A 57,215-nucleotide genomic window follows, 5' to 3' on the forward strand; every position below is an offset into this window, starting at 1 on the left:
GGTAGTGTGGGGCTTCCCCATGTGAGAGTAGGTCATCGTCAAGATTCATTTCGCAAAACCCCTATCTGCGCGAGCAGGTAGGGGTTTTGTCTTTTCCGCTTGCCCAAAAGCCAATGCCGTTCCGACAGGGGGAACGCGTCGGCTGCCTCCGTGATAAGGTTTCTCCTCTGCATCAACCGCTCCCCGAGACCAGCCAATGCCCCAGACCACCTCACTTCACCCAGGCTTCATGATCGTTCAGGGCAACCGCCTGGACGACCTGCGCAATCTGGTGGTGAGCGTGATGCGCCGTTACCCCCTGGCGCCGCTGGAAAACGAAATCGCCCTGGTGCAGAGCAACGGTATCGCCCAATGGCTGAAACTGGCCTTGGCCGAGGACCCACAGGACGACGATCAGGGCGGTTGCGGGATCGCAGCCGCCATCGATGTGCAGCTTCCGGGTAGCTTCATGTGGCAGCTGTACCGTCGCGTGCTGGGGCGCGACGAAATCCCCGAGGTGTCACTGCTGGACAAGGCGCCCCTGACCTGGCGCCTGATGCGCCTGCTCCCGGAAGTGATCGAACGCCCGCACTTCGAGCCCCTGCGCCGCTTCCTTACCGATGACAGCGACCTGCGCAAGCGCTATCAGTTGGCCGAGCGCCTTGCCGACCTCTTCGACCAGTACCAGGTCTACCGTGCCGACTGGCTGAAGGACTGGGCAAGTGGTGCCCATGTGCTCAACACCGCACGGGGTGAGCGCAAGCCGCTGGCCGCCGGCAATCGCTGGCAGGCCGAGCTGTGGCGGATTCTGCTGGAAGACGTGGGCGAGGCGGGCATGGCCCAGAGCCGGGCCGGGGTGCATCAACGTTTCATCGAGCGGATCAACGGCCTGGAACAGGCCCCCGCCGGGCTGCCGGCGCGGCTGATCGTGTTCGGCATTTCGTCGCTGCCTGCCCAGATCCTCGAGGCTTTGGCAGGTCTTGCCCGCTTCAGCCAGGTGTTGCTGTGCGTGCACAACCCCTGCCGCCACCACTGGGGCGATATCGTCGCCGACAAGGACCTGCTGCGACACCAGTACAAGCGCCAGCAACGCAAGCAGGGCATGCCCCTGCAATTGGACGACGAGCTGCTGCACCAACATGCACACCCGTTGTTGGCCGCCTGGGGCAAGCAGGGGCGCGACTACATCAACCTGCTCGACAGCTACGACGATCCCGGCAGTTACCAGGGCGTGTTCAGCGACGGACGCATCGACCTGTTCAGTGAAGGTGAACCGAAGACCCTTCTCAACCAGCTGCAGGACGATATCCTCGAGTTGCGCCCCCTGGCCGAGACCCGCGAGCAGTGGCCGGCGGTCGACCCGGCCAAGGACCGCTCCGTACGTTTCCACCTGGCCCACAGTCCGCAGCGCGAAGTGGAAATCCTGCACGATCAGTTGCTGGCCCGCTTCAGTGCCGACCCCACGCTGCGGCCTCGCGACGTCATTGTCATGCTGCCGGCTATCGACACCTACGCACCGCATATCCGTGCCGTATTCGGCCAGCTCGACCGCAACGATCCGCGTTACATCCCGTTCACCCTGACCGACCAGGGCCAGCGTGGCCGCGACCCACTGCTGATCGCCCTGGAGCATCTGCTCAAGCTGCCCGACAGCCGTTTCGCCGTCAGCGAAGTGCTCGACCTGCTGGACGTGCCGGCAGTGCGCGCCCGCTTCGCCATTCAGGAAAGCGACCTTCCAACCCTGCACCGCTGGATCGAAGGCGCCGGTATCCGTTGGGGGTTGAGCGCCGAGCAACGCGCCAGCCTTGGCCTGCCCGAGGGTCTTGAGCAGAACAGTTGGCGCTTCGGCCTGCGGCGCATGCTGTTGGGGTACGCAGTCGGCGTGGGCGAAGGCTGTGACGGTATCGAGCCGTACGATGAGATCGGCGGCCTCGACGCCGCGCTGATCGGCCCGTTGGTGGCGTTGCTCGATGCTCTGGACATTGCCTGCCAGGCGCTCTCACAGCCGGCCTCGGCGACGGATTGGGGGGCACGACTGCATGCGTTGCTGCAGATCTTCTTCCTGGCCGAAAACGAGCATGACGAACTGCTCCTGGTACAGCTACAGGACCTGCGCGACACCTGGCTGGAAACCTGCGACGCGGTCGGCCTGCACGATTTGCTGCCACTGACCGTGGTGCGCGAAGCCTGGCTGTCCGGGCTGGACCAGGGCAAGTTGTCCCAGCGCTTCCTGGCCGGCTCGGTGAACTTCTGCACGCTGATGCCCATGCGCGCCATCCCGTTCAGGGTGGTCTGCCTGCTGGGCATGAACGACGGTGACTACCCGCGTGCCCAGCCGCCCCTCGACTTCGACCTGATGGCCAGCGACTACCGACCAGGGGACCGTTCGCGTCGGGAGGATGACCGTTATCTGTTGCTCGAGGCCTTGCTCTCTGCACGTGACCAGCTTTATGTCAGCTGGGTCGGGCACAGCATCCGCGACAACAGCGAGCGACCGTCCTCGGTGCTGATCGGGCAGTTGCGCGATCACCTGGCCGCCGGCTGGCAGCTCGCCGGCGCCAAGACCGGCCAACGCGACGACCCTGGGCAGCAGCTGTTGCATGCCCTGACCCAGGAGCACCCATTGCAGCCGTTCAGCCAGCGCTACTTCCAGAAGGGCAGCCCGTTGTTCAGCTTCGCCCATGAATGGTTGGCGTTGCACCAGGCCGAGGACGAAGCGCAGGTGCCTGTCGCACTGTCGCCCTACACCAGCGATGAGCCGCTCAACCTGGTGCAGCTTCAGGACTTCCTGCGCCATCCGGTCCGGCATTTCTTCAGCCAGCGCCTGAAAGTGTTCTTCGAGGCCCTGGAGGCACCGACCCCGGACGAAGAACCCTTCGTGCTGGACGCTCTGCAACGCTATGGCCTGAGCGAAAGCCTGCTCGGCGCCGCGCTGGCCGATCCGGACAACGCCGAGCAGGCGTTGCAGGGCCAGGCCCGACGTCTCCAGGCCTGCGGGATGTTGCCGCTGGCAGGCTTCGGCGAAGCCTTGCAGGCCGAGTTGATTCAGCCGCTGCCGGACTTGCTGCAACGCCATCGGCAACTGCTGCAGCGCTGGCCAACCCGGGTCGAGGGCGCCATGCCGATCCATTTCGAACAGGGGCCGCTGCGCTTGGAGGGCTGGCTTGGCCAGGTGTACCAGGCCGAGGACCAGAGCCTGTTGAGCATCGCCACCGTGCCCAATACCCTCAGTGCTGGACGCAACAGCCTGAAGTGGCACCGGCTGGTGCCGACCTGGGTGATGCACCTTGCTGCCTGTGCTTCTGGCTACCCGTTGCACAGCGCGCTGGTGGCCAGTGACCTGACCCTGTTGTTGGCCCCGTTGCCTCAGGGCGAGGCGGCAGAGCGCCTGGGCGAACTGCTGGTGGCACGCCAGGCGGGTATGAACGCGCCCTTGCCGGTGGCGGCCAAGACCGCCTTCGCCTGGCTGGCCCAGGAGGACCCGGACAAGGCGACGGCCGCCGCGATCCGCGCCTATGAGGGTGACGGCCAGAACAACTTCGGCGAGCGCAGCGAAAGCCTGGCCCTGGCCCGCCAGTATCGTGACTTCGCCGCGCTGGCCCTCGACGAAACCTTCGAAGGCTGGTGCGAAGCCTTGTATCGCCCCTTGTTCGCAGCGCCCTGGCAGACCCTGGGTAACCCGGAGAACGCCCAATGACCCAAGCCCGCCCCCTGGCGCTGAGTTTCCCCCTGCACGGCAGCCAGCTGATCGAAGCCAGCGCCGGCACCGGCAAGACGTTCACCATATCGGCCTTGTACCTGCGTCTGATACTCGGCCATGGCGGCGAGCAGGGTTTCAGCCGCGAGCTGCTGCCACCGCAGATCCTCGTGGTGACCTTCACCGACGCGGCCACCAAGGAGCTGCGCGAGCGTATTCGCGCGCGCCTGGCCGAGGCGGCGCGTTTCTTCCGCGGCGAGCTGGACGGTGCCGACCCGCTGCTGCATCTGCTGCGCGACGATTACCCACAGGAGCAATGGCCACGCTGCGCCAGCCGCCTTGAGATCGCCGTGCAGTGGATGGACGAGGCCGCTGTCTCGACCATCCACGGCTGGTGCCAGCGCATGCTGCGCGAGCACGCCTTCGACAGTGGCAGCCTGTTCACCCAGAGCCTGGAGACCGATCACAGCGAACTGCTGGGCCAGGTCATGCGCGACTACTGGCGGCGCTTCTGCTACGGCATGCGCGGCGAGTCACTGGCCTGGGTGCGTGGCAACTGGGGCAGCCCCGATGCCTTGTTGCCGAGGATCAGACCGCTGTTTGGCCGTGTCCGTGGCCAGGAGGACGAGCAAGACCCGCAGTCGTTGATCGAGGCGACCCTGCGCCAGCGCACCGAGCAATTGGCCCAACTCAAGGCGCCTTGGGGCGCCTGGGCCGACGAGCTGCAGCAGATCTGCCGCGATGCCGTGGCGGCCAAGCAGGCCGACGGGCGCAAGTTGCAGGCACGCTATTTCGAGCCCTGGTTCGACAAGCTGCGGGCCTGGGCCGGTGATGAGCAGGCCATGGAACTGGACCTGGGCACCGGCTTCACCCGTCTGACGCCCGCTGGCCTGGCCGAGGCCTGGAAGTCCGGCGAGCCGCCGCAACACCCGGCGCTGCGGGCCATGGAGTCCTTGCGCGAGCAGTTGCAGGGGCTGGCCAGCCCCGACGCACGGTTGCTGGAGCATGCCGCCGCCTGGGTATCGGCGCGCTTCGAGGTGGAGAAACGTCGCCGCGCCGAAATGGGCTTCGACGACATGTTGCTGCGCCTGGAACATGCCCTGGGCAGCGACTCCGGTCAGCGCCTGGCCGCGTTGATCCGTGAGCAGTTCCCGGTCGCGTTGATCGACGAGTTCCAGGACACCGACCCCGTCCAGTACGGGATCTTCGAGCGCATCTACCGCATCACCGAGAACAACCCGGACACCGGCTTGTTCATGATCGGCGACCCCAAGCAGGCGATCTATGCCTTCCGTGGCGCCGACATCTTCACCTACCTGGCCGCGCGCCGTGCCACCGCCGGGCGCCTGCACAGCCTGGACACCAACTACCGCTCCAGCCAGGCCATGGTCGCGGCGGTCAACCGTGTGTTCCTGCAGGCCGAGGAACGCGCCGAGGGCCGTGGCGCCTTCCTGTTCCGTGCCCAGGGCGACAACCCGCTGCCCTTCGTCGAAGTGCGCGCCAAGGGTCGTGGCGAGCAACTGCTGATCGCCGGGCAGCCCAGCGCGGCCCTGCATTGCTGGCAGCTGGAGAGCGACGAGCCGGTGTCCAGTACAACGTATCGCCAGCAACTGGCGGCCAGTTGCGCCAGCCATATCGTCGAGCTGCTCGAAGGTGGTCAGCAAGGCGTCAGCGGTTTCGCCGATGCCGCCGGCAAGCTGCGACCCTGCTTGCCTTCCGATATCGCCATCCTGGTGCGCGACGGTCGCGAGGCCCAGCTGGTCCGCGCCGAGTTGGCGGCTCGCGATGTGCGCAGCGTATACCTGTCGGACAAGGATTCGGTGTTCGCCGCCCAGGAGGCCCATGACCTGCTGGCCTGGCTCAAGGCCTGCGCCGAGCCAGACTCGGAGCGCATGCTCAAGGCCGCTCTGGCCAGCCTGACCCTCGACCTGCCGCTTATCGAACTGGAGCGCCTGAACCAGGATGAGCGGGTCTGGGAAAACTGGGTTATGCGTTTTCGCCGCTACCGCGACATCTGGCAACGCCAGGGCGTGCTGCCGATGCTGCGGCGCCTGCTGCACGACTTCCAGCTGCCGCGGGCGCTGATGGGCCGCAGCGACGGCGAGCGGGTGCTGACCAACCTGCTGCACCTGGCTGAACTGCTGCAGCAGGCCGCGGGTGAGCTGGATGGCGAGCAGGCGCTGATCCGTCATCTCACCGAGCACCTGGCCAACGCAGGGCAAGCCGGAGAAGAGCAGATCCTGCGCCTGGAAAGCGACGAGCAACTGGTCAAGGTGGTGACCATCCACAAGTCCAAGGGCCTGGAATACCCCTTGGTGTACCTGCCGTTCATCTGCACCAGCAAGCCGGTGGATGGCCAGCGCCTGCCCCTGGGCTGGCACGATGACCAGGGCGTGGCGCACCTGACCCTGACACCGGACGCCGCGCAGATCGAGCGCGCCGACGACGAACGCCTGGCCGAGGACCTGCGTCTGCTCTACGTCGCCCTGACCCGTGCCCAGCATGCCTGCTGGCTGGGCGTTGCCGACCTCAAGCGCGGCACCCAGCGCAGTTCGCAGTTGCATCGTTCGGCCTTGGGCTACCTGCTGGGTGGCGGCCTGTCGTTGGCGGCTTCCAGCCAGCTGGGCGAATGGCTCGCCACCCTGGCGGCCGGTAATCCGGCCATCACCCATGGTCCGCTGCCTGAGGTACAGGCCCTGTGCTACCGCACGCCGGACAGCCAGCGCGAGCTGCTGCCGCCGCGCAAGCCTCGTCGGGCCGCTGCGGAACACTGGTGGATCGCCTCGTACAGTGCCTTGCGGGTGGGCGACCAGACCCTGGTCGCCGACAGCTCCCAGGCCCAGCAATTGCTGGACGACGAGGTGCTGGACAGCCAGTCGCTGCGTGAGGTGCCGGCCGAGGCGGGCGATATCCACCGCTTCCCCCGTGGGCCGAATCCGGGCACTTTCCTCCACGGCCTGCTCGAATGGGCGGGGCGCGAAGGGTTCGCCGAGGTCGCCGCCCAAGGGCCGGTGATCGAACGCACCGTGGGCCAGCGCTGCAACCGACGCGACTGGACAGGCTGGATTCCCACGCTGACCCAATGGTTGCAGCAACTGCTGGTCCAGCCCATGCCGTTGCAAGGGGCCACCTTGACCCTCGCAGGCCTCGAGCGCTACCAGGTCGAAATGGAGTTCTGGTTCGCCAGCCATCAGGTCGACGCGGTGCGCCTTGACCATCTGGTGGCGCGCCACACCCACGTTGGAATGACGCGGGCGGCCGCCCAGCCGACCGTGCTCAACGGCATGTTCAAGGGCTTCATCGACCTGGCCTTCGAACTCGACGGGCGCTACTACGTGGCCGACTACAAGTCCAACTGGCTCGGCCCCGACGCCGAGGCCTACGGCGCCCTGGCCATGGAGCAGGCAATCCTCGAGCACCGTTACGACCTGCAGTACGTGCTCTACCTGCTGGCCCTGCATCGCCAGCTGCGCGCGCGCCTGCCCGACTACGACTACGACCGGCATGTCGGCGGTGCCGTTTTCATCTTCCTGCGTGGGGTCACCTCGGCCGGCCACGGGCTGTATCATGCGCGGCCTCCCCGGGCGCTGATCGAACAGCTCGACGCGATGTTCCGGGGGGAGCAAGAACCCGCCCAACAGGACCTGTTTGCCGGAGCCACGCCATGAGCCGCAACCTCGACGACCTGCTGCCCACGCCCTTGCAGGCCGAGCACCTGAGCGCCCTGGCGCCGCTGCGCCACAGCCAGGACTTGCTGGCATTGCTCGATCGCTGGGTCGAGCGCGGCTGGCTGCGGGCTTTGGACCGAGCTTTCGTGAGTTTCCTCGAGGAGCGGGCGCCGGGCAGCGATCCGCTGGTGCTGCTGGCCGCCGCCTTGGCCAGCCACCAGCTGGGTCATGGCCATGTCTGCCTCGACCTGCAACAGACCCTCGCCGAGCCGGACTTCGCCCTGTCCCTGCCACCGGAAGGCGATGCCCTGGCCGGGCCGTTGCTGCTGCCTTCGCAGCTGCTGGCCAGCCTCGAGCTGGGCACTTGGTTGCAACGGATCGCCGAGAGTCCCCTGGTTGCCGCAGGCGATACCGTCGAGCAGCGTGCCAGGCCACTGGTGGTCAGCGGCGAGCGCCTGTACCTGCGCCGCTACTGGACCTACGAGCGGCGCATCGACAATGCCCTGCATGAGCGCCTGGCGCGCCATCAGCCTCAGCCGGCCGACCTGGCACTACGTCTGTCGCAACTGTTCGAAGGTGGCTCGAGCGCAGGCGAGGTGGATTGGCAGAAACTGGCCTGCGCCCTGGCCACTCGTGCCGGCTTCAGTGTCATCACCGGCGGCCCCGGGACCGGCAAGACCACCACCGTGGTACGCCTGCTGGCGCTGTTGCAGGGGCCTGCGGTCGAGCAAGGCCGGCCGCTGCGCATCCGCCTGGCGGCGCCGACCGGCAAGGCCGCGGCGCGCCTCACCGAGTCCATCGGCCAGCAGGTGGAGCGCTTGCAGGTGGATGGCGCGGTGCGGGCGCAGATCCCCACCGAGGTCAGCACCGTGCACCGCCTGCTGGGCAGCCGCCCGGGTTCGCGGCACTTCCGCCATCATGCCGGCAACCCGTTGCCCCTGGATGTGCTGGTAGTCGACGAAGCCTCGATGATCGACCTGGAGATGATGGCCAACCTGCTCGATGCCCTGCCGGCCAATGCGCGGCTGGTGCTGCTGGGCGACAAGGACCAGCTCGCTTCGGTGGAGGCCGGAGCGGTGCTTGGCGACCTGTGCCGCGACGCCGAGGATGGCGGCTACTGGCCGCAGACCCTGGCCTGGCTGGAGCAGGTGGGCGGACAGTCGCTCGCCGACATCGGCCTGAGGCCGGGCGACGGCCAGCGCAATCCGTTGGCCCAGCAGATCGTGATGCTGCGCCACTCGCGGCGTTTCGGCGAAGGCAGCGGCATCGGCCAGTTGGCGCGCCTGGTCAATCGCCAGCAAGCCCTGGAGGCGCGAGCGCTGCTGGCGACCCGACCGGCGGATGTCCATTGCCTGACCCTGGGTGGCGAGCACGACAAACGCTTCGACCGCCTGCTGCTCGATGGCCTCAACCAAGGCCCCGAGGGGCCACAAGGGTATCGCGGCTACCTGCGAACCATCGGACGCCTGCGCCCGCCTCCAGGCGCGCCAGGCGACGATCCGCGCTGGGAGCGCTGGGCGGCCAAGGTGCTGCAGAGCTTCGAGGCGTTCCAGTTGCTCTGTGCCGTGCGCAAGGGCGCCTGGGGCGTCGAAGGCCTCAACGAGCGGGTCGCCCGGGTGCTGCACAACGCCGGGCTGATCGACAGCCAGCAACCCTGGTACGAGGGGCGTCCGGTACTGGTCACCCGCAACGACTATGGCCTCGGCCTGATGAACGGCGATATCGGCATCGCCCTGCGCCTGCCGGACGAGCAGGGCGAGGCGCTGCTGCGCGTGGCTTTTCCGCGCAACGATGGCAGCGGTGGGGTGCGTTTCGTACTGCCCAGCCGTCTCAGCGAGGTGGAAACGGTGTTCGCCATGACCGTGCACAAGTCCCAGGGCTCGGAATTCAGCCATACCGCGCTGGTGCTGCCCGACGCGCTGAACCCGGTGCTGACCAAGGAGCTGGTGTACACCGGCATCACCCGCGCCAAGCATTGCTTCAGCCTCATCGAGCCGCGCGCCGGGGTGTTCGAGGAGGCGGTGGGGCGCAAGGTCCGGCGGGTCTCGGGGTTGATGCTGGAGCAAGTCTGACTCTGGAGTTTGCCGCCGATATGCTATCGTTGCGGCATTATCCGCAAACATTTTGTGAGATTTCCCCCCATGACAGTGGCTGTCTCGGCCCTGGGACGCGTGAAGGGCTGTGCGCTCTCGTTGCTGATGGCCATGCTGTTGTCGAACGGCGCGCCCGCCTGGGCGGACAATGCCGTATCGCAGGCGCAGGTGAAGCTACGAGCCAAGGCCGTGACCCAGGTCGTGCTGGGCATCCTCAGCTACGCCCGCTGGCCTGCCGACCCCAATCCCTTGCGCCTGTGCCTGGTCGGCCCGACCGAATACGCCGACGACCTGATCAAGGGCAACCTGCAGCAGTCCGGGCAACCCCTGCAGGTGCGCCGCCTGCTCGCTGACGATCCGAGCGTGGCCAGTGCCTGCGACGCCATCTACCTCGGCAAGCTCGACAAACAGCAACGTGAGCGATTGTTCCAGCGGATCAACGGCCACCCGGTGCTGAGCATCAGCGAGGCCGACGATCCGTGCACGGTGGGTAGCCTGTTCTGCCTGCGGGTCGGCGATCAGCAGGTGGCGTTCGACGTCAACCTCGACTCAGTGGCACGCAGTGGCGTGCGCATTCACCCTAGCGTGCTGCAATTGTCGCGACGGCGGGCGGGGCAGCCATGAAACGTTCAGCCAGGCGCTTCAGCCGGCCGACCCTGCGCGCCGTGCTCGGGCGGGGACACCTGAGCGTGGCCTTGCTGGCCGCGGGCCTGGCCGGGGTGCTGGTGACCCTGCTTGGGGTGGCGGCGCTGCGCGTCTATGCCAACCACAACCTGCACCTGATCGCCCGCTCCATCAACTACACCGTCGAGGCCGCCGTGGTCTTCGACGACAGTGCCGCGGCCAACGAGGCCCTGGCGCTGATCGCGTCCACCGAAGAAGTGGCCGACGCCAAGGTGTACGACAACGATGGCGACCTGCTCGCCCACTGGCAACGCGACGAGCAGGGGGTAATGGCGCAGTTGCAGTCCCAGGTGGCGCGCAGCCTGCTGGAGGAACCGATCAACATGCCGGTGCAGCACATGGGCCAGCGGGTCGGCCATATCGAGCTGACCGGGCAGGGTGGCAGCCTGGTGCGCTTCCTGCTCAGCGGGCTGGTGGGCATCCTGGTGTGCACGGTGCTCAGCGCGGTGCTGGCGCTGTACCTGTCGCGACGTCTGTTCGGCGATATCATCCGCCCCTTGCGTAACCTGGCCAGCGTTGCCCACGCCGCGCGGCGCGAGCGCAGTTTCGACCGGCGGGTGCCGCAGACCCAGATCGCCGAGCTCAACGAGCTGGGCAATGACTTCAATGCCCTGCTCGATGAACTGGAGGTCTGGCAGAGCCATTTGCAGAGCGAGAACGAAAGCCTCGCCCACCAGGCCAGCCATGACAGCCTCACCGGCCTGCCCAACCGCGCGTTCTTCGAAGGGCGGCTGAGCCGCAGCCTGCGCAATGCCGCACGTACCGAAGACCATCTGGCGCTGTTGTTCCTCGACAGCGACCACTTCAAGCAGATCAACGACAGCCTCGGCCATGCGGTGGGGGACGAAGTGCTGATCAGCGTGGCCAGCCGCGTGCGTGCGCAACTGCGCGAGCATGACCTGGTGGCGCGCCTGGGCGGCGACGAGTTTGCCGTGCTGCTGACCCCGCTGCACTCGCGCGAGGATGCCCAGCGCATCGCCGAGAAGATTGTCGCCAGCATGAAGCTGCCGGTGCAGCTTGAGGATGGCACCAGCCTGACCACCTCGCTGAGCGTCGGTATCGCCTATTACCCGGACGATGGCCGTGACCCGGCCAGTCTGCTCAATGCCGCCGATGCGGCGATGTACCAGGCCAAGCGCAATCGCCGTGGCCATTGGCAAGTGGCGCAGACGGAACGCTGCGCCACTGATGCAAAGAACAGGAGCTGAACCGTGACCAAGCGTTTTTCCGTGCTGCGTTTCCCGTTAATCACCCTGCTGCTGGCGCTACTGGCTCTGGCCGGCTGCCAGAGCGTACCGCCCAAGGGACTGACCCCTGAGCAGGTCGCCGTGCTCAAGCGCGAGGGCTTCGCCCCGACCGACGAGGGTTGGGCGTTCGACCTGTCCGGCAAGGTGCTGTTCGGCAGTGACCTGGACAGCCTCAACAGCGCCAGCGAGTCGATCGTCGAGCGTATCGGCAAGGCGCTGCTGTCGGTGGATATCCAGCGTGTGCGCATCGATGGCCATGCCGACGCCTCGGGCAAGGCCGCCTACAACCAGCAGCTCTCCGAACGCCGTGCCCAGAGCGTGGCCAAGGCGTTGATCGGCATCGGCATGCAGCCGCAGAACATCCAGACCCGCGGCATGGGCAGCAGCCAGCCGGTGGCGGACAACCGCACCGCGGCTGGGCGCATGGAGAATCGGCGGGTGTCGATCGTGGTGGCGTCGGACTGAGTGCTGCATGCCATCCATCGCGGGGCAAGCCCTCAAGTTCAACCCTGGGCGAATTTCATCTCGCGGGTTTCGCCCATCAGCAACGGCGCATTGGCCTCGGTCACCTCGCGAATGTAATCCCATAGCAGGGTGATCCGCTTGAGCTTGCGCAGATCCTCCCGGCAGTACATCCAGAACTGCCGCGTCACCTCGATCTCCTCCGGTAGCAGCGTCACCAGTCGCGGATCCTGCGCCGCCAGGAAGCACGGCAGGATCGCCAGCCCGCGTCCCTGCAAGGCCGCCGTGTACTGGGCGATCACGCTGGTGCTGCGCAGGTGCGCGTTGGCGTTGGGGATCAGGTTGGCCAGGTACAGCAGCTCCGAGCTGAACGCCAGGTCGTCCACGTAGCTGATGAACGGATGGCGGCCCAGGTCGGCGATCTCGCGGATCGGCTCGTGGTTGTCCAGATAGTCCTGGGTCGCATACAGGCGCAGGCGGTAATCGCACAGCTTGCAGCACACATAAGGCCCATGTTCCGGACGTTCCAGGGCGATGACGATATCGGCCTCGCGTTTGGACAGGCTGATGAAGTGCGGCAGCGGCAGGATATCCACCGAGATCGCCGGCCAGGCATCGACGAAGTGGCTCAGTTGCGCAGTGACGAAGAAGCTGCCGAAGCCTTCGGTGCAGCCCATGCGCACATGCCCCGACAATGCCACGCCCGACCCCGAGACCTGCTCGCAGGCCATGTGCAGGGTGCTCTCGATCGACTCGGCATAGCCCAGCAGGCGCTGGCCCTCGGCGGTGAGCACGAAACCGTTGGTCCGTGATTTTTCGAACAGCAAAGTGCCCAGCGCCCCTTCCAGTGAACCGATGCGCCGCGACACCGTGGTGTAGTCCACGGCCAGGCGCTTGGCCGCACTGCTGGCCTTGCGGGTGCGCGCCACCTCAAGAAAGAACTTGAGGTCGTCCCAGTTCAGCGCGCTCAGGGAGGTGAGGTCTTTTTGCATGATGATCCGGTTTTTTTGTGCATTCTTGTTGGATGTTTGCACATCTATACTCGAACTCAGCCCCTGAGCGCCACCCCGTTCGCTGCGGCGTAGGCGTCCTCGTTCCGATAATAATTCCAAGGAGAGCGCAGATGAACGCACCCCAGACGCCCGACCAGACCAAGGTCGAGCAGGTCAAGCTGCTGATCGACGGCCAATGGGTCGAGTCCAAGACCACCGAATGGCGCGACATCGTCAATCCGGCGACCCAGCAAGTGCTGGCGCGGGTGCCGTTCGCCACCGTCGAGGAAGTCAACGCCGCCGTGGCCGCCGCCGAGCGCGCCTTCAAGACCTGGCGCGACACCCCGATCGGCGCGCGCATGCGCATCATGCTCAAGCTGCAGGCGCTGATCCGCGAACACAGCAAGCGCATCGCCGTGACCCTCAGCGCCGAACAGGGCAAGACCCTCGCCGACGCCGAGGGCGATATCTTCCGTGGCCTGGAGGTGGTCGAGCACGCCGCCTCCATCGGCACCCTGCAGATGGGCGAGTTCGCCGAGAACGTCGCCGGCGGTGTCGACACCTACACCCTGCGCCAGCCGATCGGCGTGTGCGCCGGCATCACCCCGTTCAACTTCCCGGCGATGATCCCGCTGTGGATGTTCCCGATGGCCATCGTCTGCGGCAACACCTTCGTGCTCAAGCCGTCCGAGCAGGACCCGCTGTCGACCATGATGCTGGTCGAGCTGGCGCTGGAAGCCGGCATCCCGGCCGGCGTGCTCAACGTGGTGCACGGCGGCAAGCAGGTGGTCGACACGATCTGCACCCACCAGGACATCAAGGCGATCTCGTTCGTTGGCTCGACCGAAGTCGGCACCCACGTCTACAACCTGGGCAGCCAGCACGGCAAGCGCGTGCAGTCGATGATGGGCGCCAAGAACCATGCCGTGGTGCTGCCCGACGCCAACCGCACCCAGACCATCAACGCCCTGGTCGGCGCCGCCTTCGGCGCGGCCGGCCAGCGCTGCATGGCCACCTCCGTGGCGGTGCTGGTGGGCAAGGCCCGCGAATGGCTGCCGGATATCAAGGAAGCGGCGAGCAAGCTCAAGGTCAACGCCGGCAACGAGCCGGGCACCGATGTCGGCCCGGTGGTTTCCAAGCGCGCCAAGGAGCGTGTGCTGGGCCTGATCGAAAGCGGCATCAAGGAAGGCGCCAAGCTCGAACTGGACGGCCGCGATGTGAAGGTGCCGGGCTACGAGCAGGGCAACTTCGTCGGCCCGACCCTGTTCTCCGGGGTGAAGACCGACATGCAGGTCTACACCCAGGAAATCTTCGGCCCGGTGCTGGTCACCCTGGAGGTCGACACCCTCGACGAGGCCATCGCCCTGGTCAACGCCAACCCGTTCGGCAACGGCACCGGCCTGTTCACCCAGAGCGGCGCGGCGGCGCGCAAGTTCCAGAGCGAGATCGATATCGGCCAGGTCGGCATCAACATCCCGATCCCGGTGCCGGTGCCGTTCTTCAGCTTCACCGGTTCCCGTGGCTCCAAGCTCGGCGACCTCGGCCCGTACGGCAAGCAGGTGGTGCAGTTCTACACTCAGACCAAGACCGTCACCGCCCGCTGGTTCGACGACGACAGTGTCAATGACGGTGTGAACACCACCATCAGCCTGCGCTAAGGAGAACGCCATGCGTATCGCTTTCATCGGCCTGGGCAACATGGGCGCGCCCATGGCCCGCAACCTGATCAAGGCCGGGCACCAACTGAACTTGTTCGACCTGAACAAGACCGTGCTGGCCGAACTCGCGGAGCTGGGTGGCCAGGTCAGCACGTCACCCAAGGACGCAGCCGCCAACAGCGAGCTTGTGATCACCATGCTGCCGGCCGCCGCCCATGTGCGCGGCGTGTACCTGGATGAAGAAACCGGCGTGCTGGCTGGCATCCGCCCCGGCACTCCGACCGTGGACTGCAGCACCATCGACCCGCAGACCGCCCGTGAGGTCTCCAAGGCTGCAGCGGCCAAGGGTATCGACATGGGCGATGCGCCGGTTTCCGGTGGTACCGGCGGCGCGGCGGCCGGCACCCTGACCTTCATGGTCGGCGCCAGCGCAGAGCTGTTCGCCACGCTCAAGCCGGTGCTGGAGCAGATGGGCCGCAATATCGTGCACTGCGGCGAGGTCGGTACCGGCCAGATCGCCAAAATCTGCAACAACCTGCTGCTGGGCATCTCGATGATCGGTGTGTCCGAGGCCATGGCCCTGGGCAATGCGCTGGGCATCGACACCAAGGTGTTGGCCGGCATCATCAACAGCTCCACCGGGCGTTGCTGGAGTTCGGATACCTACAACCCATGGCCGGGCATCATCGAGACCGCCCCGGCTTCGCGCGGCTACACCGGCGGCTTCGGTGCCGAGCTGATGCTCAAGGACCTGGGGCTGGCCACCGAGGCCGCGCGCCAGGCGCACCAGCCGGTGATCCTCGGCGCCGTGGCCCAGCAGCTGTACCAGGCCATGAGCCTGCGCGGCGAAGGCGGCAAGGATTTCTCGGCGATCGTCGAGGGGTACCGCAAGAAGGATTGACGAGCGAGTGGACTTGATCGCGGGCCGGGTGGCCCTTCCCCTTGTAACTGCGCACCTTGGGGAAGGGACATCGGGTTCGCGATTTTTTTTGCAAACTGTGTGAGCGTGGGAGCGGGTCAGGCGAAGACGAAGTACTTGCGCACCGTCTCGACCACTTCCCAGGTCCCCTTCATCCCCGGTTCGATCACGAACACATCACCTGCTTTGAGGTGTTTCGGCTCCTCGCCTTCCGGGGTGACGATGCAATAGCCATCGAGGAAATGGCAGTACTCCCACTTTTCATAGTTGACCTCGAACTTGCCCGGCGTGCAGATCCAGGTGCCCATGATCTTGCTGCCGTCGGCTGACAGGTAGGCATTGAGGTTGACGGTGTGCGGGTCGCCGCCGATGCGCTTCCACTTGGTTGCGTCGACCACCGGGGTCGGGCAGGTTTCGCGCAGGACGGTGATGAAATCGGACATGGCGTGGCTCCAGGCAACAAGTGAGATGACGCGTCACCATAGAGTCATCACCAGACGGGCAGTTGCCTGGGCTCGACGCCCAGCTGTCTGCCCGCGCAATGTCAGGGCTCGGGCCTTGCAGGTTGTGGACTGTCAGTGGCTCACGCCCACCAGTAACGCACGAAGTGGAAGAACACCGGCGCGGCGAAACACACCGAGTCCATGCGATCGAGCATGCCGCCGTGGCCTTCGATCATATGGCCCCAGTCCTTCACGCCGCGGTCGCGCTTGATCGCCGACATCACCAGCCCGCCGAAGAAGCCCATGGCATTGACAGTCAAGGCCATCAGCGCCGCCTGCCAGAAGGTGAACGGGGTGATCCAGCACAGCAGGGCGCCGACCAGGGTGGCCAGCGCCACACCGCCGGCCAGGCCTTCGACGGTCTTCGACGGCGACAGGTTCGGCGCCACCTTGCGCTTGCCGAACAGCTTGCCGCACACGTACTGCAGCACGTCGCTGATCTGCACCACCAGGATCAGCCAGGCGATCAGCAGCAGGTTGCGACCCTCGTAGCCGGGAATGTCCAGGGTCATCAACGCCGGCACCGACGACACGCAGTACACCGCGATCATCAGGCCCCACTGTACCTTGGAGGCGCGCTCGAGGAAGCGCGTGGTGTCGCCTCCGAAGCTGGCCAGGATCGGCAGCAACAGGAACAGGTACACCGGGATGAAGATACTGAACAGCCCGTACCAGTCCATGGCGATCAGCAGGTACTGCACCGGCAGCGCCACATAGAAAGCCGCCACCAGCGCCGGGTAGTCGCTGCGTCGGGTCGGGGTGAGGGTCATGAACTCGCGCAGGGCATAGAACGACACGCCGTAGAACAGCACGATCACGCCGTACTTGCCGAACAGGAAGGCGATGCCGATCACCAGCACCATCACCCACCAGGCGTTGATGCGCGCGTTGAGGTTGTCGATCACTGCGTGCGGCGCGGGGCCGGCGCGCCATTTGAGCAGGCGGCCAACCAGGCTGGCGAGCAGCAGCAGGGCGCCGATGCCGGCGAACAGCGACAGGGTGTTGTGATCCATCTCAGGCTTCCTTCGGGGCCAGGTTCAGCAGGGCCTGGCGGGCCCGCTCGAGAAAGGCGTGCTTGCCCTCGTCCGGTTGCAGGTGCAGCGGCTCGCCGAAGCTCAGGGTGCACAGCAGTGGCAGCGGTAGGGCGCGGCCCTTGGGCATGACCCGGTTGAGGTTGGCGATCCACACCGGCACCAGCTCGACCTGCGGGTTGGCCGAGGCCAGGTGGAACAGGCCGCTCTTGAATGGCAGCAACGGGTCGTCGGTCAGGTTGCGCGTGCCCTCCGGGAAGAAGATCAGCGAGTCGCCCTGGGCGAAGGCCTCGAGCACCGGTTGCAGCGGGTTGCCCTCGCTTGCGCCGTGCTGGCGGTCGATCAGCACGCCGTTGAACACCTGGCGGATCAGGAAGTCGCGGATGCCCGGCTTGCACCAGTAGTCGGCGCCCGCCACGGGGCGGGTGCGGCGGCGCAGCGGCTCGGGCAGCGCCGCCCACAGCAGCACGAAATCGCCATGGCTGCTGTGGTTGGCGAAGTACAGGCGCTGCACCGGTTGCGGCGTGCAGCCCAGCCACAGGGCGCGGGCGCCGGTGATCAGGCGGGCGGCGGAGGTGATGACGAAGGCAGTCAGGCTGGCGAGCATGGCATTGGTCTTATCCGGTGAAGGGGAGGATTAGCATTAATGCGACCTGCAGGGTCAGGCACAGGGCCTGGCGGCGCAGCAGGGCCAGGGCGGCCCGGCTGCGGGTCGGCCAGTCGCGCGGGTCGCTGGCTGCAGGCTTGAGGCGCAGGTCGAACAGGGCGTGGTCCAAGGCCTGGGTGTCGCCGGGCAGGTCGCTGCTGGCGCCGATGCGGGCGAACAGGTCGGCGTCCAGGGCGACGCGCAGGGCCCAATACTTGTGGGCCAGGCCGAGCAGCAGCAAGAGGCCGCAGAGCAGGTGCGGCAACGGCGCCAATGGTAGGCCGAGCAAAGGAGCCAGGGTGCAGGCCAGGGCCAGCAGGGTCAGGCCATCCGACAGGCGCTCCAGCTGGCGGCCACGGGCGAGCAGGCTGGCGACGAGGAGCAGCCTCATGGCTGGGCCTCCAAGTTATGCAATACCAGGCGATGGGCCGGGTGCAGGACCACACCGGGGCGCGCCTGGCGAATCAGCGCTTCGGCCTGGGAGGCACTGGTACAATGGCCGCTGAGCAGCAGCCAGGCGGCGACGGCGCTGGCGCTGCGCGAGTAGCCCAAGGCGCAGCAGACCAGCACCGGGCCTTGTTGATGATGGTGATCGATGGCCTTGGCGGCCTGTTGCAGGATTTCCCGGTCTGGGGCAATCAGGTCCAGGGTCGGCAGGCTCTGGTAGTCCTGCGGCGTTTCCAGCGTCGTCATCGCGGGGCAGGGCAGTTCCGCGCTCAGGTCGACAATCGCCGCGAACGCAGATGCTTCAGTGCGCCCCGGCACTCTGCCGAGATACACGCCATCGGCCACCTCATCCGCCTGCGGATGGCGCCAGGTCCAAAGCCGCGAATTGACCCAGGCGCACAGCAGATAGGGCGCCAGCAGCCAGGTGGCAGCCACGGACAGCCGCCCATCGGCGCCTTTCTGGAAACCTGCGGCGCCGAACAGGGCATAGTTCAGCGCCACCAGCAGCAATGACAGCGCCGGCCACAGTAACCACAACCCGCCACCACCCAGTTTCATCGCCAACAGCGTCAGCACGGCCGTCCCCAGGCCATAGCGCAGCGCCAGGCGCCAACGTTTCGGGTCCTGCGCCAGACGTGCCTGTCGCCAGGGCAACGGGCCGCTATGCGGCCACAGCCACAGGCACACAAACCCCGCCAGCGCGCCGGTCGGCACATCGATGAAATGATGCTGCCAGGTGGTCAGCACCGACAGGCCGATCAGCCCCATCCAGCCATGCACCACCCAGCGCCAGGCAGGATGCTGCGTATGTCGGGCAAACATCGTCCAGATGATCACCAGCAACGCGATGTGCAACGACGGTGCCTGGTTGTAGGGCTTGTCGAAACCCATCAGCACATCGAACAGCCAGCCGAACAGCCCCGACAGCTCGGGGCGCTCGAAGGTGAAACGCAGCGGCCAGAACAGGAAACTGGCCACGCAGATCAGTTGCGCCGTCAGCAGCGCCAGGGCATGGCGGTCCATCTCCGAACGCGAGCGCGGCAGCAGGAACGACAAACCGTACAGCAGGTCGATCGACCAGTACGGGATGATCGTCCAGGGCCACAGCGGCATCTGCCGTTCCCAGGCGAACACCAGGCTGCCAATGTCCTCGCGGCCAGCGGTGTAGGTATTGGCCATGCCATAGCTGAGAAAGAAGAACGGTCCGAGCAGCAACAGCCACAGGATGCCACGGCGGATCAGCCCGGTTTCACGGGCCATCAGCGCACCCGCTGTGCCAGGCTGACGCTGAAAATGCCCCACTCGTCGATGCGCTGGGTAATCTTGCGAAACCCTGCCGCCTCCACCAACTGGTCCATCTCCGCCTGGCTGCGCCGCCGCATCACCCAGGCCTGGCCGCCACGGTGGCTGGTCAGGGCACGGGCGATCATCTCCAGCTGCGGGTGCCAGGGCTGACCGGTGTAGACCAGGTAGCCACCGTCCTCGACCGCATCGGCGAGTCCCGCCAGCGAGTTGCCGACCAGCTGGTTACTGGGGAACAGTTCGTAGAGGCCTGAGACCACCGCCAGTGTCGGCTGCGGGGTGAGAGCGGCCAGGCTCGGGCGGTCGAAGGCATCGCCCTGGACGAAGCGGGCGATCTCGCCCAGGCCCTTCTCGGTTATCAAGGCATTGCCCTGTTCCACGTTCAGTTCGCTGTAGTCGCGCAGCAGGATCGAGTCGGGCAGTTGTTGCAGGCCTTGCAGCGCCTCGAGGATGTAGCGGCCATGTCCGGCGGCGATATCGACGATATGCACCGGGCGCTGCTGTTCGCGCAGGCGGGCGATGGCCAGGCGCAGCAGTTCCTCGACATTCAGCTTGCGCTGGCGGATGCCACGCCAGCCGATGGCATCCAGGTAGTTGCGGTCGATCAGCTCGCCCAGCTTGCCCTTGCCGGTCGGGGTGTTGCGGTAGACATAGTCGAGGGTCGAGCCCGAGTCGAAACCGGTGTCGAAGCCCAGCTTCACCCCCTCGGAAAGGCCTTTGCCCAAGCGCAGGCCGGCGCGGGTGGCACGCCAGTAGAGGTCGCGTGGTGAGTGGCGCGGCAACGGCGCGGCCAGGCTCTCGGCCTCGGCGCAGCTGGCGCCGCTCTTGTCGGCATCGAGCAGCGAGGGCTGCGCTTGCGGTGCGTCGAAACAGTGCGCGACGAAGCGCTCGATCCGCGCCAGGGCATGGGCGCGGTCGCGTTCGCCGAGGGTGTCGTGGAAGAAGCCGGGGAGGATGTGTTTTTCCTTGCGCGTACTGCCCAGGCGGTCGAAGAACTGCTCTTGCGGCTTGCGCTTGACCACCAGGTCGGCGCCGGAGATCAGCAGTTGCGTCGGCACCTGGATCGCCTGGGCATCGGCGACCACGCGGTCGGCGGCGTCGTACAGGCCCAGCAGCATGGTGACGGAGATGGGCCGGCTGATCAGCGGGTCGGCGACATAGGACATGACCCGTTCCGGGTCGTGGGTCAGCAGGCGCGGCTTGACGTAGCTGTTGACGAAGAAGTTGCCGCGCAGGGCCTTCATCAGCTTCAGCCCGGGGCGGGCGAAGGGTACGTAGAGCTTGACCTTGAAGGCCGGCGAGGCAAGCACCAGGCAACGTACCTTTGGCGCATAATCGTGGGCCCAGGTGGCGACCAGTACCGCGCCAACGCTCTGTGCCAGCACCACCATGTCGGCCTCGGCGATGCCGTGCTGTGCCTGGATGTGCTCGATGAAGGTCTGCACGTCGCGCACGCTGGTGGCAAAGCCCGGGCTGTCGCCGCGAGCCCCTGGCGACTGGCCATGGCCACGGGCGTCCCAGGCGAAGAAGTCGTAGCCGGGCATGTCCAGCTCATCGGCCAGGTGGGCCATGCGCCCGCCGTGTTCGTGGCCGCGATGGAACATCACCACGGCCCGGCGCGGTTGGTGTTCGTTGCGCGTGGCGGGCCAGTGGCGATAGTGCAGCTCGACGCCGTCATGAGTGCAGAAGTGCAGTGATTGCGCTTGGCGCATGGCGAATATCCTTGTCCGGCAGCGAGGGGCTCAGCGGGTTTCGGCCAGGCCGTGGCGAACCCGGTTGTAGAGGGTATAGAGCGAGAGCAGCAGGATGACCAGCAGCAGGCCGTTGATCCAGGCCGCGCCCAGCAGACCGAACGCCACGCCGGTACCCAGCACGCCGAAGGCGAAGGCCCGGTCGCTCTTGCCCATCGGCCCGTCGTAGCGGCGCGACGCGCCGGCCAGCGGGCCCATCACGCCGGCGTATTCGCTGATCACCGCGAACACCACCACCAGCACCACCAGTGTCGGCGAAACGCCTGGCAGCAGAGCGAAGGGCAGGTAGAGAGCAGTGTCGGCGATCACATCGCACAGTTCGTTGAGGTAGGCACCGAGTTTGGACTGCTGGCCAAACTCCCGGGCAAGCATGCCGTCGACTGCGTTCAGTGCCATGCGCAGCAGCATCCACACCGGGATCAGGAGGAACAGCCAGGTGACCTGGGGCAGCCAGGCCAGCAACAGGCCCAGCAGGACGGAAACGACGGCAGCGGTGACCGTCACCTGGTTGGCAGTGACGCCGCGGTCGAACAGGCGCTGGACGGCAGGGCGTAGGAACGCCTGGAAGCGGGGTTTGAGCTGATAGATCGATGGCACGTTGAATTCCCTGTCGTGGCGCGGCATGGACGCGATTGTGGGGAATCAGGCGGGGGGGCGGCAAGGGGCGCGTAGTGGAGTTGTGAGGAGGGCGAGGTAATTGCGGTGGCTTTGCCGGCATTGATCGCGGGGCAAGCCCGCTCCCACACTGTTTCCCGCGAAGGCAGGGTTGTGCAATAGGCAGGACAATCTCTCATGGTACTAGCCTTGACTCATTGATTTAGCTGGTCCCTGTGGGAGCGGCCTTGCGTCGCGAAAGGGCCGCAAAGCGGCCCCAGGTTTTGAGCCGCCCTTGAAATTGCCGGGGCTGCTGCGCAGCCCGAAAGGCTGGGCGATCTCCTACAGATTTGGCGCAACCGTTGTAGGAGCGGGCTTGCCCTGCGAGGGGCCGCCCAGCGCGTTTCGGTACTCGGCTGTAGTTCATTTCCGAAACTTGTTTCACTGCCGCCTGGCACATTGCGAGGGGGCGGCTGAACGTTCTAGTTTCGCAGTCCACCGACCGGAAACGCTGCCCGGCAGATGCCCAAACAGGGCAGCTCGACAAAGCGAGAGAGCCGATGAACCTGCTTGTTGTCCTGCACAAGTCCCGTGAGACCTATTACGGCGTCACCATTCCCGATGTACCTGGCTGTTTTTCCGCAGGCGCCACGGTCCCCCAGGCCCTGGAGAACATTCAGGAGGCGCTGGCGCTGCATTATGAAGGGCTGGTGGCCGATGGCGCGCCCCTGCCGCAGGTGCAGGAAATGGATGTGCATGTGGACAACCCAGAGTATGCAGGCGGCCTCTGGGCGTTGGTGGACTTCGACGCAACGCCATACCTGGGGACGGCGGTACGTTTCAGCGCGACGTTGCCCAGGAACCTGTTGCAACGAATCGACGACAGGGTGAAGCAGGACAATCGCTACGCCTCACGCTCCGCATTCCTGGCTTCGGCGGCGCTGCGCGAACTGGCTGAGGTGTACTGAGCCTGCGCGCCCCGATCATATTCAGACACATCCTCATGGTCCAGACTGGCGTTGAAACCTGCCTCATCATGGGTGTCCAGCGGATGTACCAGGAGCATTACCAACACCAGCGGATCAGCGCAGCGCTGTTCAAACGCTGCTTCTTCATCGGCCTGGCGGTACTGGGCACGCACCTGTTGATCAGCGGTTAGCGGAAGAGGCGCTGAGCATATCGATCATCTGGATATCAAAGTCGCGCTCCAGGTAATCCATGCGCTTTTCGAAGAATGCGGCCATGTGCGGCAGTGCCGAGTGCACGTCCAGAGCCGCCTTGCTGGCCCAGACCTCGAAGAACACGAACAGGCTCGGGTCTGCCTTGTCGCGCAGCATATGGTATTCGATGCAGCCCGGCTCCTGGCGGCTGGGTTCGACGTAGGGACGGAACAGTTGCTCGAAGGCTTCGGCCTGTTCCGGGCGGGTCTTGGCTTTGAGGATGAAGGCGTACTGCTCGCTCATGGGAGATCTCGGTAAGTGAAGTGAGTGATCAGATCTTAAATCAACAATATGTTTGTCATTCGTGATTTTAAGACAAATGTATTTTGCCCTGGGACAGCTGTTTCCATGCCCGGTGAGTGCCTAACCTGCCGGCAACTTCACTTACAGGGCTGACCCTCCCATGAAAACGATCCTCTTGCTCAACGGTGGCAAACGCTTCGCCCACTCCGAAGGCCGCCTCAACCAGACCCTGCACGACGCCGCGCTGGCCCACCTGGACCGTGCCGGCTTCGATGTGCGGGAAACCTTCATCGACGGCGGCTACGACGTCCAGGCCGAGGTGGAAAAGTTCCTCTGGGCCGACGTGGTGATCTACCAGATGCCCGGTTGGTGGATGGGCGCGCCGTGGACGGTGAAAAAATACATCGACGAGGTGTTCACCGCCGGCCATGGCAGCCTGTACGCCAACGATGGTCGCACCCGCTCCGATGCCTCGCAGAAGTACGGCAGCGGTGGCCTGGTCCAGGGCAAGCAGTACATGCTGTCGTTGACCTGGAACGCGCCGCAGCAGGCGTTCGATGACCCGAGCGACTTCTTCGAAGGCAAGGGCGTGGATGCGGTGTACTTCCCGTTCCACAAGGCCAACCAGTTCCTCGGCATGAGCGGACTGCCGACCTTCCTCGCCGTCGATGTGATGAAGCGGCCGGATGTGCCTGCGGCGCTGGCGGCGTACGAGCAGCACCTGGATGAAGTGTTCGGCAAGGGCCATTGAGTCCGCCCCATCGTGGGGCCGGCTTGCACAGGCTTCGCCCAGCGGTTATCAATCACGGCATACCCCTGCCAAGGTCATTCGCGTGAAAACTCGCTCCGAAGAACTCCAGGTCTTCGTCGCCGTCATCGACAGCGGCTCGATCTCCGCCGCCGCCGAGCAGATCGGCCAGACGCCGTCGGCCGTCAGCCGCACCCTGTCGCGGTTGGAGGGCAAGCTCGGCACGACGTTGGTCAACCGCACCACCCGGCGCATGGACCTGACCGAGGAAGGGCGCTTCTTCCTAGCGCGCGCGCGGCTGATCCTCGAGCAGATGGACGACATGGAAGAGCGCCTGTCGATGAACCGCCAGACCCCGTCCGGGCGCCTGCGCATCAATGCCGCCGCGCCGTTCATGCTGCACGCGATCCTGCCGTGGATCGGCGAGTTCCGCCGGCAATACCCTGGTATCGAGCTGGAGTTGAATACCGACGACCTGATTATCGACCTGCTGGAGCAGAGCACCGACGTGGCCATCCGCATCGGCGAGCTGTCCGATTCCAGCCTGCATGCCCGCTCGCTGGGCTGCAGCCCGGTGCAGGTCCTCGCCAGCCCCGATTACCTGGCGCAGCACGGCATGCCGCACAAGGTCGAGGATCTCGACCAACATTGCCTGCTCGGCTTCAGCACCCTGGAATCGCTCAACCGCTGGCCGTTGCGCCACGCCCAGGGCGACCATTGGGCAATCCGCCCGCAACTGCTTGCCTCCAGTGGCGAAACCCTGCGCCAGCTGGCCATCGCCGGTGAAGGCATTGTCAGCCTGTCGCATTTCATGACCCACGAGGACATCCGCGCCGGCCGCCTGCAGGTGCTGCTCGCAGAGCACAATAACGGCTATCGCCAGCCGATCCACGCGGTCTACTACCGCAACACCCAGTTGGCGTTGCGGATCCAGTGTTTCCTCGATTTCATCCAGAAGAAGCTGGCCGCCTACGCCTGCTGAGTTGCCTGAACGCGACAGTGTCTGCCCATTGGCGGCGCAATCCTGCCATGGTGTTTGCTTAGTCGGGTGGCTTCGGCCTTAATGACTGATCAACAAAAACAACACCAAGGAAGTGCGCATGCGTATCGTCATGTTCCAGCCACTGGCCCTCGGGGCCGCGATCCTGAGCTGCTCCTCCGCCTTTGCCGTGACGCTGGAAGGCGGCGCGGTGGCCGCCCCTGATCAATATGGCGCACAGGTGGCCGCCGATATCCTCAAGAAAGGCGGCAACGCGGTGGATGCTGCCGTCGCCACCGCCTTCACCCTGGCCGTGACCTACCCCGAGGCCGGCAATATCGGCGGCGGTGGTTTCATGACCTTGTTCGTCGACGGCAAGCCCTACTTCCTCGACTACCGCGAGGTGGCGCCCAAGGCCCCGACCAAGACCATGTACCTGGACGACAAGGGCGAGGTGATCGAGAACCTCAGCCTGGTCGGCGTACGCGCCGCCGGTGTGCCGGGCACAGTGATGGGGCTGTGGGAGGCGCACCAGAAGTTCGGCAAGCTCAAGTGGAGCGAGCTGCTGACGCCGGCCATCGGCTACGCGCAGAACGGCTTCAAGATCGCCCAGAAGCAGTACCAGTACCGCGACGACGCCCAGGGCCTGTTCAAGACCGCCACCAACTTCAACGACTACTTCGGCCACATGAAGGTCGGCGAGCTGTTCAAGCAGCCGGAGCTGGCGCAGACCCTGGAGCGCATCGCCGACCAGGGCGTGAGCGAGTTCTACCAGGGCAAGACCGCCGACCTGCTGGTGGCGCAGATGCAGGCCGACAAGGGCCTGATCACCAAGGACGACCTCAAGGACTACAAGGCCGTGTGGCGTGACCCGATCGCCATCAACTGGCGCGGCAATGTGGTCTACACCGCGCCGCCGCCAAGCTCCGGTGGTGTCGCCCTGGCCCAGCTGCTGGGCATCAAGGAAGACCGCGCGGCTGACTTCAAGGGCGTCGAGCACAACTCGGCCAAGTACATCCACCTGCTGGCCGAGATCGAGAAACGCGTGTTCGCCGACCGCGCCGACTATCTCGGTGATCCGGCCTTCACCAAGGTCCCGGTCGACCAGTTGGTGGCCAAGGACTACCTGGCCAAGCGCGCCGCCCAGGTCAACCCGAACGCGATCTCCGAGACCGACAAGGTCAAGCCGGGGCTGGAACCGCACCAGACCACGCACTTCTCCATCGTCGACAAGCAGGGCAACGCGGTGAGCAACACCTACACCCTCAACCTCGACTACGGCAGTGGCGTAGTGGTCAAGGGCGCGGGCTTCCTGCTCAACGACGAGATGGACGATTTCAGTGCCAAGCCGGGGGCGGCCAATGCCTTTGGCGTGGTCGGCGGCGACGCCAACGCCATCGCGCCGGGCAAGCGCATGCTCTCGTCGATGAGTCCTAGCCTGGTGACCCGCGATGGCAAGGTGGCCCTGGTACTGGGCACGCCGGGCGGTTCGCGGATCTTCACCTCGATCTTCCAGGTGATGAACAACCTGTATGACTACGGCATGCCGCTGGAGAAGGCGGTGGCGGCGCAGCGCGTGCATCACCAGTTGCTGCCCAAGGATACGATCTACTTCGACAGCTACGCGCCGCTCAAGGGGGCAGTGGCCGACGACTTGAAGAAGATGGGCTACGTGCTGGAGGACCAGGGCTGGGAGATGGGCGATATCCAGGCGATCCGGGTCACCGGGGAGAAGCTGGAGACCGCTTCCGATCCGCGTGGGCGTGGGGTGGGGATGATCGTCAAATAAGGCTGGGGTGAAATGATCGCGGGGCAAGCCCGCTCCCACGACCGGTGGGAGCGGGCTTGCCCCGCGATGCGTTACAGGGTCAGACGCGGAACTGGCTGACCAGTGTCTGCAGGTGACCACCCAGGCGCGCCAGCTCGACGCTGGAGGCGGCGGTCTCGTCGCTGGCCGCGGCGGTCTGCTCCGACACGTCGCGCACGTTGAGGATGCTGCGGCTGATCTCTTCGGCCACGGCGCTCTGCTGCTCGGCGGCGGCGGCGATCTGCTGGTTCATCGACTGGATGTTCGACACCGTGCGGGTGATGCTCTCCAGCGAACCACCGGCCTTGCGCGCCAGCTCGACGCTGCTGTCGGTCAGGCTGCGGCTGCCGTTCATCACTTCGGCGACCTGTTGGGTGCCGTGCTGCAGGCTGGCGATCAGGCCTTCGATCTCTTCGGTGGACTGCTGGGTGCGCTGGGCCAAGCCACGGACCTCGTCGGCCACCACGGCGAAGCCACGACCGGCCTCGCCGGCACGGGCCGCCTCGATGGCGGCGTTGAGCGCCAGCAGGTTGGTCTGCTCGGCCACCGACTTGATCACGTCCATGACGCTGCCAATCTTCTGGCTTTCCTGCTGCAAAAGGGTCATCGCCTCGGTGGAGCGGTGCACTTCGTGGGCCAGGCGTTCGATCTGGCTGATGGCCTCACCGACCACCTTGTCGCCGACCCGGGCTTCGTCATCGGCGTTGGTCGCCGCGTGCGAGGCCTGCTCGGCGTTGCGCGCGACTTCCTGGACGGTGGCGGCCATCTCGTGCATGGCGGTGGCCACCTGGTCGGTCTCGACCTTCTGGCTGTTGGCGCCGGCGCTGGTCTGCTCGGTCACCGCCGACAGTTCCTCGGCGGCGCTGGCGATCTGGGTAACGCCGTCGCGGATGCCGGTGATCAGGTCGCGCAGGGTGGTGCCCATGCGAGCGATGCCCTGCTGCAGGGCGCCCAGCTCGTCACGACGGGTGACACGCAGTTCCTGGGTGAGGTCGCCGCTGGCGATGCGGTTGACCACGTCCATGGTCTCGCGCAGCGGGCGGGTGATCTGACGGGTGATGAGGAATGCGGCGAGTACGCCGACCAGCAGCGCCAGGAGGGTGGCAGTAGTCTGCAGGGTGCGGGCCTGGACGCTTTCGGCGTCACGGCGCTCGATCTGGATCTTGTACAGTTCGTCGCTGCGTTTGACGATGTCGGCGCCCTGCACGGTCATTTCGGCACGGGCCACACCGATGGCCGCGGTAGCGTCGCGGAACTGGCGCACGGCGTCGCGGTAGGCCAGCACGGCGTTTTCGAATTGCTGGATGCGTGAGGCTTCGCCCGGCAGCTGGCGCTTGAGGCTGTCGATTTCATTCAGCGCGTTTTCCAGCTGGCGCAGGGCGGCCTGCTCGGCTTCGCTGGTCAGGTCGGCGATGTAGCTGCGTACGTCAAGGCGCACCTGCACCAGCTGTTGCTTGGCCTTGCTGATCAGCAGGTATTGGGCCAGGCGGCTGGCATCGCTCTCGGCGCTGGACAGCACGGCGGCGCTGATCGCCTCGATGGCGTCATTGGCGCGGGACGCGGTCTGGTTCATCGATTCGCGGGCGGCGAGGGTGGTCTTGTAGCCCTGGCGCATCTTCTCCAGCGAGACCCGGTATTCGCTGATGCTCTGGCCCTGCTCGCGCAGCAGTTTGAGGTTCTCGGGGCTCTTGAAGGTGTTGACCAGGTGCTGCTGCTGGCTGCCGAAGGCATCGAGCTTGGCTTGGACGTTGGCCGCCGAGGCATCGTCGCCGTTGGTCAGCATCCACTGCAGGCGGGCCACGCGCAGGTTGGTCAGGTCACTGTTGAGCTGGGTGATGTCGCTCATCCAGTTGCTGCGGTCGATAAGGCTGCCCAGGCTGTTCCAGCCGGTCAGGGCCAGCAGGCCGGTCAGGACCAGGACCAGGCCGAAGCCCAGGCCGAGTTTGAGGTTGACGCTGATATTAGCGAACCAACTGTTCATGCACGCTCTCCCAGAAAATGATTTCGCTCACTTGATCTCAAAAGCTGGGCGTTGTTGTTGTCAGTTAGCCCGCAGATTTGTGTAGGACTTATCGGCAAAGCGTCGAGAAGCTGAAACGCTTTTTCAGCAAATTTATAACTTGTTGAATACGTTTGTTTTTTGATGTGGTCAATTGCGGGTGCAGACCCAGTGCACACCGACGGGCGTGCACTGTTCTGATGGGGCTATCAAAGGCTACGTGCGCTGAAGGTATCGCACTGATTTACGTCGCCACTGGAAAAACCGGCCTTGAACCAGCGCACGCGCTGTTGCGAGGTACCATGGGTGAAGGAGTCGGGCACCACCCGTCCTTGCCCCTGCTGCTGCAGGCGATCGTCACCGATGGCATTGGCGGCGTTCAGTGCCTCTTCCACATCCCCCGGCTCCAGCCAGTTCAGGCGTTTCTGTGCCTGGTAGGCCCAGACCCCGGCCAGGCAGTCGGCTTGCAGTTCCTGGCGCACCAGCAGGCCGTTGTCGCCTTCCATGCGCTGGCCGTTGCGGCGTGCGGCGTCGACCTTGGCCGAGACCCCGAGCAGGGTCTGCACGTGATGGCCGATTTCGTGGGCGATCACGTAGGCCTGGGCGAAATCCCCGGCTGCCTTGAAGCGGGTTTCCATTTCGCGGAAGAAGGTCATGTCCAGGTACACGCGCTGGTCGGCCGGGCAGTAGAACGGTCCGACCGCCGATGAGGCGAAACCGCAGGCGGAATTGACCTGGCCACTGAACAGCACCAGCTTGGGATCGCGGTACTGCTTGCCGGCCTGGGCGAACAGCGCCTTCCAGGTGTCCTCGGTGTCGCCGAGGATCGAGGCGACGAACTCGGCCTGCTCGTCGTTGGCCGGCGGCGCCTTGCTGCCAACGTTGGCCGGGGCGGTCTGCTGCTGCTCCATCTGTCCGGCCAGCTGGCCGAGGATCTGCAACGGGTCCTGCCCGGTGAGCCAGCCGATGCCGACGATCAACAGGATGGCGCCGAGCCCCAGGCCCTTGCCGCCGCCGAAGCGCATGCCGCCGCCCCCTTCGCCGCGGGCATCGACCACGTTGTCGCTGCGTCGGCCTTTTCGCCATTCCATGTAGAGCTCTCCGGTTCGTGAAACAAGAAGTCAAAGATTAGTCCAGCGCTGCCCTCGGCGTCGCCTTGGTCGCTTGTGCATAACCAAATGGTTATGGCTAAGACTGCTGAATTCAATATTCATCCCGATTGGCCTGCTGGAAACTGCAACTCCGCCTGCCACGCCCAGGCGTTCGACAATTCCAAGAGAGGAAACCGGCATGCCCGCCCAGGACACCAGCCGCTTCGTGATCCGTGATCGCAACTGGCACCCCAAGGCCTTCACCCCCGACTACAAGACCTCGGTGGCGCGCTCGCCGCGCCAGGCGCTGGTCAGCATCCCACAGTCGATCAGCGAAAGTACCGGCCCGGACTTTTCCCATCTGCGTTTCGGCGAACACGACCATGACTTGCTGCTCAACTTCAACCACGGCGGCTTGCCGATCGGCGAGCGCATCATCGTCGCCGGCCGCGTTGTCGACCAGTACGGCAAGCCGGTGGCCAACACCTTGGTGGAGATGTGGCAGGCCAACGCCGGCGGTCGCTACCGGCACAAGAACGACCGCTACTTGGCGCCGCTGGACCCGAACTTCGGCGGTGTCGGCCGTTGCCTGACCGACCGCGACGGCTACTACAGCTTTCGTACCATCAAGCCCGGTCCATACCCATGGCGCAACGGCCCCAACGACTGGCGCCCGGCACATATCCACTTCTCCATCAGCGGACCGTCGATCGCGACCAAGCTGATCACCCAGTTGTACTTCGAGGGCGATCCGCTGATTCCGCTGTGCCCGATCGCCAAGTCGATCGCCAACTCCGACGCGGTCCAGCGGCTGATCGCCAGGCTCGACATGAGCCACGCCAACCCCATGGATTGCCTGGCCTACCGCTTCGACATTGTCCTGCGCGGCCAGCGCCAGACCCACTTCGAAAACCGCTGAGGAGGCCCGTGATGCCTATCGAACTGCTGCCGGAAACCCCTTCGCAGACCGCCGGCCCCTATGTGCACATCGGCCTGGCCCTGGAAGCCGCAGGCAACCCGACCCGCGACCAGGAAATCTGGAACCGCCTGGCCACCCCCGAGGCGCCGGGCGAACAAATCCTGTTGCTCGGTCAGGTATACGACGGCAACGGCCACCTGGTGCGCGACTCTTTCCTGGAGGTCTGGCAGGCTGATGCCGATGGCCGCTACCAGGATGAGTTCAACCACGAGAACGCCTTCAACAGCTTCGGCCGCACCGCGACCACCTTCGATGCCGGCGAATGGACCCTGCATACGGTCAAGCCGGGTGTGGTGAACAATGCCGCGGGCGTGCCGATGGCGCCGCACATCAACATCAGCCTGTTTGCCCGGGGGATCAACATCCACCTGCATACACGGTTGTACTTCGATGACGAGGGTGAGGCGAACGCCCGGTGCCCGGTGCTCAACCTGATCGAGCAGCCGCAGCGGCGCGAGACGCTGATCGCCAGGCGTTGCGAGGTAGAGGGGAAGACGGCGTATCGTTTCGATATCCGTATCCAGGGGGAAGGGGAGACGGTGTTCTTCGATTTCTGACTGAAGCTTCAGGGGCCGCTTTGCGGCCCATCCGACCGGTCCGACGCCTCGGCAAGGCCGCTCCTACAGGGAATCGCGTACTCCTGTAGGAGCGGCCTTGCCGAGGCGTCGGACCGGTCGGATGGGCTGCAAACCAGCCCCGGCGATCTGAAGGTCAGCGCCGAACCAGCAGGACGCCGCTTTCCATGTGATGGGTATACGGGAACTGGTCGAACAGCGCGCAGCGCTCGATACGGTGGGTATCGTGCAGCTGGGCGATGTTCTGCGCCAGGGTTTCCGGGTTGCACGAGATGTACAGGATGCGCTCGAAGCGACGGGTCAGCTCGCAGGTGTCCGGGTCCATGCCGGCGCGCGGCGGGTCGACGAACACGGTGCCGAAGTCGTAGCTTTTCAGGTCGATGCCTTCCAGGCGGCGGAACGGGCGGACCTCGTTCAGCGCCTGGGTCAGCTCCTCGGCCGACAGGCGCACCAGGCGCACGTTATCCACGCCGTTCTCGTCGAGGTTATGCAGGGCGGCGTTGACCGAGGTCTTGCTGATCTCGGTGGCCAGTACCTGGCGCGCGCGGGTCGCCAGCGGCAGGGTGAAGTTGCCGTTGCCGCAGTACAGCTCCAGCAGGTCGTCCTGGCGCTCGCCCATGGCCTCGAAGGCCCAGCCGAGCATCTTTTGGTTCACCGCGCCGTTGGGCTGGGTGAAGGCGCCTTCGGGCTGACGATAACTGAAGGTGCGTCCGGCGATGTCGAGTTTTTCCACGGCGTAGTCGCGGCCGATCACCACGCGCTTGCCCTTGGAGCGGCCGATCACACTGACGTTCAGGTCACTGGCCAGTTGCTGCGCGGCAGCCTCCCAGGCTTCGTCCAGAGGGCGGTGATAGCACAGGGTGACCATCGCGTCACCGGCCAGGGTGGTGAGGAACTCGACCTGGAACAGGCGATTGTCGAGTGCCTCGTTGCCCTGCCAGGCGGCCTTCAGACGTGGCATCAGTTCATTGATGCGCTCGCTGGCGATGGGAAAATCGTTGATCAGGATTGCCTTGTGCTTCTCGCCCGGGGCGAACATCGCGTAGTGACGTTGACCGCCCTCGCGCCACAGGCGGAATTCGGCGCGCAGGCGATAGTGCTCGCGCGGTGAGTCGAACAGCGCCGGCTCCGGCGCGCCGAACGGGGCCAGCAGCTCGCGCAGGCGGGCGGCCTTGGCCGCCAGTTGCGCGTCGTATTGTGAAGGATCCAGGACAGCACTCATGCGGGGAACCAGCCCAGCTTGATGACGAACAGGATCGACAGGATTACCAACGCCGGGTTCAGGTCGCGGTGACGGCCGGAGATCAGCTTGATGGCGGTCCAGGCGATGAAGCCGAAGGCGATGCCGTTGGCGATCGAGTAGGTCAGTGGCATGGCCAGGGCGGTCACCACCACCGGCGCGGCTTCGGTGACGTCGTCCCAGTTGATCTCGGCCAGGCCCGAGGCCATCAGTACGGCGACGAACAGCAGGGCCGGCGCGGTGGCGAAGGCCGGCACGCTGCCGGCCAGCGGGGCGAAGAACAGCGCCAGCAGGAACAGCACGGCGACCACGATGGCGGTCAGGCCGGTGCGCCCGCCCGCGCTCACACCCGCCGCCGACTCGATGTAGCTGGTGGTGGTCGAGGTACCCAGCAGGGACCCGGCCATGGCGGCGGTACTGTCGGCGATCAGGGCGCGGCCCATCTTCGGCATGTGGCCGTCCTTGCCCATCAGGCCGGCGCGCTTGGCCACACCGATCAGGGTGCCGGAGTTGTCGAACAGGTCGACGAACAGGAAGGCGAAGATCACGCTGATCAGGCCAACGTCGAGGGCGCCGGCGATGTCCAGCTGCAGGAAGGTCGGGGCCAGCGACGGCGGCATCGAGACCACGCCGCCGAACGGGGTGACCCCCATCACGATCGAGGCCACGGTCACGGCCAGGATGCCGATCAGCACCGCGCCGCGTACCTTCAGCGACTCGAGGGCGACAATCAGGAAGAAGCCCAGGGTGGCGAGGATCGGCGCCGGTTTGCTGAGATCGCCCAGGCCCACCAGGGTTGCTGGGTTATCGACGACGATACCTGCGTTATGCAGGGCGATCAGCGCCAGGAACAGGCCGATGCCCGCGGCGATGGCCGAGCGCAGCGGCAGCGGGATGCTGTTCACGATCCACTCGCGGATGCGGAAGATCGACAGCAGGAAGAACAGCACTGCCGAGAGGAATACAGCCCCCAACGCCACCTGCCAGGTGTGGCCCATGTGCAGGACCACGGTGTAGGTGAAGAAGGCGTTCAGGCCCATGCCCGGCGCCAGGGCGATCGGGTAGTTGGCGATGATGCCCATGGTCACCGAGCCGATGGCCGCGGCAAGGCACGTGGCGACGAACACCGCGCCCTTGTCCATGCCGGTCTCGCCGAGGATGCTCGGGTTGACGAACAGAATGTAGGCCATGGCCAGGAAGGTGGTGACGCCCGCGAGAATCTCGGTGCGCACATTGGTGTCGTGTGCTTTTAGTTGAAACAGCCTTTCCAGCATGCCTGCTCCCCGGGCGCCCTCGCGCCGTGAATGTATCGACCCCAACAGCAAAGCACAGACCGTACCGGATACCGTGGTTTTGTGTGGGGCGGAAAAAAGCCGCGCATCATACCAGCAAGGATGGCGGGGGCCTATGGCCATTGGGGAGAGGGCTTTCTGTAGCTTGTGTCGGCCCTTTCGCGGGCAAGCCCGCGAATAGACCGGCACAGGCAACCGATCAGCCGTTATGCATCCGGTCGCGGTGAGTCAACGTCGGGAACAGCTTCATCCACACTCCGGTCACCACCAGCGTGCCCACGCCACCGAGCACCACCGCCGGCACTGTGCCGAACCAGTGCGCGGTAACGCCCGACTCGAACTCGCCGAGCTGGTTCGAGGCACCGATGAACAATCCGTTCACCGCGCTCACCCGGCCACGCATCTCGTCCGGCGTCTCCAACTGCACGAATGCGCTGCGGATGACCATGCTGATCATGTCTGCCGCGCCCAGCACCACTAGCACCGCCAATGAGAACCAGAACGAGGTCGAGAGGCCGAAGGCGATGGTCGCCACGCCAAATATGCCCACTGCGGTGAACATGGTCAGACCCACCTTGCGTTCCACCGGGAAGCGCGCCAGCCACAGCGACATCAGCAATGCCCCGACGGCGGGCGCTGAGCGCAACAGGCCCAGGCCCCAGGCGCCGGTGAGCAGGATGTCCTTGGCGAACACCGGCAGCAGCGCGGTGGCGCCGCCGAGCAGAACGGCGAACAGATCCAGCGAGATCGCGCCGAGGATATCCGGACGACTGCGGATGAAGCGGATCCCGGCCAGCAGCGAGTCGAGGTTGGCCCTGCCTGGCTGCGGCTGCTGCCGACGGGCATCGAGGCTCAGCGTCAAAAGGCAGGCAATGAGATAGAGGGCTACGGTCGGACCGTATACCCAGGTACTGCCGAGGGCGTAGAGCAGGCCGCCCACCGCCGGGGCGACGATGGTCGCCGCCTGGGTCGCCGAGGCCGAGGCCGCCACCGCGCGGGGGAACAGTCCGGGCGGCACCACGTTGGGCAATAGCGCCTGGGTCGCCGGCATCTCGAACGAGCGGGCGGCACCCAGCAGGAAGGCCAGGACGAAGATCAGTTCACGGCTGACGTTGTCGGTAAAGCTGCCCACGGCCAGCGCCAGGGCGATCAGCGCCTGCAGGGTCTGGCACAGGGCGGCGACCTTGCGTCGGTCATAGCGATCGGCGACATGCCCGGTGTGCAGCATGAACAGTACCCGCGGGGCGAACTCGACCAGCCCGACCAGGCCCAGGTCGAGCACATTGCCGGTGAGCTGGTAGAGGTGCCAGCCGATGGCCACGGTGAGCATCTGGAAGCCGCTGGCGGTGAATACGCGGGCCAGCCAGAAGGCGAGGAAGGGGCGGTGATGGCGCAGCAGTTGCGGGGCGGAATCGGACATCGCTAGGCCTGCGACCTCGGAAATAGAGGGGGCTGCAGCGTAACATCTGTTTGTAACAAATGGTTGCTGAAAGCGGCGTGGATCAACGTTTCACCTACGAAGAAAGAGGGTGAGGCAACCGGTCACGCGGCAATCAACCACACATCCGGATGGGTCATTCGGGACTATGCTTCCATTCAGTCGTTGATCTGGATCAATCGTTCCAGATGCAACGATCTTGGCCCTTGGGCCGGAATCCCCGCGATCGAACAGAACAATTCCAACGCGCCGCACTCGATACCCGTGGGGGCAGTGGGCGACAGGCCATGAGCCCGGTCGCCGGATTACCTGAAGAGGAAGCACCATGTTCGGATTGGAAGCCTTAGAGCTCGCCCGAATCCAGTTTGCCTTTACCGTGTCCTTTCACATCCTGTTCCCGGCCATCACCATTGGCCTGGCGAGCTACCTGGCGGTCCTCGAAGGCCTTTGGCTTAAGACCGGCGACAACACCTACCGTGACCTCTACCACTTCTGGTCGAAGATCTTCGCCGTCAACTTCGGCATGGGCGTGGTCTCGGGATTGGTCATGGCCTATCAGTTCGGCACCAACTGGAGCCAGTTCTCCGACTTTGCCGGCTCCATCACCGGTCCCTTGCTCACCTACGAGGTCTTGACCGCCTTCTTCCTCGAGGCCGGTTTCCTGGGCGTCATGCTGTTCGGCTGGAACCGTGTCGGGCGTGGCCTGCACTTCTTCGCCACGTGCATGGTGGCGCTCGGCACGCTGGTGTCGACGTTCTGGATCCTCGCTTCCAACAGCTGGATGCAGACGCCCCAGGGCTACGAGATCGTCAACGGCCAGGTGATCCCGGTGGACTGGTTCGCGGTGATCTTCAATCCGTCGTTCCCCTACCGGCTGATGCACATGGCCACCGCGGCCTTCGTCGCCACCGCGTTCTTCGTCGGCGCCTCGGCGGCCTGGCACCTGCTGCGCGGGCGCGACAACCCGGCGGTGCGCAAGATGCTGTCGATGGCCATGTGGATGGCGCTGATCGTCGCGCCGGTGCAGGCGGTGATCGGTGACTTCCATGGCTTGAACACCCTCAAGCACCAGCCGGTGAAGATCGCCGCCATCGAAGGCCACTGGGAGAACAAGCCCGGCGAGCCGACCCCGCTGATCCTGTTCGGCATTCCCGACATGCAGGCCGAGACCACCCGCTTCAAGATCGAGATCCCGGCGCTTGGCAGCTTGATCCTCACCCACAGCCTGGACAAGCAGGTCCCGGCGATGAAGGATTTCCCGCCCGAGGACCGGCCCAACTCGACCATCGTGTTCTGGTCGTTCCGGGTCATGGTCGGTCTGGGCATGCTGATGATCTTCGTTGGCCTGTGGAGCCTCTGGCTGCGCAAGCGCGGCACGCTGTACAGCTCGCGTCCATTCCTCTACCTGACCTTGTGGATGGGCCCGTCTGGCTTGATCGCCATCCTCGCCGGCTGGTTCACCACCGAGGTCGGTCGTCAGCCCTGGGTTGTCTACGGCCTGATGCGTACCGCCGACGGCGTGTCCAACCACAGTTATGCGCAACTCGGCTTCACCCTGGTGATGTTCGTTGTGGTCTATTTCGCCCTGTTCGGCACCGGGCTCGGCTACATGATGCGTCTGGTGCGCAAAGGTCCGCACACAGGCGAGGGCGACACGCAGCCCCCCGGAGGCCCTGGCCAGAAACGCACGCCAGCGCGGCCGCTGTCCGCCGCCGATGACGGCCATGAGGCCGACTCCGCCAGCCTGAGCAAGGGGAACTGAGATGGGTATCGATCTTCCGCTGATCTGGGCCGTGATCATCATCTTCGGCGTCATGATGTACGTGGTGATGGATGGTTTCGACCTGGGCATCGGCATGCTCTTCCCCTTCGTCAAGGACGAGCATGACCGCGATGTGATGATGAACACCGTCGCCCCGGTATGGGACGGCAACGAGACTTGGCTGGTGCTGGGCGGCGCGGCACTGTTCGGCGCTTTCCCGCTGGCCTACTCAGTAGTGCTCGAAGCACTGTACCTGCCGTTGATCCTGATGCTGGTGGGGCTGATCTTCCGGGGCGTGGCCTTTGAGTTCCGCTTCAAGGCCCGGGCCAACAAACGCCACATCTGGGACAAGGCGTTCATCTGGGGTTCGCTGGTGGCGACCTTCTTCCAGGGCGTGGCCCTGGGCGCGTTCATCGAGGGCTTCAAGGTGGTCGACCGCAAGTTCGTCGGCGGCACCCTGGACTGGCTGACGCCGTTCACGCTGTTCAGTGGACTGGGCCTGATCGTCGCCTACTCTCTGCTGGGCTGCACCTGGCTGATCATGAAGACCGAAGGGCCCTTGCAGAAGCAGATGCATGACATCGCTCGGCCACTGGCGCTGGTGCTGCTGGCGGTCATCGGTGTGGTCAGCCTGTGGACGCCGATCGCTTACCCGCAGATCGCCGAGCGCTGGTTCAGCATGCCCAACCTGGTCTGGTTCATGCCCGTGCCGATCCTGGTGCTGGTGACGTTCTACGGCCTGCTGCGGGCGGTGGCACGCGATGCCCACTACACGCCGTTCCTGTTGACCCTGGTGCTGATCTTCCTGGGCTACAGCGGACTGGGCATCAGCCTGTGGCCGAACATCATCCCGCCGTCCATCAGCATTTGGGACGCTGCGGCGCCACCGCAGAGCCAGGGCTTCATGCTGGTGGGCACGCTGTTCATCCTGCCGTTCATTCTTGGTTACACCTACTGGAGCTACTACGTGTTCCGCGGCAAGGTGACCCATGAAGATGGCTATCACTAGGAGCGCATCGTGATGAACGTCGAAGAAAAAAAGCCGCTCTTGCAACGCCTGGGTTGGCTGGTGCTGATCTGGGGGCTGAGCGTGGCGGCGCTTGGGGTGGTGGCTTATGGCATGCGCATGTTCATGAATGCTGCCGGCCTTAGTACCCACTAGGTTGCGAGGGCTGCGTTGCAGCCCGGTCGCGGGGCAAGCCCGCTCCTACAGGACCAGTAGGAGCGGGCTTTTCTCGTTTTCTACTGGATGTTTATTTCCGTGCCTTGAGCACCACGAACTTCGGCGTCGCCGCCACCTGCTCGACCCCTCGGAACAACCGCGCCAGCTTGCTGTGATAGCCCAGGTGGCGGTTGCCGACGATGTACAGCGCCCCACCGACTTCCAGCGCCTCCCGGGCCTGCTGGAACATGCGCCAGGCGAGAAAGTCGCCCACCACCTGCTGCTGGTGAAACGGCGGGTTGCACAGCACCACGTCCAGCGATTGTTTCTCCTGGCCGGCCAGGCCATCCGCGGCCCTGATCGTGACCTCGCGCTCGCCCAGCGCCGCCTGCCAGTTCTCCCGCGCCGACTGCACCGCCATGTACGACTCGTCGACCAGGGTGAATTGCGCATCCGGGTTGGCCAGGGCGCAGGCGATCGCCAGCACGCCATTGCCGCAGCCCAGGTCGGCGATCCGGGCACGGCCCAGGTCGCGTGGCAGGTGCGGCAGGAAGGCGCGGGTGCCGATGTCCAGGCCTTCGCGGCAGAACACATTGGCGTGGTTGACCAACTCAAGGGCCGGGCTGTCCAGGCGGTAGCGGCTGGGGTAGGGCGAGCGTGCGGTCGGACGTTCGCCGACGCTGGCAATCAGCAGACGCGCCTTCTTCTGCGCTAGCGAGGCCTGGACCGGGCCGATGTACTTTTCCATCAGGTCGCCGGCGGCGCGGGGCAGGTGCTTGATCATGGCCCCGGCGATCACCTGGGCGCCGGGCGCCAGTTGGCCCTGCAGGCGGATCAGCTGTTCCTCGAGCAGTGCCAGGGTCTTGGGCACGCGCACCAGCACGCGGTCGAACGGGCCAGGGAAGGTCTCGCTGGCGGGGATGAAAGGCACGCTGTCGAACGGCCTGCCGTTACCCGCCAGATTTTTCTCCAGGGCCAGGTACGCCAGGTGCGAGTCGCCGCTGCTGGTCACCTGCACATGCCCCGCGAGGCTCGCGGCAAGGGCGCCGAAGCTGTCGTTGAGCACCAGCACCCTGCAGCTCGCCTGTGGCACTTGGGCGGCCAGGTGTTCCAGCAGGTACTGGTCGGCGGCGTCGAAGGCCAGCAGCGGGTCATTGGCCTGGGCCGGCTGGCGGATCAGGTCGAGGTCGGCGAAGGGGCTGTTGAACAGGGGCATGACGTGGGGCTCTGCTGCGAATCCTGCCCGGCGCGCTGCGCGGCGGGCTTGCGGCGGGTGATTCTACAGGGCTTTGCGCCTGGGTGGGGGACGGGCTGTCAGAGCAGGCCGCGCAGGGCGGCGATGGCGATGGCGCCGGCCTTGTTGGAGGCGTTGGTCTTGGTGATCACGCTGCGGATATGGAAATTCACGGTACTGGTCGACAGCGAGAGGATCATCGCCACGTCGGCGGCGGTCTTGCCCGCTGCGGACCACTTGAGCACTTCGAGTTCGCGTTCGCTCAGTTGCGGCACCGGGCTGAACTTCTGCAGATGATGTGTGCTGAGCACGGCGTGCAAGGTGTTGCACAGCCACATTACCTGGGCACTCTTCGCGAAGAGTTCCTCGCGGGTGACTACCCCCAGGGGCCTGGAGACACTCAACTGACTCTCGTTGTGCTGCTGGTCATGTACCGACTGACTCCAGCCATGGGTCATGCCAAGCGCGGTGGCGGCTTCGCGCAGTTGTGGCACCTCACAGTAGAGATCGTCGTTCCAGACCAGTGGCAGTGTTGTATGATGGCATTTTGATACTGTTGGGTCTATCTTGATTAAGTCTTCAGCTTGGTAACGCTCATTCCAGGCACCGGGATAGTTGTTGTAGAGGATCACCTGTGGGCCACGGGCTGCCACATGCAGGTGCAGTGCCAAACCAACGAACTCCATGTTGAGCGCCTGGGCCAGTTTCACCGCTTGACCGAACAGCTCCTTCGGTTCTTGTTCATCCAGCAGTTGCTGGAGCTGCTCGCTTTTCCAATGTGGCATCGATGAAGCTCCCGTCGCTTGGCGCTGGATCCAATGTCGGCATTTCATGGAACGAAGTGTAGGAAATCTCCTAAGTCTGCGCTGGTTTTTTTTGCTATAGCTGTTACGCTTTTTTAGCTGATTGCGATCACTCATAAGCGATACCTTACAAACCGACGGTGTTTATCTGGGGCACTTTGCGCGAAACTGTGCGCATCTGATCCATGGAGCCCGTCATGACCGCCAGCGCCGACAAATTCACCCGCCAGACTCTGCTCGACGTCCAGCCCCTGACGCCCAACCTGTTTTCCCTGCGTGTCACTCGCGATGCCGGATTCCGTTTCCGCGCCGGCCAGTTCGCCCGCCTCGGGGTGAGCAAGGCCGATGGCAGCGTGGCCTGGCGTGCCTATTCCATGGTCAGTGCGCCCCATGACGAGTTCCTCGACTTCTTCTCCATCGTGGTGCCGGGCGGTGAATTCACCAGCGAACTGAGCCGCCTGGGTGAAGGCGATACCTTGCTGATCGACCGTCAGGCCTTCGGCTACCTGACCCTCGACCGTTTCGTGGGGGGGCGCGACCTGTGGTTGCTGGCCACCGGCACCGGCATTGCGCCGTTCATGTCGATCCTGCAGGACTTCGAGGCCTGGGAGCGCTTCGACAACATCAAGCTGGTGTACTCGGTGCGCGAGGCGAAGGAGCTGGCGTATGTGGACGAGATCGCCGCGCTGGAGCAGCGCGACTACCTGGCGGAGTTTGCGGGCAAGCTGCAGTTCATCCCGGTGGTGACCCGAGAGCAACACCCGGGCGCGTTGAATGCGCGGATCACCACGCTGATCGAGAACGGTGAGCTGGAAAAGGCGGCGGGGCTGGCGCTGTCGCCGGAGCATTCGCGGGTCATGCTGTGCGGCAACCCGGAAATGATCGACGAGACACGCAAGGTGCTCAAGGCGCGCGACCTGCAGCTGAGCCTGAGCAAGCGACCGGGGCAGGTGGCGGTGGAGAACTACTGGTAAGGATCAACGGCGCCTTAAGGATCGTCGTCACTGGGGCCGCCGCGAAGCGGCCCCAGTCGTTTTGTGCTTCAGGGCTGTCGGTTCTGCGCCTTGAGCAGGTCGCGAATCTCGGTCAGCAGGGTTTCCTCGGCGCTTGGCACCGGCGGTGCGGTCGGGGCCACGGCTTCTTCGCGCTTGAGGCGGTTGATCACCTTCACGCCCATGAAGATGGCGAAGGCGACGATGATGAAGTCGAGAATGGTCTGGATGAATTTGCCATAAGCCAGCACCACTGCGGGCACATCGCCTTCGGCGGCCTTGAGCGTGATGGCCAGGTCGCTGAAGTCCACCCCGCCGATCAGCAGGCCGATGGGGGGCATGATCACATCGCCGACAAAGGAAGAGACGATCTTGCCGAACGCCGCGCCGATGATGATACCTACCGCCATGTCGACGACATTTCCCTTGACCGCGAAGGCCTTGAATTCACTGAGCATGCCCATGCTGTATTCCTTTGTTACGAATGGAGAGGTAACCGCAGTGTAAGCCACTAAAACGCTTCATGCGTGACGTTCGCAGCTACAGACTGTGTTTAGAGCGAATAGTTTTGTCGCCTGCCGCTGCCTCCGGGACACGTCCGTGTTCGGCTATCATGGCGGTTTTTCCCAGGAGACCCGCCCATGGCCAAGGCCAAGCGCTTGTATGGCTGCACAGAGTGCGGCGCGACCTTCCCCAAATGGGCCGGCCAGTGCGGTGACTGCGGTGCCTGGAACACCCTGGTCGAGACCATGATCGAAAGCGGCGGCGCCGCGGCGCCGAGCGGGCGGGCCGGCTGGACCGGGCAGCAGGCACAGATCAAGACCCTGGCCGAAGTCAGTGTCGAGGAGATTCCGCGCTTCACCACCAGCAGCACCGAACTCGACCGCGTGCTCGGCGGTGGCCTGGTGGACGGCTCGGTGGTGTTGATCGGCGGTGATCCGGGGATCGGCAAGTCCACCATCCTCCTGCAGACCCTGTGCAACATCGCCACGCAGATGCCGGCGCTGTATGTCACCGGCGAGGAGTCGCAGCAGCAAGTGGCCATGCGCTCCCGGCGCCTGGGCCTGCCCCAGGACCAGCTCAAGGTCATGACCGAAACCTGCATCGAGACCATCATCGCCACCGCGCGCCAGGAAAAGCCGCGGGTGATGGTCATCGACTCGATCCAGACCATCTTCACCGAGCAGTTGCAGTCGGCCCCGGGCGGCGTCGCCCAGGTGCGCGAGAGTACGGCGTTGCTGGTGCGTTACGCCAAGCAGAGCGGCACGGCGATCTTCCTGGTCGGCCACGTCACCAAGGAAGGCTCGCTGGCCGGGCCCCGGGTGCTTGAGCACATGGTTGATACCGTGCTGTATTTCGAGGGGGAGTCCGATGGTCGCCTGCGCCTGCTGCGGGCAGTGAAGAACCGCTTCGGCGCGGTTAACGAACTGGGCGTGTTCGGCATGACCGACCGCGGCCTCAAGGAAGTCTCCAACCCCTCGGCGATCTTCCTCAACCGCACCCAGGAAGAAGTACCCGGCAGCGTGGTCATGGCCACCTGGGAGGGGACCCGGCCGATGCTGGTGGAGGTCCAGGCGCTGGTCGACGACAGTCACCTGGCCAACCCGCGCCGGGTGACCCTGGGCCTGGACCAGAACCGCCTGGCCATGCTGCTGGCGGTGCTGCACCGGCACGGCGGCATCCCCACCCATGACCAGGATGTATTCCTCAACGTCGTCGGTGGTGTGAAAGTGCTGGAAACCGCCTCCGACCTGGCGTTGCTGGCCGCGGTGATGTCGAGCTTGCGCAACCGTCCGCTGGCCCATGGCTTGCTGGTATTCGGCGAGATCGGCCTGTCGGGCGAGGTGCGGCCGGTGCCCAGTGGCCAGGAGCGCCTGAAGGAGGCGGCCAAGCATGGCTTCAAGCGCGCCATCGTGCCCAAGGGCAACGCGCCAAAGGAGGCACCCGCCGGTTTGCAGGTGATTGCCGTGACCCGTCTGGAACAGGCGCTGGATGCACTCTTCGAGTGATGCCGTTTCTTGCAAGTGATTCTCAATAACCAGTAGCATACCGCCACCTTGCGACCACCCCATGGAGAGCGTGTGGCGGAGTTCGACCTCAAGCGGCTGTTCACAAAGCACGCGAAAAACCTTCAGGGCCTGCTCTCGCGCAAGGTGCGCGACCCGCAGTTGGCGGCCGACCTGGTGCAGGACAGCTTCCTGCGCCTGGCCGAGCAGCAGCGTCACGAGCCCATCGAAAACGCCCAGGCCTACCTGTACCGCACGGCGCACAACCTGATGATCGATCACGTGCGCCAGCAGCAGCGACGCAAGACTGACACGGTGCCCCACGAGGCCTTCGAGGCGATCGTCGAGGACACCCCTGGGCTTGAGGAGCAGGCCGTGCGCGAACAGCACCTGCGCCGCCTGCAGGCGATCCTCGGTGAGCTGCCCGAGCGCACCCGGGAAATCTTTCGCCTGAACCGCCTGGAGGGCATGACCCACGCCGAGGTCGCCCGGCACCTGGGGATCTCCGACAGCTCGGTGCAAAAGCATCTGGCCAAGGCCCTGGCCTATGTGATGCAGTCCCTGCAGGAAACCGAATGACCAACGGTTTACTGACAAATGCCGCTTCAGACGTCAGCCCAGACATAACCAGATCGCGAGAGAACCGTGTGAGCAGCCAGAACGAGCAAGCCATCCGCGAGCAGGCCGCCGAGTGGGTGGTGCTGCAGCAGGCCGGTCCCCTGAGCCCGGCGCAGCAGCACGCCTTGGACCAGTGGTGCGCCAGCGATCCCCGGCACGCCCGTGCCTATGGGTTTGCCCAGGCCACCTGGGCTGACCTTGGGCAATTGGCACGCTTGCCCGCCGTCTCGAGCGCTCGCCCCACGACTCCCCTCCAGGGCAGCCCGATGCGGCGACGGCGACCTCGGTTGCGCCGGGCCGTTGCCAGCGCGGCGGCGTTGTTGCTGGCTGTGCTGGCCGTGCAACAGGGGCCGCAGGCATGGCTGGGCTGGCGCGCGGACTACCTCACGGGGATCGGCGAAGTGCGCCGGGTGACCCTGCCCGATGGCAGTCAGGTGGAACTGGACAGCCGCAGCGCCCTCCAGCTTGCCTTCGATGAGCGGGAACGGCGCGTGCGTCTGCTGGCCGGTGAAGCCATCTTCACTGCCGCACCGGTCACGGCCCAGGACGCACGCCCGTTCGTGGTCGAATACGCCGGTGCTACCAGTCGCGCCCTCGGCACTCGCTTCGTGGTTGGCGCTGCGGGCGAAGGGGGCTGGGTCGGCATGCTGGAGCACAGTGTTGCGGTCGAGCTGCAGGCGCCGCCGTTGCAAGGGCAGGCCGGCCAGGTGCTGGAGCAGGGCGACAGTCTGCGCTATGACCAGCGCAAGGGGGTGCGGCCCTGGCCGGGTCACGACCTGCGGCGGGCCACGGACTGGCAGCGCGGGGTGCTGGTGTTCGAACGCCAGCCGCTCGCCGAGGTGGTCGCCCGGCTCAATCGCTACCGCGCAGGTCAGCTAGTGGTCGCCAGTGACGCATTGGCTCGGCGTGAGGTCAGCGGCGTCTTCCGCCTCGACCAGCTAGGCACCGCCCCGGTGGTGCTCGGTGAAGAGCTCAAGGCCCGGCTGATCGAGCTTCCAGGCGTGGCCGTGCTCTACTGAACCCGGCTTCGGCAAAAAAAACTTTCAATTTTATTTACTGACTTCTCCTGCATCGCGCGTCTGACTGTTGAGATTGATTTTCATTACTAGAAAACATCAACCACGGACGAGCAATCGCAGTGAGCACGCCACGACTACAACCCCTGCGCCCTCTGGGCCGCCTCGCCCTGGCCGGCAGCCTGGTCCTGGGCAGCTGTGCATTGCCGATGGGGATCGGCCAGGCACACGCCGCCGATTCGCCAAGCACCGCCAGCCGCAACCTGGTTCGTTTCGATATTCCGGCCCAGTCGCTCGACAGCGCCGTACTGGCCTATGCCGAGCAGTCCGGTGTGCAGGTGTTCTTCGACAGCCGCAAGCTGGCCGGTCTGCGCAGCGAAGGGCTGCACGGCAGCTACCCTGCCGAAGAGGGCCTGCGCCAGCTGCTGCGCGGCACGCCGGTGCGTTACCACTTCAGCGCCGCCGGCCAGGTCGGCCTGGAGCGTCTCGTCCAGGACGGCGAGGCCCTTGAGCTGGGCGCGACCCATATCGATTCGCAGCGTGATGGCGATTGGGTGTACCAGGCCCCGCGATCGGTGAGTGTCATTACCCGTGAGCAGATTGAGCAGCGCGCCCCTCGCCATGCCGCCGACCTGCTCGAACAGACCGCGGGCGTGTACACCGCCGTCAACCAGCGTGACCCCGGACTGTCGGTGAACATCCGCGGCGTGCAGGACTATGGTCGGGTCAACATGAACATCGACGGCATGCGCCAGAACTTCAACGTCAACGGCCACCAGCAGCGCAACGGCGTGATGTTCATCGACCCGGAGTTCATCCAGGGTGTCGAGATCGACAAGGGCACCTCGGCCGGCATGGGCGGTGCCGGGGTGATCGGCGGCATCGCCAGGTTCAACACCGTCGATGCCCGCGACTTGCTCGGTCCGGGCAAGGAACTGGGGGGGCGCCTGCGCGCCGGCCACGGTATCGGCGAGCTGGGCAACGGCACCTACTTCAATGGCAGTGCGCTGTTCGCCGTCGGCAATGAAGCCGGCGATATCCTGCTTGGCCACAGCGAGCGGCATTTCGGCAACTACCGCAGCGGTACGCAGAACGCCGACAACCTGGGCACGCAGATCCGCGGCAAGCTGGAGAACCGCGAGGCTTGGAAGAGCTGGCTGCACGGCGAAGTGGGGGCGATGGACAGCGTGACCCGTTCGCAGCTGTTCAAGCTCGGCCTCAACCTCGCCGACGATCAGCGCCTGCAGTTCAGCTACATCGAGACCGACACCGACAGCAAGGACGCCTGGACCTACAACGACAGCAACGCCAACCGCTATTACTACCGGGTCACCGGCACCAACGACATCAATGCGAAGAATGCCGCACTGGACTACAGCTTCACCCCGGATAACGACCTGATCGACTTCAAGGTCAAGCTGTACTACGTGACCACCCGCCAGGACCGCTGGAACGCCGACAACCTGTCCAGCGCCGCCACCGGCAACCGCGTCGAGGCCTACACCGACCGCTTCCAGACCGACACCTGGGGCCTGCAGCTGCAGAACACCTCGCGCTGGCACCTGGGACAGGCTGACACCCTGAGTTTCAACTACGGCACCGAGCTGTTCCAGGACAGCTTCCGCCCCAGCACCGAGCGCATCGCCGCGGTAAACGAGGTGGAGTCGCTACCCTACGTGCAGGGTGCCAATCCCAAGGGCAAGCGGGTGATGGCCAGCCTGTTCGGCAAGCTCACCTATGAGCATGACGACTGGCTCACCCTGGATGCCGGGCTGCGCTACGACCGTTATCGTCTGAGCGGCAAGACCGGGGTCACCACCTGGATGTACCCCGAAGGCGTCACCGAGGTCGGCCTTACCCGCCAGCAGACCCACATGATCTTTGACGAGGACACCGAGGAGGGGCGCTTTTCGCCGACCTTCGGCATCGCGCTCAAGCCCGGACCGGACTGGCTGCAGGTCTACACCCGCTGGGGCCGTGGCTGGCGGCCGCCAGCGGTGACCGAAGTGTTCATGAGCGGCCGCCCGCATGCCGGCGGCAGTGCCGAGATGGTCTACCCCAACCCGTTCCTCAAGGCCGAGGAGTCGCACAACTGGGAGCTGGGGCTGAACGTCTTCAAGGAGTCGCTGCTGCGCGACGGGGATCGCTTCGGCGCCAAGGTCGCCTACTTCGACACACGCATCGACAACTTCTCGTTCCTCGACACCAACGTCTCGCTGCCCGGCAGCAGCGTGGCGGGTATCGCCCTGGGCCGTTCGGCCTACCAGAACAACCTCGAAACCACGCGCTTTCGTGGGGTGGAGTACAGCCTGGACTACGACGCCGGCGCCTACTACGGCCAGCTCAGCTACACCCACATGATCGGCAGCAACGAGTTCTGTTCCAACCAGTTCTACATGGGGGGCGCACAGCGCCTGGTCAGCGCTGGCACCGTCATGCGCCCGGTGCGGGTGGGCAGCCGCATCATCATGTTGCCGGTGCGGGTCTCACGCGCCGAGGGCGCCAGCGACACCAACAACATCGTCAGCTGCGGCGACATCATGGGCAACGCCTCGTACATGCCCGCCGACCGTGGCGCCCTGACCCTGGGCATGCGCCTGCTTGAGCGCACCCTGGATGTGGGCATGCGGGTGCGCTACAGCGAAGGCAACGGCGAGAACCTCAAAAGCCATACCTACAACCAGATCGACCAGGCCCAGTGGCCGCAGTACACGGTCTACGACCTCTACGCCAGCTACTGGATGACCCCCAGCCTGAACCTGGCCCTGTCGTTGGAGAACGCCACCGACGAGGCCTACTTCGTGGCCATGGGCGACGGCAACAACCTGTCGCTGGCCCGCGGCCGTACCTTGAGCGGCATGCTCGAGTACCGCTTCTGAACCAACCGGGTTTGCCCATTCCGGGCGACGCGAAGGCACGGAACGCGCCTTCGTCATCACTGTGCAACAACGAGGAACCGTCATGACCCTTTCCGTTAATTACGACGCCGCCTTCGCCAGCTCGACCGTCGACGACTACCTGGCCTTCTGGAGTGCCGGCTTCGTCACCGCCGGCCATGGCTACAGCAACACCGGTGGCTTCAGCAACGGCACCTTCGATGGCGACCAGTACGCCACCCACGGTCGCAACAACTCGGACTACGCCTTCATCGCCGACAGCGACAGCGCCAACGGTCTGCACTATGTGTTCGACCCGTCCAAGGCCCCGGGCGACAACCTCAACCACTACCTGTGGGGCTCGCTGGACAACGTCTCCCTGGGCGAAGTGCTCGGTGGCGGCAGCGGCAGCGACTTCAGCCTGGCCAACTACGTGGTCAGCTTCAACGGCCTGGACCTGGATGCCGCGCAGGGCGCCGGGCGTGCCGGCAACGAAGTACAGGGTGTGATCTACGGCCTGATGCAGGGCAACACCTCGGCCCTGGAAGGCGTGCTGGACAACCTGCTGGCCGGTTATGGCGTCTCCACCAACAACACGTTCGCCGAGATTGGTGCGGCCCTGGCCGCCGGCCCGGCTCACGCCGCTGCCGCCGAAGCGGTCGGCGTGCAGGCGCTGCCCGAGGACCTGGCCCTGGCGGCCTGAGCACAGGCATGAAAAAGCGAATGGAAGGTTACCCCGCCATTCGCTGATCTGATGCACTTACCCCGCAGCCCGTGTCTTTGCCGGGCCCAGGCTGCGGCGGTGCGAATTCTGTGGCGACGACAGGGCGAATGCAATCGCCGGTCGGCGCCTTCTACGAGGTTTCCAACCAATGCGAACCGCTCCCACCGCGGCCAACGAAGTGCTGCGGGCGCTCAGGGCCTGCCGTGCCGGGCTTGGCAACGTTGCGCTGTTCACCGCGGTGATCAACGTGCTGATGCTGGCCCCGGCGCTGTACATGCTGCAGGTCTACGACCGGGTCCTGTCGTCGCGCAACGAGATGACCTTGCTGATGCTCAGCCTCATGGTGCTTGGGGTGTTCGCCTTCATGGGTCTGCTGGAGTGGCTGCGCAGCCAGGTGGTGATCCGCCTGGGCACGCGCATGGACATGAACCTCAACCCACGCGTGTTCGAGGCCGCCTACGAGGCCAGCCTGGCCGGGCACCGGGGCGCGGCGGGGCAGATGCTTGCCGACCTGACCGCGCTGCGCCAGTTCGCCACCGGCCAGGCCCTGTTCGCGTTTTTCGACGCGCCGTGGTTCCCGGTGTACCTGCTGGTGATGTTCCTTTTCAGCCCATGGCTCGGCCTGATGGCGCTGCTGGGGGCGGTGCTGCTGACGCTGCTGGCCTGGGTCAACGAACGTTTGACCCAGGCGCCGTTCGCCGAGGCCGGCCAGCTGTCGCAGCAGGCCGGCCTGGAGGCCAGCGCCAACCTGCGCAATGCCGAGGTGATCGAGGCCATGGGCATGCTGGCGGCGGTGCGCCAGCGCTGGGCGCGCCTGCACCACGGCTTCCTGGCCCGGCAGAACCTGGGCAGCGAGCGCACCGCGGCAGTCACCGCGCTGACCAAGACCGTGCGCCTGGCTCTGCAGTCGCTGGTACTCGGCCTGGGCGCCTGGTTGGCCATCGAGCAACTGATCACGCCGGGGATGATGATCGCCGGTTCCATCCTCATGGCCCGGGTGCTGGCACCCATTGACCAGTTGATCGGTGCCTGGCGCCAATGGAGTGGTGCGCGCCTGGCCTATCAGCGCCTCAGCGAGCTGCTGCGGGCCCAGCCGCCGCGCCCGGCGGGCATGCCGCTGCCGGCGCCGCTCGGCAAGCTGACACTTGAGCAGGTGGGGGCGACGCAGCCGGGGAGCAGCCGTCTGTGCCTGAACAACCTGGGCTTCGAACTGCCTGCGGGTGAGTCACTGGGAATCATCGGCCCGTCCGGCTCGGGCAAGTCGACCCTGGCGCGGCTGCTGGTCGGCGCCGTTGTTCCGGCGAGCGGCAAGGTCCGCCTGGATGGCGCGGACCTGAGGGTCTGGGACCGTGGCGCACTGGGGCAGCATATCGGCTACCTGCCCCAGGATGTGCAGCTGTTCGCCGGCAGCATCGCCGATAACATCGCCCGGCTCGGCGCGGTGGATGCCCAGCAAGTGGTGGCCGCGGCGCAGCTGGCGGGTGTGCACGACATGATCCTCAAGCTGCCGGGAGGCTATGACACGCTGTTGGGGGAGGGCGGGCTGGGCCTGTCCGGCGGCCAGCGCCAGCGCATCGGCCTGGCGCGGGCGCTGTATGGGCTGCCGGCGCTGATCGTGCTCGACGAGCCCAATTCCAATCTCGATGAGGCCGGGGAGCAGGCGTTGGTCGAGGCCATTGCCAGGCTGCGCGAGCACAAGCGCACATTGATCCTGATCACCCACAAGTCCTCGCTGTTGGCCGGCCTGGACAACCTGCTGATGCTCAAGGGCGGCCAGTTGCAGGCCTTCGGCCCCACCGCCCGGGTGCTGCAGGACGCACAGCGGGCCGCTCGGCCGGCGCCCGCCCCCGTCGCGCCATCCTCCACACGCAACCCCATCGGCCTGAGCGTCACCTTCGGCCAGCCAAGAGCCTGACACCATGAGCGTACACGCCCTCTCCACGCAAAAGACCGAGGCGAGCCTGCTCAGCCTCGACGAACACCGCCCGGGCCGGGTGGGCCGCTGGCTGGTGCTGGCAGGTTTCGGCGGTTTCCTCCTGTGGGCCGCGCTGGCGCCGCTGGACAAAGGCGTGCCGGTCAGCGGCAGCGTGATGGTCGCCGGTAGCCGACAGGCCGTGCAGCACCCCACGGGCGGGGTGATCGAGCAGTTGCTGGTGCGTGACGGCGACACGGTGAGCGCCGGCCAGGTCGTGCTGCGCATGGATCCGACCCAGGCCCAGGCCCAGGTCGGTTCGCTACGGGTACAGTACGTCAACGCCCGCGCCGCCGAGGCGCGCCTGCTGGCCGAGCGCGATGGCAGGGCTTCGATCGACTTCCCCCAAGGCCTGCGTGACCAGGCCGCCAGTGCCTGGGTGGCCACGGTGCTGGAGAGCCAGCGGCAACTGCGCAGCAGCCGCGCCCAGGCGCTGGAGATGGAGCTTGGCGGCCTGCGCGAGAGCATCGCTGGCGCCGAAGCCTCGCTGCAGGGCCTGCAAGGCTCGCTGGCCAGCAAACAGGCCCAGCGTGACGCGCTGGACGAACAGTTGCGCGGCCTGCGCGAACTGGCTCGGGATGGCTACATCGCCCGCAATCGCCTGCTCGACAGTGAGCGCCTGCTGGCCCAGGTCAACGGCTCGATTGCCGAGGACTTCGGCAGCATCGGCCGCGCCCGGCGTCAGGTCCTGGAACTCAAGCTGCGCATCGGCCAGCGCCAGCAGGAGTACCAGAACGAAGTGCGCCAGCAGCTCACCGAGCTGCAGGCCAGCGCAGAGGACCTGGACAACCGCCTGCGCAGCGCCGAGTTCGAGCTGGCCCATACCCAGGTGCGGGCCCCCGTGGCCGGCACCGTGGTGGGCCTGAGCGTATTCACCGACGGTGGCGTCATCGCCCGCGGCCAGCAACTGATGGAGATCGTGCCGCGCGATGCGCCGCTGCTGGTCGAAGCCCGCGCCTCGGTGGACATGATCGACCGCCTGCGCCCCGGGTTGCCGGTGGAGCTGATGTTCGTCGCCTTCAACCAGAGCACCACGCCACGAGTGGATGGCGAGGTGACATTGGTCTCGGCCGATCGCCTGATCGACGAAAAGACCCAGCAGCCCTACTACCAGGTGCGCATCAAGGTCAGCGACCAGGGCCTCGGCCAACTGGCCGGCCTGGATATCCGCCCGGGCATGCCGGTGGAGGCCTTCGTGCGGACTGGCGAGCGCTCGCTGCTCAACTACCTGTTCAAGCCACTGGCCGACCGGGTGCATGTCGCCCTGACCGAGGAATAAGGGCATGTCCGTGCTACTGCGTGCCGCCTGCCCGCTGCTGTTGTTCACGAGCCTGTCGGCGCAGGCCCTGGACCTGGGTGACGCCTATGCCCTGGCGCTGCGCAACGATCCCACCTGGCAGGGCTCCATCGCCGAGCGCGAGGCCGGGCTCGAAAACCTGGCGATCGGTCGCGCTGGCCTGCTGCCCAGGTTGTCGTATCGCTACAACCGTGCCCGCAACGATTCCGAGGTGACCCAGCGTAGCCAGTTCGGCGACGTGACCACCCAGCGCGATTACCGCAGCTACAGCTCGACCCTGACCCTCGAGCAGCCGTTGTTCGACTACGCCGCCTGGAGCGACTACCGCCGTGGTGTGGCCCAGGCCGCCCTGGCCGACGAGCGCTATCGCGGTCGTGGCCAGGAGCTGATGGTGCGTCTGTTCGGCGCCTACAGCGAAGCGTTGTTCGCCAACGAACAGATCGCCCTGGCCCAGGCCCAGCGGCGTACCTATGCCGAGCAGATGACCCTCAACGAGCGCCTGCTCAAGGGCGGCGAGGGCACCCGCACCGATGTGCTGGAAACCCGCGCCCGCTACGAGTTGGCGCAGGCCCAGGAAATCGAGGCTGGCGACAATCTCGATGCGGCGCTGCACGCCTTGCAGGCGATCATCGGCGAGCCGGTGGCGGTCGAGGACCTGGCGCCGATGACCGCCGATTTTCGCGTCCAACCCCTGACCCCCACACGTTTCGAGCGCTGGCGCGACCTGGCCGTGGCCCACAACGCCGAGCTGGCCAGCCAGCGCCATGGGTTGGAGGTCGCCGAGCAGAACATCGAGCGGCAACGGGCCGGGCACCTGCCTTCGTTGAGTGCCTATGCCAGCAAGGGCATTTCCAGTTCGAGCTCCGAGAGCAGCTACAACCAACGCTACGATACCGACAGCATCGGCGTGCAGTTGAGCGTGCCGCTGTATGCCGGGGGCGGGGTGCAGGCGTCAGTGCGTCAGGCTCGTGCCCAGCGCGATGCCGCGGGGTTCGAACTGGATGCACAGCTGAACGACACGCTCACCCAACTGCGTCGGCAGTTCAACCTGTGTGCCAGCGGCACGGCGAAGATCCGCGCCTACGACCTGGCGGTGAAGGCGGCCTCGGCCCTGGTGCAGGCCACACGCAAGAGCGTGCGGGGAGGGGAAAGGGTCAACCTCGATGTGCTGGATGCCGAGCAACAGCTGTTCAGTGCCAGGCGTGACCTGGCGCAGGCACGCCATGAGTACCTGCGGGCGTGGTTGCAGCTGCGCTATCTGGCGGGCGTACTGGAGGCGGGGGATCTGAATGCGTTGAGCAGGTATTTTCTGTCGCACGGATAGTGCGTCGGCGCTCCGACACCTGCACCAGATAAAAAAGGGAGCCGACGATGCGCGTCGGCTCCCCCTCGATGACCGTCCTGGTCAGCGATCAGTGTTCGGCAACCGCCTTGCGCCTGGGCGCCTCGTTGCCGTGCTCGTCAAGCTCCAGCACCGGAACCTCATTGCCGTCGGCGTCGAACAGCTTGCCGTCCTTGAAGTAGTCGCCATCGCGCAGGGCCGAGATGTCCGAGTACTGGATGGTGCGCTCGTAGGCCGCGGCGAATACCGACTGGTTTTCCGAGTTGCCGGTGGTGAAGTGGTTGAAGATCAGGTTCAGCAGGATGGCCATGATCGCCGCCGAGCTGATGCCGGAGTGGAAGATGGTTTCGAACCAGCTCGGGAAGTTGTGGTAGAAGGTCGGCGCCGCGATCGGGATCATGCCGAAGCCCAGCGAGGCAGCGACGATGATCAGGTTGACGTTGTTCTTGTAGTTGACCTTGGACAGGGTGCGGATGCCGCTGGCCGCCACGGTGCCGAACAGCACGATACCCGCGCCGCCGAGGACCGGGGTCGGTACCGCGGCGATGACCCGGCCCATGATCGGCAGCAGGCCCAGCACCACCAGGATTACCCCGCCGGTGGCCACCACGTAGCGGCTCTTCACCCCGGTCACGGCCACCAGGCCGACGTTCTGGGCAAAGGCGCTCTGGGTGAACGAGCCGAAGATCGGCGCCAGGATGCTCGACGCCATGTCGGCGCGCAGGCCATTGCCCAGGCGCTTGGAGTCGACCTTGGTGTCGATGATCTCACCCACGGCGAGGATGTCCGCCGAGGTTTCCACCAGGGTCACCATGATCACGATGCACATCGACAGGATCGCGGCGATATGGAAGGTCGGCATGCCGAAGTGGAACGGCGTGGGGAAGGCGAAAATCGGGCCTTCGGTAACTTTGCTGAAGTCGGTCATGCCCAGCGCCCAGGCAATCAGGGTGCCGGCGACCATGGCCAGGAGGATCGACAGGCGCGAGATGCTCGCGCTGCCCAGCTTGCTCAGCAGCAGGACGATGGCGAAGGTCAGGGCCGCCAGGCCGATGTTGGCCACGCTGCCGAACTCCGGCGAGGCGCTGTTGCCGCCCATCACCCAGCGTGCGGCCACGGGCATCAGGGTCAGGCCGATGGTGGTGATGACGATGCCGGTGACCAGCGGCGGGAAGAACTTGGTGATGCGCGAGAACACCGGGGTGATCAGGAAACCGATGAGCGAGGCCGCCATCACCGCGCCCAGCACCGAAGGCAAGCCGCCACCGCTCTGGCTGCCGAGGATCGCGCCCATGGTCGCCACGCCGGCGAACGACACGCCCTGCACCAGCGGCAGCTGGCAGCCGAAGAACGGCAGGCCAAGGGTCTGCAGCAACGTCGCCAGGCCCCCGGCGAACAGCGAGGCGGCGATCAACAGGCCGATTTCCGCCGGGGCCAGGCCGGCGGCCTGGCCGAGGATCAGGGGTACGGCGACAATCCCTCCATACATGGTCAGGACATGCTGCAGCCCGTAGGCCAGGTTGGCGCCAAGGCCGAGGTTCTCGTCCTCGGGGCGCGGGGCGGGAGACGTGCTGGGGGACGTGGTCATTGGAGCAGGCTCTCTGTTTATTGTTGTGCCGCTACTGTAGACAACAAGCACAAAAAATTGCCACAAAAATTGTATACAAAGTTTTGATCGTAGCGACGGAACTGGTGCGTCCAGGGTGCGTGAAACCTGGATGCAGGTTGCGTTCCAACTTGCAGGAGGCTGTATCAGAGGGGTGTGTACAAAGCACTTGGCAGGCGTATGAAAGCTGTCTGGCTGGACAGGAAAGCCGTCACAGCCAGATAGATAGCAAGCTAAGAGATATCAATCTTCGATGAGTTCGCGCAGCTCGCGCATCATTTCGGTGCTGTCACCCACGTTCAGTTCCACCAGACGGTGCAGATGGGTCATCGAATCGATGTCGATGTGCAGGCAGATGAAACCCAGGCGGCTCGGCTCCTCGTGGCGCAGTTCGACCTGCATCAGCACCTGGGTCTTCTTGTCGTTGAGGTGGATGATCGCTTCGAAATCCTGGGTGAGGTCGGCATTCCAGGGATCGGGGCGCTCGATCAGCAAGCCCTTGAGCGACAGGTCGAGCAGTTTCACCGGCCAGCGCCGCTCGCCCTGGCGCAGTTCAGTGGGGGCATCGAAGGCGATGCGTTGAAAGCGGCGGCGTTCGTCGTGGTCGCTCATGGGAAAAGCCCTCGGGGGTTCAACCTGACTATAGTGGGTTATGGTGCAGTATCAGGTACCGCAATCTGGCCGCAGAGGCTCTAGACCAAAGCAAGTGTGGCAATGCGCGATGAGTCGCCCTAGACTCGATGGGCGGTCTTTCCAATCCACCAGCTGGAAGTAAACCATGAACAACAATAATAGCCTGCTACGCCACATTCCGTGGCTGGCGCTGGCAGTCATAGGGGCCTGCGCGCTGGGTGTGGTCGCCCTGCGTCGCGGTGAGGCCATCAACGCCTTGTGGATCGTGGTCGCGGCAGTGGCCCTTTACCTGGTCGCCTACCGTTACTACAGCCTGTTCATCGCCACCAAGGTGATGCAGCTCGACCCCCGCCGGGCCACGCCCGCGGTGCTCAACAACGATGGCCTGGACTACGTCCCGACCAACAAGCACATTCTCTTCGGCCACCACTTCGCCGCCATCGCCGGCGCCGGCCCGCTCGTCGGCCCGGTGCTCGCCGCGCAGATGGGCTACCTGCCCGGCACGCTGTGGCTGATCGCCGGCGTGGTGCTGGCCGGCGCGGTGCAGGACTTCATGGTCCTGTTCCTCTCCACCCGCCGCAACGGCCGCTCGCTGGGCGACATGGTACGCGAGGAAATGGGCCGCATCCCGGGCACCATCGCCCTGTTCGGCTGCTTCCTGATCATGATCATCATCCTCGCGGTGCTGGCGCTGATCGTGGTCAAGGCCCTGGCCGAGAGCCCGTGGGGCATGTTCACGGTGATGGCGACCATCCCGATCGCGATGTTCATGGGCATCTACATGCGCTACATCCGCCCGGGCCGCATCGGCGAGATCTCGGTCATCGGCGTGGTCCTGCTGCTGCTGTCGATCTGGCTGGGGGGCCAGATCGCCGCAGATCCGGTGTGGGGCCCGGCGTTCACCTTCACCGGCGTGCAGATCACCTGGATGCTGGTCGGCTACGGTTTCGTCGCTGCCGTGCTGCCGGTGTGGCTGGTGCTGGCGCCGCGTGACTACCTGTCGACCTTTCTCAAGATCGGCACCATCGTCGGCCTTGCCATCGGCATCCTGATCATCGCGCCCGAACTGAAGATGCCGGCGCTGACCCAGTTCACCGACGGCACGGGCCCGGTTTGGAAGGGCACCCTGTTCCCGTTCCTGTTCATCACCATCGCCTGCGGCGCGGTGTCCGGCTTCCACGCGCTGATCTCCTCGGGGACCACGCCCAAGCTGCTGGACAACGAAACCAACGCCCGCTACATCGGCTACGGCGGCATGCTGATGGAGTCGTTCGTCGCCATCATGGCCATGGTCGCCGCCTCGGTGATCGAGCCGGGGGTGTACTTCGCCATGAACAGCCCGGCCGCTGTGGTCGGTGCCGACGTCGTCTCGGTGGCGCAGACTGTGAGCAGCTGGGGCTTCATGATCACACCCGAGCAGCTCGAGGCCACCGCCCGTGATATCGGCGAGCACACCATCCTGGCCCGTGCCGGTGGTGCACCGACCCTGGCGGTGGGCATTGCGCAGATCCTGCACCAGGTACTGCCGGGTGAGAACACCATGGCGTTCTGGTACCACTTCGCGATTCTGTTCGAGGCGCTGTTCATCCTCACTGCAGTAGACGCCGGTACCCGTGCCGGTCGTTTCATGCTGCAGGATTTGCTGGGCAGCTTCGTGCCGGCCCTGAAACGCACCGAGTCGTGGACCGCCAACCTGATCGGTACCGCCGGTTGCGTGGCGCTGTGGGGCTATCTGCTGTACCAGGGCGTGATCGACCCTCTGGGTGGCATCAACACCCTGTGGCCGCTGTTCGGCATCTCCAACCAGATGCTCGCCGGCATCGCCTTGATGCTGGGTACCGTGGTGCTGATCAAGATGAAGCGCCAGCGCTACGTCTGGGTCACCCTG

At 65.4% G+C, this 57,215-nt stretch carries 46 protein-coding genes and 2 pseudogenes (1 of these 48 running past the window's edge); 28 read left to right on the plus strand and 20 right to left on the minus strand.

The features are described from left to right. Positions 1-196: 196 nt before the first annotated feature. From recC to yfiB, 6 genes are all read left to right on the plus strand, one after another. Entirely contained in the window at positions 197-3,676 is a 3,480-nt protein-coding gene (recC, locus tag AC25ND_RS23995) for an exodeoxyribonuclease V subunit gamma (protein WP_062362154.1), read from the plus strand. Then, entirely contained in the window at positions 3,673-7,344 is a 3,672-nt protein-coding gene (recB, locus tag AC25ND_RS24000) for an exodeoxyribonuclease V subunit beta (RefSeq protein ID WP_186597646.1), read from the plus strand. Before recC ends, recB begins: the two co-directional genes overlap by 4 nt. Beyond that, positions 7,341-9,416, plus strand: a complete 2,076-nt coding sequence (recD, locus tag AC25ND_RS24005) for an exodeoxyribonuclease V subunit alpha (RefSeq protein WP_186597648.1) — start codon at positions 7,341-7,343, stop codon at positions 9,414-9,416. Before recB ends, recD begins: the two co-directional genes overlap by 4 nt. A 69-nt stretch (positions 9,417-9,485) precedes the next feature. Further along, positions 9,486-10,061 (plus strand): regulatory sequestration protein YfiR, encoded by a 576-nt coding sequence (gene yfiR / locus AC25ND_RS24010; protein ID WP_028691308.1) that lies wholly within the window; start codon positions 9,486-9,488, stop codon positions 10,059-10,061. Then, positions 10,058-11,329, plus strand: a complete 1,272-nt coding sequence (gene dgcN, locus AC25ND_RS24015) for a diguanylate cyclase DgcN/YfiN (protein ID WP_028691309.1) — start codon at positions 10,058-10,060, stop codon at positions 11,327-11,329. The genes yfiR and dgcN overlap by 4 nt, the downstream gene beginning before the upstream one ends. Positions 11,330-11,332: 3 nt before the next feature. Continuing rightward, on the plus strand, positions 11,333-11,833 hold the full coding sequence (yfiB, locus tag AC25ND_RS24020; protein WP_028691310.1) for an outer membrane lipoprotein YfiB: 501 nt from the start codon (positions 11,333-11,335) through the stop codon (positions 11,831-11,833). A gap of 38 nt (positions 11,834-11,871) precedes the next feature. On the opposite strand, the gene AC25ND_RS24025 is transcribed toward yfiB, so the two are convergent. Continuing rightward, the gene (locus AC25ND_RS24025; RefSeq protein WP_028691311.1) at positions 11,872-12,822 is read right to left on the minus strand and encodes a LysR family transcriptional regulator; all 951 of its coding nucleotides are present in this window, start codon (positions 12,820-12,822) and stop codon (positions 11,872-11,874) included. A gap of 131 nt (positions 12,823-12,953) precedes the next feature. Between AC25ND_RS24025 and AC25ND_RS24030 the strand changes: the two genes are divergently transcribed. Together AC25ND_RS24030 and mmsB are read left to right on the plus strand one after the other, a co-directional pair. Next, a complete protein-coding gene (locus tag AC25ND_RS24030) occupies positions 12,954-14,480 on the plus strand; it encodes a CoA-acylating methylmalonate-semialdehyde dehydrogenase (protein WP_028691312.1) in 1,527 nt (508 codons plus the stop codon). Positions 14,481-14,490: 10 nt separating this feature from the next. Then, positions 14,491-15,381 (plus strand): 3-hydroxyisobutyrate dehydrogenase, encoded by an 891-nt coding sequence (gene mmsB / locus AC25ND_RS24035; protein ID WP_028691313.1) that lies wholly within the window; start codon positions 14,491-14,493, stop codon positions 15,379-15,381. A 116-nt stretch (positions 15,382-15,497) separates the two neighbouring features. Here mmsB and AC25ND_RS24040 read toward each other — a convergent pair whose 3' ends face one another. From AC25ND_RS24040 to AC25ND_RS24070, 7 genes are all read right to left on the minus strand, one after another. Next, positions 15,498-15,842 (minus strand): cupin domain-containing protein, encoded by a 345-nt coding sequence (locus AC25ND_RS24040; RefSeq protein ID WP_023631693.1) that lies wholly within the window; start codon positions 15,840-15,842, stop codon positions 15,498-15,500. A gap of 140 nt (positions 15,843-15,982) precedes the next feature. Then, complete coding sequence (locus tag AC25ND_RS24045) at positions 15,983-16,915, minus strand: phosphatidate cytidylyltransferase (protein ID WP_023631694.1); 933 nt, start codon at positions 16,913-16,915, stop codon at positions 15,983-15,985. A gap of 1 nt (position 16,916) precedes the next feature. After that, on the minus strand, positions 16,917-17,540 hold the full coding sequence (locus AC25ND_RS24050) for a lysophospholipid acyltransferase family protein (RefSeq protein WP_062362143.1): 624 nt from the start codon (positions 17,538-17,540) through the stop codon (positions 16,917-16,919). A 10-nt stretch (positions 17,541-17,550) separates the two neighbouring features. Then, on the minus strand, positions 17,551-17,970 hold the full coding sequence (locus AC25ND_RS24055) for a hypothetical protein (RefSeq protein ID WP_028691316.1): 420 nt from the start codon (positions 17,968-17,970) through the stop codon (positions 17,551-17,553). Then, the gene (locus tag AC25ND_RS24060; RefSeq protein WP_186597650.1) at positions 17,967-19,286 is read right to left on the minus strand and encodes a phosphatase PAP2/dual specificity phosphatase family protein; all 1,320 of its coding nucleotides are present in this window, start codon (positions 19,284-19,286) and stop codon (positions 17,967-17,969) included. Before AC25ND_RS24060 ends, AC25ND_RS24055 begins: the two co-directional genes overlap by 4 nt. Further along, entirely contained in the window at positions 19,286-21,040 is a 1,755-nt protein-coding gene (locus AC25ND_RS24065; protein ID WP_062362133.1) for a bifunctional alpha/beta hydrolase/class I SAM-dependent methyltransferase, read from the minus strand. Before AC25ND_RS24065 ends, AC25ND_RS24060 begins: the two co-directional genes overlap by 1 nt. A 30-nt stretch (positions 21,041-21,070) precedes the next feature. Further along, positions 21,071-21,676: a CDP-alcohol phosphatidyltransferase family protein gene (locus tag AC25ND_RS24070; RefSeq protein ID WP_028691319.1), complete on the minus strand. Its 606-nt coding sequence runs from the start codon at positions 21,674-21,676 to the stop codon at positions 21,071-21,073. 557 nt (positions 21,677-22,233) lie between these two features. Between AC25ND_RS24070 and AC25ND_RS24075 the strand changes: the two genes are divergently transcribed. Next, on the plus strand, positions 22,234-22,641 hold the full coding sequence (locus AC25ND_RS24075) for a type II toxin-antitoxin system HicB family antitoxin (protein WP_028691320.1): 408 nt from the start codon (positions 22,234-22,236) through the stop codon (positions 22,639-22,641). Positions 22,642-22,748: 107 nt separating this feature from the next. Continuing rightward, a pseudogene (locus AC25ND_RS24080) lies at positions 22,749-22,832 on the plus strand (sulfite exporter TauE/SafE family protein); the annotation flags it as partial. Here the strand turns inward: AC25ND_RS24080 and AC25ND_RS24085 are convergent. Next, positions 22,822-23,136 (minus strand): putative quinol monooxygenase, encoded by a 315-nt coding sequence (locus AC25ND_RS24085; protein ID WP_028691321.1) that lies wholly within the window; start codon positions 23,134-23,136, stop codon positions 22,822-22,824. The pseudogene AC25ND_RS24080 and the gene AC25ND_RS24085 sit on opposite strands and share 11 nt — an antisense overlap. Positions 23,137-23,296: 160 nt before the next feature. Here AC25ND_RS24085 and mdaB point away from each other — a divergent pair, with 160 nt between their 5' ends. The 3 genes from mdaB to ggt all read left to right on the plus strand — a co-directional run bounded on the left by mdaB (position 23,297) and on the right by ggt (position 26,652). Beyond that, on the plus strand, positions 23,297-23,887 hold the full coding sequence (mdaB, locus tag AC25ND_RS24090) for an NADPH:quinone oxidoreductase MdaB (RefSeq protein WP_486976618.1): 591 nt from the start codon (positions 23,297-23,299) through the stop codon (positions 23,885-23,887). An 82-nt stretch (positions 23,888-23,969) separates the two neighbouring features. Further along, positions 23,970-24,866: a LysR family transcriptional regulator gene (locus tag AC25ND_RS24095; protein WP_062362132.1), complete on the plus strand. Its 897-nt coding sequence runs from the start codon at positions 23,970-23,972 to the stop codon at positions 24,864-24,866. A 118-nt stretch (positions 24,867-24,984) separates the two neighbouring features. After that, the gene (gene ggt, locus AC25ND_RS24100; RefSeq protein WP_486976619.1) at positions 24,985-26,652 is read left to right on the plus strand and encodes a gamma-glutamyltransferase; all 1,668 of its coding nucleotides are present in this window, start codon (positions 24,985-24,987) and stop codon (positions 26,650-26,652) included. A 79-nt stretch (positions 26,653-26,731) separates the two neighbouring features. Here the strand turns inward: ggt and AC25ND_RS24105 are convergent, their stop codons facing one another. From AC25ND_RS24105 to ypfJ, 3 genes and pseudogenes are all read right to left on the minus strand, one after another. Continuing rightward, entirely contained in the window at positions 26,732-27,595 is an 864-nt protein-coding gene (locus AC25ND_RS24105; RefSeq protein WP_371877790.1) for a methyl-accepting chemotaxis protein, read from the minus strand. A gap of 39 nt (positions 27,596-27,634) precedes the next feature. Beyond that, positions 27,635-28,516: pseudogene (locus AC25ND_RS24110) on the minus strand (methyl-accepting chemotaxis protein); the annotation flags it as partial. A 362-nt stretch (positions 28,517-28,878) separates the two neighbouring features. After that, positions 28,879-29,760 carry a KPN_02809 family neutral zinc metallopeptidase gene (gene ypfJ, locus AC25ND_RS24115; protein WP_028691326.1) on the minus strand — a complete coding sequence of 294 codons (882 nt, stop codon included), beginning with the start codon at positions 29,758-29,760 and terminating at the stop codon, positions 28,879-28,881. 199 nt (positions 29,761-29,959) lie between these two features. Between ypfJ and pcaH the strand changes: the two genes are divergently transcribed. Further along, entirely contained in the window at positions 29,960-30,679 is a 720-nt protein-coding gene (pcaH, locus tag AC25ND_RS24120; RefSeq protein WP_186597652.1) for a protocatechuate 3,4-dioxygenase subunit beta, read from the plus strand. Between the two features lie 11 nt (positions 30,680-30,690). Then, positions 30,691-31,296 carry a protocatechuate 3,4-dioxygenase subunit alpha gene (gene pcaG, locus AC25ND_RS24125; RefSeq protein WP_028691328.1) on the plus strand — a complete coding sequence of 202 codons (606 nt, stop codon included), beginning with the start codon at positions 30,691-30,693 and terminating at the stop codon, positions 31,294-31,296. Positions 31,297-31,450: 154 nt separating this feature from the next. On the opposite strand, the gene trmA is transcribed toward pcaG, so the two are convergent. The 3 genes from trmA to AC25ND_RS24140 all read right to left on the minus strand — a co-directional run bounded on the left by trmA (position 31,451) and on the right by AC25ND_RS24140 (position 35,266). After that, complete coding sequence (gene trmA / locus AC25ND_RS24130; RefSeq protein WP_028691329.1) at positions 31,451-32,536, minus strand: tRNA (uridine(54)-C5)-methyltransferase TrmA; 1,086 nt, start codon at positions 32,534-32,536, stop codon at positions 31,451-31,453. Then, entirely contained in the window at positions 32,533-33,828 is a 1,296-nt protein-coding gene (locus tag AC25ND_RS24135) for an NCS2 family permease (RefSeq protein WP_028691330.1), read from the minus strand. The genes trmA and AC25ND_RS24135 overlap by 4 nt, the downstream gene beginning before the upstream one ends. A 217-nt stretch (positions 33,829-34,045) precedes the next feature. Further along, positions 34,046-35,266: an MFS transporter gene (locus AC25ND_RS24140; protein ID WP_028691331.1), complete on the minus strand. Its 1,221-nt coding sequence runs from the start codon at positions 35,264-35,266 to the stop codon at positions 34,046-34,048. 343 nt (positions 35,267-35,609) lie between these two features. On the opposite strand from AC25ND_RS24140, the gene AC25ND_RS24145 reads away from it, so the two are divergent. The 3 genes from AC25ND_RS24145 to AC25ND_RS24155 are packed head-to-tail and all read left to right on the plus strand — an operon-like array spanning position 35,610 to position 38,208. Beyond that, complete coding sequence (locus AC25ND_RS24145) at positions 35,610-37,046, plus strand: cytochrome ubiquinol oxidase subunit I (RefSeq protein WP_028691332.1); 1,437 nt, start codon at positions 35,610-35,612, stop codon at positions 37,044-37,046. A 1-nt stretch (position 37,047) separates the two neighbouring features. After that, positions 37,048-38,055, plus strand: a complete 1,008-nt coding sequence (cydB, locus tag AC25ND_RS24150) for a cytochrome d ubiquinol oxidase subunit II (RefSeq protein ID WP_028691333.1) — start codon at positions 37,048-37,050, stop codon at positions 38,053-38,055. Between the two features lie 12 nt (positions 38,056-38,067). Then, the gene (locus tag AC25ND_RS24155; protein WP_182324546.1) at positions 38,068-38,208 is read left to right on the plus strand and encodes a DUF2474 domain-containing protein; all 141 of its coding nucleotides are present in this window, start codon (positions 38,068-38,070) and stop codon (positions 38,206-38,208) included. A gap of 91 nt (positions 38,209-38,299) precedes the next feature. On the opposite strand, the gene AC25ND_RS24160 is transcribed toward AC25ND_RS24155, so the two are convergent. Beyond that, positions 38,300-39,424 carry a methyltransferase gene (locus tag AC25ND_RS24160; RefSeq protein WP_028691334.1) on the minus strand — a complete coding sequence of 375 codons (1,125 nt, stop codon included), beginning with the start codon at positions 39,422-39,424 and terminating at the stop codon, positions 38,300-38,302. A gap of 98 nt (positions 39,425-39,522) precedes the next feature. Next, complete coding sequence (locus tag AC25ND_RS24165; protein WP_028691335.1) at positions 39,523-40,227, minus strand: autoinducer binding domain-containing protein; 705 nt, start codon at positions 40,225-40,227, stop codon at positions 39,523-39,525. Positions 40,228-40,442: 215 nt separating this feature from the next. Between AC25ND_RS24165 and AC25ND_RS24170 the strand changes: the two genes are divergently transcribed. Further along, a complete protein-coding gene (locus tag AC25ND_RS24170; protein ID WP_069017054.1) occupies positions 40,443-41,219 on the plus strand; it encodes a ferredoxin--NADP reductase in 777 nt (258 codons plus the stop codon). 68 nt (positions 41,220-41,287) lie between these two features. Here AC25ND_RS24170 and mscL read toward each other — a convergent pair whose 3' ends face one another. Further along, the gene (mscL, locus tag AC25ND_RS24175; protein ID WP_011535791.1) at positions 41,288-41,701 is read right to left on the minus strand and encodes a large-conductance mechanosensitive channel protein MscL; all 414 of its coding nucleotides are present in this window, start codon (positions 41,699-41,701) and stop codon (positions 41,288-41,290) included. A gap of 177 nt (positions 41,702-41,878) precedes the next feature. On the opposite strand from mscL, the gene radA reads away from it, so the two are divergent. The 8 genes from radA to AC25ND_RS24215 all read left to right on the plus strand — a co-directional run bounded on the left by radA (position 41,879) and on the right by AC25ND_RS24215 (position 53,070). After that, complete coding sequence (gene radA / locus AC25ND_RS24180) at positions 41,879-43,246, plus strand: DNA repair protein RadA (protein WP_028691337.1); 1,368 nt, start codon at positions 41,879-41,881, stop codon at positions 43,244-43,246. 72 nt (positions 43,247-43,318) lie between these two features. Continuing rightward, the gene (locus AC25ND_RS24185) at positions 43,319-43,822 is read left to right on the plus strand and encodes an RNA polymerase sigma factor (RefSeq protein WP_062362118.1); all 504 of its coding nucleotides are present in this window, start codon (positions 43,319-43,321) and stop codon (positions 43,820-43,822) included. A gap of 68 nt (positions 43,823-43,890) precedes the next feature. Beyond that, positions 43,891-44,880 carry a FecR family protein gene (locus AC25ND_RS24190; RefSeq protein ID WP_028691339.1) on the plus strand — a complete coding sequence of 330 codons (990 nt, stop codon included), beginning with the start codon at positions 43,891-43,893 and terminating at the stop codon, positions 44,878-44,880. Between the two features lie 206 nt (positions 44,881-45,086). Beyond that, entirely contained in the window at positions 45,087-47,756 is a 2,670-nt protein-coding gene (locus AC25ND_RS24195) for a TonB-dependent receptor (protein ID WP_236180420.1), read from the plus strand. Positions 47,757-47,838: 82 nt separating this feature from the next. Beyond that, positions 47,839-48,456 (plus strand): heme acquisition protein HasA, encoded by a 618-nt coding sequence (locus tag AC25ND_RS24200; RefSeq protein WP_028691341.1) that lies wholly within the window; start codon positions 47,839-47,841, stop codon positions 48,454-48,456. A 169-nt stretch (positions 48,457-48,625) separates the two neighbouring features. After that, positions 48,626-50,392, plus strand: a complete 1,767-nt coding sequence (locus tag AC25ND_RS24205) for a type I secretion system permease/ATPase (protein WP_186597277.1) — start codon at positions 48,626-48,628, stop codon at positions 50,390-50,392. Positions 50,393-50,396: 4 nt separating this feature from the next. After that, a complete protein-coding gene (locus AC25ND_RS24210) occupies positions 50,397-51,728 on the plus strand; it encodes an HlyD family type I secretion periplasmic adaptor subunit (protein WP_186597275.1) in 1,332 nt (443 codons plus the stop codon). Between the two features lie 4 nt (positions 51,729-51,732). Then, positions 51,733-53,070 carry a TolC family outer membrane protein gene (locus tag AC25ND_RS24215; protein WP_036986196.1) on the plus strand — a complete coding sequence of 446 codons (1,338 nt, stop codon included), beginning with the start codon at positions 51,733-51,735 and terminating at the stop codon, positions 53,068-53,070. Between the two features lie 88 nt (positions 53,071-53,158). Here AC25ND_RS24215 and AC25ND_RS24220 read toward each other — a convergent pair whose 3' ends face one another. Then, positions 53,159-54,676, minus strand: coding sequence for a nucleobase:cation symporter-2 family protein (locus tag AC25ND_RS24220; RefSeq protein WP_028691345.1), 1,518 nt, complete (start codon positions 54,674-54,676; stop codon positions 53,159-53,161). Between the two features lie 261 nt (positions 54,677-54,937). Further along, positions 54,938-55,306: a PilZ domain-containing protein gene (locus AC25ND_RS24225; protein ID WP_028691346.1), complete on the minus strand. Its 369-nt coding sequence runs from the start codon at positions 55,304-55,306 to the stop codon at positions 54,938-54,940. Positions 55,307-55,472: 166 nt separating this feature from the next. On the opposite strand from AC25ND_RS24225, the gene AC25ND_RS24230 reads away from it, so the two are divergent. After that, positions 55,473-57,215: the 5' portion of a carbon starvation CstA family protein gene (locus AC25ND_RS24230; protein WP_062362098.1), read on the plus strand. The gene runs 324 nt beyond the window's last position; 1,743 of the gene's 2,067 nt are visible here — the first part of the coding sequence; the start codon lies at positions 55,473-55,475; its stop codon lies off the right edge, out of view.

The organism is Pseudomonas sp. P110(2024), from assembly GCF_057480795.1.

What these genes read in the sequence shown, in the direction of transcription:
- recC (WP_062362154.1), top strand. Translation starts at nt 197, where the DNA reads ATGCCCCAGACCACCTCACTTCACCCAGGCTTCATGATCGTTCAGGGC.
- recB (WP_186597646.1), top strand. Translation starts at nt 3,673, where the DNA reads ATGACCCAAGCCCGCCCCCTGGCGCTGAGTTTCCCCCTGCACGGCAGC.
- recD (WP_186597648.1), top strand. Translation starts at nt 7,341, where the DNA reads ATGAGCCGCAACCTCGACGACCTGCTGCCCACGCCCTTGCAGGCCGAG.
- yfiR (WP_028691308.1), top strand. Translation starts at nt 9,486, where the DNA reads ATGACAGTGGCTGTCTCGGCCCTGGGACGCGTGAAGGGCTGTGCGCTC.
- dgcN (WP_028691309.1), top strand. Translation starts at nt 10,058, where the DNA reads ATGAAACGTTCAGCCAGGCGCTTCAGCCGGCCGACCCTGCGCGCCGTG.
- AC25ND_RS24025 (WP_028691311.1), bottom strand. Translation starts at nt 12,822, where the DNA reads ATGCAAAAAGACCTCACCTCCCTGAGCGCGCTGAACTGGGACGACCTC.
- AC25ND_RS24030 (WP_028691312.1), top strand. Translation starts at nt 12,954, where the DNA reads ATGAACGCACCCCAGACGCCCGACCAGACCAAGGTCGAGCAGGTCAAG.
- mmsB (WP_028691313.1), top strand. Translation starts at nt 14,491, where the DNA reads ATGCGTATCGCTTTCATCGGCCTGGGCAACATGGGCGCGCCCATGGCC.
- AC25ND_RS24040 (WP_023631693.1), bottom strand. Translation starts at nt 15,842, where the DNA reads ATGTCCGATTTCATCACCGTCCTGCGCGAAACCTGCCCGACCCCGGTG.
- AC25ND_RS24045 (WP_023631694.1), bottom strand. Translation starts at nt 16,915, where the DNA reads ATGGATCACAACACCCTGTCGCTGTTCGCCGGCATCGGCGCCCTGCTG.
- AC25ND_RS24050 (WP_062362143.1), bottom strand. Translation starts at nt 17,540, where the DNA reads ATGCTCGCCAGCCTGACTGCCTTCGTCATCACCTCCGCCGCCCGCCTG.
- AC25ND_RS24055 (WP_028691316.1), bottom strand. Translation starts at nt 17,970, where the DNA reads ATGAGGCTGCTCCTCGTCGCCAGCCTGCTCGCCCGTGGCCGCCAGCTG.
- AC25ND_RS24060 (WP_186597650.1), bottom strand. Translation starts at nt 19,286, where the DNA reads ATGGCCCGTGAAACCGGGCTGATCCGCCGTGGCATCCTGTGGCTGTTG.
- AC25ND_RS24065 (WP_062362133.1), bottom strand. Translation starts at nt 21,040, where the DNA reads ATGCGCCAAGCGCAATCACTGCACTTCTGCACTCATGACGGCGTCGAG.
- AC25ND_RS24075 (WP_028691320.1), top strand. Translation starts at nt 22,234, where the DNA reads ATGAACCTGCTTGTTGTCCTGCACAAGTCCCGTGAGACCTATTACGGC.
- AC25ND_RS24085 (WP_028691321.1), bottom strand. Translation starts at nt 23,136, where the DNA reads ATGAGCGAGCAGTACGCCTTCATCCTCAAAGCCAAGACCCGCCCGGAA.
- mdaB (WP_486976618.1), top strand. Translation starts at nt 23,297, where the DNA reads ATGAAAACGATCCTCTTGCTCAACGGTGGCAAACGCTTCGCCCACTCC.
- ggt (WP_486976619.1), top strand. Translation starts at nt 24,985, where the DNA reads ATGCGTATCGTCATGTTCCAGCCACTGGCCCTCGGGGCCGCGATCCTG.
- AC25ND_RS24105 (WP_371877790.1), bottom strand. Translation starts at nt 27,595, where the DNA reads ATGGGCACCACCCTGCGCGACCTGATCACCGGCATCCGCGACGGCGTT.
- ypfJ (WP_028691326.1), bottom strand. Translation starts at nt 29,760, where the DNA reads ATGGAATGGCGAAAAGGCCGACGCAGCGACAACGTGGTCGATGCCCGC.
- pcaH (WP_186597652.1), top strand. Translation starts at nt 29,960, where the DNA reads ATGCCCGCCCAGGACACCAGCCGCTTCGTGATCCGTGATCGCAACTGG.
- pcaG (WP_028691328.1), top strand. Translation starts at nt 30,691, where the DNA reads ATGCCTATCGAACTGCTGCCGGAAACCCCTTCGCAGACCGCCGGCCCC.
- trmA (WP_028691329.1), bottom strand. Translation starts at nt 32,536, where the DNA reads ATGAGTGCTGTCCTGGATCCTTCACAATACGACGCGCAACTGGCGGCC.
- AC25ND_RS24135 (WP_028691330.1), bottom strand. Translation starts at nt 33,828, where the DNA reads ATGCTGGAAAGGCTGTTTCAACTAAAAGCACACGACACCAATGTGCGC.
- AC25ND_RS24140 (WP_028691331.1), bottom strand. Translation starts at nt 35,266, where the DNA reads ATGTCCGATTCCGCCCCGCAACTGCTGCGCCATCACCGCCCCTTCCTC.
- AC25ND_RS24145 (WP_028691332.1), top strand. Translation starts at nt 35,610, where the DNA reads ATGTTCGGATTGGAAGCCTTAGAGCTCGCCCGAATCCAGTTTGCCTTT.
- cydB (WP_028691333.1), top strand. Translation starts at nt 37,048, where the DNA reads ATGGGTATCGATCTTCCGCTGATCTGGGCCGTGATCATCATCTTCGGC.
- AC25ND_RS24155 (WP_182324546.1), top strand. Translation starts at nt 38,068, where the DNA reads ATGAACGTCGAAGAAAAAAAGCCGCTCTTGCAACGCCTGGGTTGGCTG.
- AC25ND_RS24160 (WP_028691334.1), bottom strand. Translation starts at nt 39,424, where the DNA reads ATGCCCCTGTTCAACAGCCCCTTCGCCGACCTCGACCTGATCCGCCAG.
- AC25ND_RS24165 (WP_028691335.1), bottom strand. Translation starts at nt 40,227, where the DNA reads ATGCCACATTGGAAAAGCGAGCAGCTCCAGCAACTGCTGGATGAACAA.
- AC25ND_RS24170 (WP_069017054.1), top strand. Translation starts at nt 40,443, where the DNA reads ATGACCGCCAGCGCCGACAAATTCACCCGCCAGACTCTGCTCGACGTC.
- mscL (WP_011535791.1), bottom strand. Translation starts at nt 41,701, where the DNA reads ATGGGCATGCTCAGTGAATTCAAGGCCTTCGCGGTCAAGGGAAATGTC.
- radA (WP_028691337.1), top strand. Translation starts at nt 41,879, where the DNA reads ATGGCCAAGGCCAAGCGCTTGTATGGCTGCACAGAGTGCGGCGCGACC.
- AC25ND_RS24195 (WP_236180420.1), top strand. Translation starts at nt 45,087, where the DNA reads ATGGGGATCGGCCAGGCACACGCCGCCGATTCGCCAAGCACCGCCAGC.
- AC25ND_RS24200 (WP_028691341.1), top strand. Translation starts at nt 47,839, where the DNA reads ATGACCCTTTCCGTTAATTACGACGCCGCCTTCGCCAGCTCGACCGTC.
- AC25ND_RS24205 (WP_186597277.1), top strand. Translation starts at nt 48,626, where the DNA reads ATGCGAACCGCTCCCACCGCGGCCAACGAAGTGCTGCGGGCGCTCAGG.
- AC25ND_RS24210 (WP_186597275.1), top strand. Translation starts at nt 50,397, where the DNA reads ATGAGCGTACACGCCCTCTCCACGCAAAAGACCGAGGCGAGCCTGCTC.
- AC25ND_RS24215 (WP_036986196.1), top strand. Translation starts at nt 51,733, where the DNA reads ATGTCCGTGCTACTGCGTGCCGCCTGCCCGCTGCTGTTGTTCACGAGC.
- AC25ND_RS24220 (WP_028691345.1), bottom strand. Translation starts at nt 54,676, where the DNA reads ATGACCACGTCCCCCAGCACGTCTCCCGCCCCGCGCCCCGAGGACGAG.
- AC25ND_RS24225 (WP_028691346.1), bottom strand. Translation starts at nt 55,306, where the DNA reads ATGAGCGACCACGACGAACGCCGCCGCTTTCAACGCATCGCCTTCGAT.